Raw genomic sequence first — 56,313 nt, 5'->3', positions numbered from 1 at the left:
GGGCCGCAGGTCATCGGGCTGACGCTCTTCCACTGCCGTGCGCAAACGCTCGATCGGCCGCAGCGCCGCACTCACCGCAAACCACACCAGCAACAACGCGCCAATCGCCAGCATCCCGAGCCGCAGCAGCGTATCGGCCGCCAGACTGCGGGCCATGCTGACGCGCGCCTCGTCGGTTTCGGCAACGCGAATCTCCGCCATGCCGTTCATGTTCGGTTCGCTCACTGCCTTGAGCAAACTCACCACGCGCACGTTCTGCCCCTGATATTTCGCGTCGTAAAAGCGCGCCAAGGCAGGATAGCTGTCGGTTCTCGGTGTGCCCGGCGGCGGGCCCGGCAAGTTTTCGTAGCCGGAAATCAACTTCTGGTTGATGTCGTTGACCTGGTAATAGATGCGCCCGGCGCTGTCGTAAGCGAAGGTATCGAGCGCCACGTAAGGCACGTCGGCACTGAGACTGCCATCGCGCTGGGACAGACCGGCGGCGATGGTCCGTGCTGACGCGAGAAGTGTGCGGTCGTAGGCGGTGTCGGCGGCTTCGCGACCGTTCCAGTACGCGCTCAATCCGCTGGCGAGCATCAACACCACCAGCAGCAGCGCGAGGTTCCACACCAACCGCCAGCGCAGACTGCTGGGCTTATGCATCGCGGCTTTCCAGCAGATAGCCCAGACCGCGAAAGGTCACGATGGCCACTGAATGGCCGTCGAGCTTTTTGCGCAGGCGGTGCACGTAGATTTCGATGGCGTCGGGGCTGGCCTCTTCGTCGAGACCGAACACCTGAGCAGCCAGTTGCTCCTTGCTCATCACCCTTCCCGGACGGGCAATCAACGCTTCGAGCACCGCCTGCTCGCGGGAGGTCAGCGTCAGCAGTTCTTCGCCGAGGGTGAAGCGCCGGGTATCGAGGTCGTAGGCCAGCACGCCGCAACGTTGCTGACGTTCGCCGCCGAGTACGCTGCGGCGCAACAGGGCTTTGACCCGCGCTTCGAGTTCCGTGAGTTCGAACGGCTTGGCGAGGTAATCGTCGGCCCCAAGATTGAGCCCATGGACCCGGTCCTTGACGTCGCTACGGGCGGTCAGCATCAGTACCGGCAAGTTCTTGCCCCGGGCCCGCAGGCGCGCCAGCACCTCAAAACCGTCCATGCGCGGCAGGCCGACATCAAGGATCGCCACCGCGTATTCCTCGCTGCCCAGGGCCAGGTCGGCAGCAACGCCATCGTGCAAGACATCCACGGTCAGACCGGTGCTCTTGAGCGCCTGGGCAACGCTTTCGGCCAGCGGCAAATGGTCTTCGACGAGCAGGACACGCATGGATCTCTACCTCATTCAGGGATGGCCGACGCCATTCTTTGCGGCGGAGTTTACAGCCGCAACCGCCACTGTGAAGCCCGAAAACACGCGAAAGAATACTGAAAGGTTAGCGAAAGGTTGGGCCGTTACAGTCGCTTCACCGAGGGTCCCGACTGCCGACCTTCGCCGTTTTCTCCGTTCCTGCACCATAGCTTCAAAACGTAGCTCTCGAAAAACGTCACGATGCGTTTTCGCCAATAAGAACAATAACGAGGTACTGCATCATGCTGTCCACACAGCTTCAGGTTGACCCGTTTCATTCTTCCTCTCGTATTTCCCCGTTTTCGCTTGTCAGCGCCATCGTCGGCTGCGCGGCGTTCAACCCGTCCGGGTCTGAGCCTGTCAGCCTGCGCGCGCGAAACTGCCGCACCTGAAATATCCCCAAAAACAACAACTCCCGTGGAGACACTCATGAACCGATCCCTGCGCCGTTTCGCTCTCGCCGCCGGTTGCGTACTGTTCGCCGGCCAACTGATGGCCGAACCGAAACGTCCTGAATGCATTGCCCCGGCCTCCCCCGGCGGCGGTTTCGACCTGACCTGCAAACTGGCGCAAAGCGCGCTGGTCAACGAAAAACTGCTGACCAAACCGATGCGCGTGACCTACATGCCCGGCGGTGTCGGCGCGGTGGCGTACAACGCCGTCGTGGCGCAGCGTCCGGCTGATGCGGGCACTTTGGTGGCGTGGTCCAGCGGTTCGCTGTTGAACCTGGCCCAAGGCAAGTTCGGTCGGTTCGATGAAACCAACGTGCGCTGGCTGGCGGCGGTCGGCACCAGCTACGGCGCCATCGCGGTGAAAAACGACTCCCCCTACAAAACCCTCGACGATCTCGTGCAAGCACTGAAGAAAGATCCGAGCTCCGTGGTCATCGGCTCCGGCGGCACCGTCGGCAGCCAGGACTGGATGCAGACCGCACTGATCGCTAAAGCCGCCGGGATCAACCCGCGCGACCTGCGCTACGTCGCCCTCGAAGGGGGCGGCGAGATCGCTACCGCCCTGCTCGGCGGCCACATCCAGGTCGGCAGTACCGACATCTCCGACTCCATGCCGCACATCCAGAGTGGTGACATGCGCCTGCTGGCCGTGTTTGCCGAGAAACGCCTGGACGAGCCGGAAATGAAAGACATCCCGACTGCCCGCGAACAGGGTTACGACATCGTCTGGCCGGTGGTGCGCGGTTTCTATCTCGGGCCGAAAGTCAGCGATGAAGACTACGCCTGGTGGAAAGCCTCCTTCGACAAACTGCTGGCCTCCGACGACTTCGCCAAGCTGCGCGATCAGCGTGAACTCTTCCCGTTCGCCATGACCGGTCCCGAGCTGGACACCTACGTCAAGAAGCAAGTGGCGGACTACAAGGTGCTGGCCAAAGAGTTCGGCCTGATTCAGTGATCGTCTCTGTCTAGCGTCCATGGCCCTTTCACCGGGGCCATGGCAGGAGTTCCCTCATGCTTATTCAACGCATTTTTGCCTCGGTGCTGTTGCTGGCCTGCGTCGGCCTGGCACTGATGGCGTGGCCTTACCAGGCGGCGTTTTCCTACGAACCGGTCGGCCCCCGGGCGTTTCCATTGCTGATGCTCGGCCTGATGGGCCTGGCGTTGCTGTACATGGTTTTTCGTCCAGCGCCCATCAAGCACAGCGACGACGAGCCGCCACTGGACCGCGAAACCCTGACCAAGATCGGCATCTGCGTGGCCCTGCTGCTGGTGTTCGCCGGCACTTTCGAACCCCTTGGTTTCATCGTCGCCAGCATCATCATCGGCGTACCAATGGCCCGACTGTACGGCGGCCGCTGGTTGCCGAGTGTGGTGATCATCAGCCTGATGGCCGTGGGTCTTTACCTGCTGTTCGACCGTTTGATGGACGTTCCGCTGCCCCTCGGCCTGCTCGACGTTCTGGAGAACTGATATGGATACTCTCGGTTATTTGGGTCAGGGCTTCGGCGTCGCGCTGAGCCCGTACAACCTGGTCACGGCCCTGACCGGCACGCTGATCGGCACCGTGGTCGGCTTGTTGCCGGGTCTGGGGCCGATCAATGGCGTAGCGCTGCTGATCCCCATCGCATTCGCCCTCGGCTTGCCACCGGAATCGGCTCTGATCCTGCTGGCAGCGGTGTATCTGGGCTGCGAATACGGCGGCCGGATCAGTTCGATTCTGCTGAACATCCCCGGCGAAGCCTCCACCGTGATGACCACTCTCGACGGCTACCCGATGGCCCGCAAAGGCCTGGCTGGCGTGGCGCTGTCGTTGTCGGCATGGAGTTCGTTCATCGGCGCCTTCATCGCCACCTGCGGCATGGTGCTGTTCGCGCCGCTGCTGGCGAAATGGGCGATTGCCTTCGGGCCGGCGGAATATTTCGTGTTGATGGTGTTCGCGATTGTCTGCCTGGGCGGCATGGCCGGTGACCGACCGCTGAAAACCTTCATCGCGGCGTTGATCGGCCTGTTCCTGTCCAGCGTCGGCATCGACGCCAATAGTGGCGTGTACCGTTTCACCGGCGACAACATTCACCTGACCGACGGCATTCAGTTCGTGGTGCTGGTACTGGGCCTGTTCTCGGTCAGCGAAATTCTCTTGTTGCTTGAAAAAACCCATCGCGGCCAGGAAGCGGTAAAAGCCACCGGCCGGATGATGTTCAACTTCAAGGAAGCGGCTTCGGTGTTCGTGGTGAACATCCGTTGCGGCCTGCTCGGTTTCATCATGGGTGTGTTGCCGGGTGCTGGCGCGACCCTGGCCAGCGCCGTTGCCTACATGACCGAGAAACGCATCGCCGGAGCCAGCGGCAAGTTCGGTCAGGGCGACGCGCGCGGCCTCGCTGCGCCGGAAACCGCCATCGGTGCCTCCGCCTGCGGCGCGCTGGTGCCGATGCTGACCCTCGGCGTTCCGGGTTCGGGCACCACGGCGGTGATGATTGGCGCCCTGTCGCTGTACAACATCACTCCGGGCCCACTGCTGTTCCAGCAACAACCGGACATCGTCTGGGGCCTGATCGCCTCGCTGTTCATCGCCAACATCATGCTGGTGATCCTGAACATCCCGATGATCCGTATCTTCACCCGCATCCTCGCTGTACCGAACTGGGCACTGGTGCCGGTGATCGCGATCATTACCGGGATCGGCGTCTACGCCGTGCACGCGACCACGTTCGACCTGTTCCTGATGGTAGGCATCGGCATCTTTGGCTACATCCTGCGCAAACTGGACTTCCCGCTGTCGCCAGTCCTGCTGGGCTTCATCCTCGGCGGCCTGATGGAGCAGAATCTGCGCCGGGCGCTGTCGATTTCCAACGGTGCGCTGGAGATTCTCTGGTCGAGCCCGATCACCTTCGGTGTCTGGGTGCTGACAGCGATCATGTTGCTGATGCCACTGCTGCGCATCTGGCGCAAACGCTCGGCCGCGCAACGCGCTATCGCCGATGTCTGATCGGCTCTCCCTTAAAACGTGGTGGGGAACCCCGCTGGTCGGTCTGCTTGGCGGTTACATCGCCAGCCAGATCGGCTGGCCGCTGCCGTGGATGGTCGGCTCGTTGCTGGCGATCATCCTGGTGCGCTGCCTGACCCCGTGGCAATTGACCGAAATCCCTGGCGGCCGCAAATGCGGCCAGTGGATCGTCGGGATCGGCATCGGCCTGCACTTCACCCCGCTGGTGATGGAGCAGGTACTGAGCCACTTCGGCCTGATCTTTTTCGGCGCGCTGGTCACCAGCCTGTCGGCGGTGGTCGGCGTGTGGCTGATGCGCCGCACCGGTGAGGATCGCGCCACGGCATTCTTCTCCAGCATGCCCGGCGGCTCCGGCGAGATGGTCAACCTCGGCGCACGCAACGGCGCGATGCTCAGCCATGTCGCGGCCGGGCAGAGCTTGCGGGTGCTGGTGGTGGTGCTGTGTGTGCCGGCGGCATTCAAATATCTGCTGGGCGATGGCGCACCGATTTCTCACGCCGGCAGCGTCGATTGGCGCTGGCTGGCGATTCTTTTTCCGGCGGGCGGCCTGCTCGCCTGGTTTTGGCAACGTTTGCGTCAACCCAACCCATGGCTGTTCGGCCCGCTGCTGGTCAGCGCAGCAGTGAGCATCGGCTGGGATCTGCACATCGGTCTGCCCAATGGCGGCAGTCAGATCGGCCAGTGGCTGATCGGCAGCGGTCTGGGCTGTCACTTCAACCGCCAGTTCTTCCGCCGGGCACCGTCGTTCATGGGACGGACGTTGATCGGCACGGCGCTGACCATGTTGATCGCGACACTGGCGGCGTTGGGACTGAGTGCCATGACCCATCTGGATCTGCGATCGCTGACCCTGGGCATGATGCCCGGCGGAATCGCCGAGATGAGCCTGACGGCAGAAACCCTGCAATTGTCAGTGCCGCTGGTGACGGCGATGCAGGTGATGCGGTTGTTGTTCGTGTTGTTTCTGGCGGAACCGTTGTTCAAGTACTGGAACCGTAATCCCGAAGCCTGATCCGGTTTTGATCGTTCCCACGCGGACGCCTCGACGTGGGAACGAGATTAACCGCCAGCCCTGAGCATCAGACCACCGACGGCAGACGCCACTCGATCGGCGCTTCGCCGTTCTGCTCCAGGAACTTGTTGGTGCGGCTGAAATGCCCGCAACCGAGAAAGCCGCGATAGGCCGACAGCGGCGACGGGTGCACCGAGGTCAACACCAGATGCTTGGTGGCGTCGATCAGCTTCTGTTTGCTCTGGGCATGGGAACCCCAGAGCATGAACACCAGATGCGGCTGCCGCTGACTGACCACCTCAATGATCCGGTCCGTGAAGAACTGCCAACCCTTGTCCTTGTGCGCATTGGCGTTGGCGCGCTCTACGGTCATGGTGGTGTTGAGCATCAGCACGCCCTGATCCGCCCAGCTCTGCAAGTAGCCGTGGTTGGGAATGTCGATGTTCAGGTCGCGCTTCAACTCTTTATAGATGTTGACCAGCGAAGGCGGCGCCGGCACGCCCGGTTGCACCGAGAAACACAAGCCGTGGGCCTGGCCCGGGCCGTGGTACGGATCCTGGCCGAGGATGACCACTTTCACCTTGTCCAGCGGCGTCGAATTCAACGCATTGAAAATCAGCGGTCCCGGCGGATAGATTTCCTTGCCGGCCGCCCGCTCCTGCTGCAGAAAAGTGCGCAACTCTGCCATGTAGGGCTGGTCGAACTCGGCACGCAGTGCCTCCTTCCAGCTCGGTTCGAGTTTGATACGGTCGTCAGCAGTCATGGTCATACCCGGCAAAATCAGTGGGGCGAACCCTAGGAAAGCCGACCACGCTTGTCAATTGATCTGACGCAGATCCGGCACTTTCCCACACAGCGATCATACTGATCGTTCAAATTCCCGATCGAGGTCACGATGAATCTGCACTTCGAAGAACTCACCGGCACCGACGGCGCGCGCATCGGCGTGGCCACGCTGGATGCCGAAAAGTCGCTCAATGCGCTGTCCCTGCCGATGATCCACGCCCTGAGCGACAAACTGAACGCCTGGGCCAAGGAGCCGCAAATCGTCTGCGTGCTGCTGCGCGGTAACGGCGCCAAGGCCTTCTGTGCCGGTGGCGAAGTGCGCAGCCTGGTGGAAGCCTGTCGCGCCCATCCCGGCGAGGTTCCGCCGCTGGCCGCGCAGTTTTTCAATGCTGAATATCGGCTGGACTACAGCCTCCACACCTACCCGAAGCCGCTGATCTGCTGGGGCCATGGATATGTGCTCGGCGGCGGCATGGGCCTGCTGCAAGGCGCGAGCATCCGGATCGTCACGCCGAGCAGTCGACTGGCGATGCCGGAAATCAGCATCGGCCTGTACCCGGATGTCGGCGCCAGTTGGTTTCTGTCGCGGCTGCCGGGCAGGCTCGGTTTGTTCCTGGGTTTGACCGGCGCACACATGAACGGTCGCGATGCGATCGATCTGGATCTGGCCGACCGCTTCCTGCTTGACGACCAGCAACAGGAACTGATCGACGGCTTGTTGCAGTTGAACTGGCAGGAACAGACCGCCATGCAGCTCAACAGCCTGCTCAAAGCGCTGCAGCAGGAAGCCGTGGCGCAAATGCCTGAGGCGCAATGGCTGCCGCGTCGGCAGCAGATCGATGAATGGCTGGATGTCAGCGACGTGACCTGCGCCTGGAAAGCCATCAGCCTGCATCGGGACAGCAGCGACCTGTTGATTGCCCGTGCGGCGAAAACCATGAGTGAAGGCTCGCCACTGACGGCGCATCTGGTCTGGGAACAGATAATTCGTGCCCGCCACTTGTCACTGGCCGAAGTCTTTCAGATGGAATACACCCTGAGCCTCAATTGCTGCCGCCATCCGGAATTCAGCGAAGGGGTCCGGGCGCGACTGATCGACAAGGATCAAAAACCGCACTGGCACTGGCCGGACATCGCCCGGGTGCCGGACGCGGTGGTCGAGGCGCACTTTCACAAGGTGTGGGAGGGGCGGCATCCGTTGGCGGATCTGTCGCAATACTAGAACCTATCGTTACCCGCGATGGCAGTCTTTTGGGCTCTGTCGCGGGAAGTTTGAGCCCGTTGCGAAACTATCTGCGATCAAATATTCAACTCATAAAACGCGATTATTTCCTTCATTGCCCGCAACGCCTCTTCATCATTTCTCGGCAAGATATCCTCTACGTCCCGTAAGGGAGGTAGAGGGTGCAAAAGCTCAGTGAGCTGGTTCGCCGTGTAATTTTTAACAGCGCCCTCTTCTCCTTGAACGCTGATGAAGCTGATAGCGGCATCGCCTCCTGAAAAGTGTTCGGAGACACGAACCTTTGGAGACATGCCATAACTCACTACGATGACGAGATCATTCCGTTCACGGTGGAACTTGAGTTGACCAATCGACAGTCCGACCTCCGAAAAATCTATACCGTCAGTTCCGCCGCCGGCATTGATTACCAGGTCTCGCCCAAGCCCATCATATTTATAAACATCATTGCCCCCGCCACCGGACAAGGTGTCATTGCCCGGCCCACCGTAAAGCACTTCATCACCTGAGCCACCGCCGAGCAGATCATCTCCTTGCATCCCTCTTATTTCACCAGTGCCGCTGAGGGTGTCATTACCGCGACCGCCCACGAGCGGTAGAAAACGGTTGTCTCGAAAAGACTTAACCTGAGTAGCGTACTGAACGGTGATGCCATGATGGTAAGTATCGGGGGCAATGCCTAAGCGGCTAACGACGTCTTTAAAATTGATGCTCGAGCCATCAGCAAACCTCACCCTTTCAATTCCGGAACCACTGAGATCGTTCGGATTGGGCAAAACGATTCGTACTTTTTGAGTTCCGCCCCATTCGATATCGAGTGTGGTGTACAGCATCTGGGCTCGAGGCGGTTGACGATGAGCCCCACGCGGTGGGGTGGGTGACAGTTCAATATTTACCGCCTCAACCAACACAGCACCCCAGGTTAGTTTCAACTTATCTGGTTTCGCCTCTTCCGGAAGAACGACGGTATCAATATCAAGCCCCCCAAACTCTTCATGCCACCCAGAGGCTCCAACCTCGGGGCGCAAAAAAACAGGGTCAAGAACGTCGGCAATAATGGTGGTTGCGCCATCATGCGCTTCAACTATGTAAGTGTCGGGACCGTTTTCGCCGTAAAGCCAATCTTCTCCCGGCCCACTGATCAAATAATCGGCACCCGCGGAGCCGAGCAGTGTGTCGTTGCCTGCGCCAGCTGATAAAAATGCGCCTGGGATCCTGTCGCTCACCCCGCCGTACTTAAGCACTGAACCAGCATAGGTAACCACCAAGTCATCTCCTGCACCGCCATGAAAGAGATTTCCCACTTCGAGATTTACCCTGCCGCCAGCGTCATTACCATGAACAACTTTATGCTTGATCGTTTGGGTAGTAGAGCTCCAGCGAAACGCTTTACGAACAATTTCATGATTTTCAAAACTGCCAGCGGGGTACACGTACCACCCCAGAATAGCGCCCGAGTGGTCTATATCTTCGACTACAGCATCACCCACGTTGAACGAGAACCCCGAATAACTGGAGCCAGACGGGTAATATTTTGGCTTTTGTTTCGGTAATTGCGCAGTTTCTGCTTTTACAAACTTGAACGTGGTTTTCGTTGCAGAATTTGACTGTCTTTCAGTCACCACAGCGTCAGCGGCAATCGCCCCCATCCACTCAGGTGTATTGGAAAAGACTCCGGCTTCAACGTCCTCATGGATCAGTTCGGCGCTGATGGCATAGCCACTTTTGTCGGTAGCAATATGACTTCTAACCCAAACACCCTGATCGTTCAGTGCAAATCCTGATGCCTGCCGGGCCGCTGAGCGCTTTGTGTTCAGTTCCGAAAGAAAAAGGCTATCCCACCGGGTGTGACGACCCGTTTCACTGCCTTCCCTCTCAGTAGAAGCGGCTAAGTCATCGGGCAGTGTCTGGACGACTGCTTCGCTCTCACTCTCAATGTCCTGCTTTTTTTCGGGATCGGGTACCGCAGCAACTGTCGTAGACGGATCCGTTATATCTACCGGTTGCACCGTTAATTTGATTACATCCTGGAAATTCAGGATCACGCCGTCGCTGAACCTGAACGTCGAACCTGCCCACTTTTCATGGTGAAGAATCAGAAGCGCGTCACCAATACCATTCGACAGCCGCAACGCCGTGCCCACATCAAGATTGACGATCTTGGCCTGCAAGTTCTCCGCAGAAAATCCATCACCAAAACTTACGACATTGTTGCCACCTGTATCGGTAACAACATCCAGTCCATCACCCACTCCGAAGTAGAAAACATCGTTACCCTGCATCCCTTCCAGATAATCGTTGCCGGCACCACCCTCAAACACGTTATCGCCAGGGCCGCCGCGCAAATAATCGACTCCCTCCCCGCCAACCAGCGTGTCGTTTCCACCACTGCCCAGCAAAGTGTCGTTGCCTGAGCCGCCGTCAAGAAAATCGGCGCCATGTTCTGCTTCGGATGTTTGCTCGTAGTCCCCCACCAAAAGGTCATCATCAGCACCGCCCAAAAGCGTATCGGCGCCCAAACCACCCCAGAGCGTATCGTTTCCTGAATTACCTTGAATGTGGTCATCGTTGGTTCCGCCCGCTTTCAAGTTGGGCTCATCGCCATCCAGAGCGTCGGCGCCTGATCCGCCTATCAGTGTGTCGGAGCCACCCAAGCCACGGAGTGTGTCGTCACCCGCACCGCCATCAAGATAGTCATCACCGTGATAACGAATCGGGTGTTCATGGTAATCACCAACTAACTCGTCGTTGCCGCTGCCACCGAAAAGTGAGTCATCGGCACCGCCGCCCCAAAGGGTGTCATTGCCCTCACCGCCATCCAGAAAATCACTTCCGAAAAAGTCTGCGGCATCACCCGAAACGCCTCGCAGCACCTCGTCATCACCTTTCAGCACATCATTGCCGCTGCCGCCGTACAACACGTCGCTACCACCGTTTCCGGCAAGGTAGTCATCGCCACTGCCACCCGCCAACAAATCGTTGCCATGATGGCGACTGTCGAGACCGCCACCCCAATCCAGGTTGTCTCCCGATAATGTGTCATCGCCACTCCCGCCAGCCAGCGTGTCATTACCCTCTTCGCCGTACAGTGTGTCGTCGTCACTTCCGCCATCGAGCAGGTCATCTCCCCTGCCGCCATTGATAAAATCCCGGCCACCCTGCCCATAGAGGATGTCGTCACCGCCCTCGGTGGGACTATTCAATGAAAATTTGTCAAAGACGCTACGCATGCTGATGACGCCATCACTGAGTGGAACGTCGATGCGCTTGACTGTCCAATTTTGCTCATGTGCACCGGTTGTTTGATCACCGGACAAATTGTCATCACCTGCTCCCCCAATCAGCGTGTCTCGACCGTTGCCGCCGAGCAGCACGTCTCGCGAGGCAGTGCCGACAAGCAGGTCATCACCCTGCCCACCATCCAGCCAATCGCCACGGCTAGCCTTTCCTTTTGTTGCATCGGCAAATGCATTTTCCAGCGTCGTCTGCTTGTCACCGAATAAACGATCGTTGCCTTCTTTGCCGAACAGTCGATCAGACCCGCCAAGACCAACGATGAGGTCATCTTTCGGTGATCCGTAAAGCAGGTCCGCTTTGTTCCTCTGTTTAACATTGGGCAAAAGCAAAGCGTTGCCCAACTCATCGTAAGAAGGCTGATCTCCGCGAACATTGGGGTCGTTATCTTTAATTTTCCAGTCGCCTTGAAGGACCAGATCGGGAGCGGGGAACGCCTGGTCCTGGTAATCAGGAAGATCAATGCCGAGCATCCCCGGATTGAAGTTCTTCACGACGATGAGATCACTCAGTCCGTATTTAATGTTCAGCGTGTTTTCAGCCTGATCTTCAATGAGCGTCAAGCTGATGGCTCGATCTTCCGTAAGCCAGATATTGCTGAGCGGAGCACTGCGTTCGAGAGGTGGGATCGGAAGTCCATTTATCAGCAATCCGCCCCCAACGTGCGCATCAAAAATCTCGTCGATTCCATCTCCGCTGGAGAACTCATACCGATCGTTACCTGGCCCACCAGCGAGAGAGTCGTTACCCTTGCCACCCACCAACACATCATCACCGGCCATACCGTACAACGCATCATTGCCATCGCCTCCTGTTAAAGAGTCATTGCCGCGAGCTCCCTGGATAAAGTCATTACCGGACAGCCCACTGATTGAATCGTTGCCGCCACTGCCGTAAAGATGATCGGTATTTGCCCCGCCACCAAATGATCGTCCGCCATCATCACCAAACATGACCAGAGGGTTTGAGACGCCGGTGGTCATAAGGGCCTGTTTGCCCGAAGCCAAGTCTGAATAGGAAAAGGTCTGGACAGTATTTCGACCGAACGATCCATTGGTTCGGGAAATCAGCCGGGCCAGCATTTCAGAGCGATCGGCAAGCCACTGTTCAGTGATGAAGCCCTCGCCCGTTTCGGGGTCGTAAAGCTCCAGGCTGCGTCCGGAAAAACCGTCGGCCCGCTCAATCACGATTTCGCTTAGTTGCTTGAGGGAATTGCGTAACGCGGCGCCGATTGGCGTTGCCTGACTGGCCAACGTTGCCCAGTCCTTGGCACTGCCATACTCGCCAATGGTTCTGGTAACGATGCTTTGCGATTGAGACGGAGAAAGTGCGGAGAAAAATGTGTAGGCGTTGGAGGCGAAGGTTTCATCGGTGGTCGGTGTGGCGGCCGAGTTCCCGTCGTAGGTTCGCCTGAGCATGTCAAAGAAATCATTCAGGTTATATCGCAATATCAGGCTGACAATAGGTGAGATGGGCGTACCTTTCACCACATGCTGAATCAGTGGATTGATGCTGCCACTGGCGAGAGCGATATTTATTTGTTCGGGCAGAACTGAAAACAGGCTTTCAACCATATTCGACCCGAAGTTTTTAATCACTGCCTGCAATGCAACACTGTATGAGTCCACGGCAAACAGAACATTCTTTAGGTCATCAAGCCTGTTTAACTTGGCAAGATGATGATTCCCTTTTATATGGGAATCCGGATCACCGGCGGAGATCAACCTCCAAGTTTCATATGGTTTTTCTCCACCCAACAGGCTGAAGCCGATTGTTCCAGACCATCCCGCATTACGACTGGTAGCTGTATCAATTTCATCAACATCTTCACGAAATAATACTTTACCAATAGCGCTCGCATCGATTTCTGCAATTTGGCTTATGGAGGGCACAGTCCATGGAGCCAAATCATGCTCAACGGAGCCTTTTATCAACGTATTCATGAGATTGACAGCCACCTGATTAGATGACTGTTGCATCTTCGAATCGCTGATTTTTTTATTTAACCTTAACTCCCCCTGCCGCAGGGTATAAGCTCGGATCAATGCAGAATAAGCGCCCACTCCGCCATTTGCATCAATTGCTACATCGAGCCAGAGTTTGGCATCTTTAAAAATGCCCATTACGCTCTCATCGAACGCAGAACCGCCTAAGAATTTCCCACCCAAAATATTCGACAATGTACGATAAAGTACAGCGCAGTTTCGCCCCTCCACTGCCATCGCAAAATACTCTTCCTCCTCGACATTGAATTTCATTCCCTCACAAATATTTGCAGCCTGCAAAATTTCCAACTTTTCCAAACCACTGAATATATAGCTCATATTCATTTCCCTGTAATAATTGAATGTGAAAGATAGTCGCTGACAGCCTTAAGCGCTTCTGGAGCACCCCGCAAGCCCTCGGTACCCAAATGTATACGAGCATCCCCACCTGCAAAGTCGAAATGGTGCAACTCGACCGTGCAATACGTACGTAAACTCCCAAACTCCAAATTCTCCAACTGCTCCTTATTCATTTTCAAAAGATATGCTTTACTCAAACCACTGGCAGAAGCTTTAGATTCGGGCGAATTTAAACCAATACAATTTATCTTCCGTGGTGTTCCATCACGCCGGCGCCAGTCGGGCATAACAAAAATTCGAACAGAGAATTCATTTTTGATACTGGGTGGAGGCGCGGTAAGCCAAAGTTCCAGGCCTGGATAGTTCTTCAGTTTTACAACCAGATCATCCGGCCAATCCACATGCCGTCCGCCCATATTATGCGGCTCCGTGGTATCCCTTCTGGTGTAAAGTCTGGCGGAAACATTGTAATACGTCCAACTAATGGGTGGTTCTACCCCGTGAGCTTCATATTCCGGAAACAGTTCTTTTCCCGTCCACCAGAATGACCCTGAAAGAAGATCGGCAATACAGGAACCGTCGCTCCTTAATGTCGATCCAAAATGGAATCCGGGAATCTTTGTCCGGTCCAGCAGGCTGCCGCCAAGTATCGGGACCTGCTCCATACCCGCCAGCTTCCTGCTGCACGCCCCTTGTTTCTTCTGATAAATCTCGCGCGCTACTGCGGCCTCCTCCCATCGAATACAGAAATCAACGACCCAATAACAGATCGCTAATAACACGCCATATTTAACTCCCCTTCTGCACTGGCGAAAAACCTCCTTGCGAGACATCTTAAGCATTTCAAATCTCCATTTTAAAATGACCAATCACATCACTCGAAACAACTCACCTCATCAACTCCTTAAATACTTCAAAGTAACCACTTACTCCTTTAACCACATCAAATTCGCTTGCCTTCAACCTCGCCGCATCTTTCATAGACTCAAAACCACCGAAAGACGTTAAAACCCTGCACACTGCCGTGGCGATTTCTTCAACGTCAAAAAAACCAACAAGTATCCCGCTGATTCCATCTTCGACAACTTCCTGTACGGGAGCGGTATTTGAACCTACGACAACACAGCCAGAAGCCATTGCTTCCAACAGAGACCACGACAGTACAAACGGATACGTCAAATACACGTGAGCCTTTGAAAGACTCAGAACCGACCTGTAAGTTAGATAAGACAACTTCCCAACAAAGTGAACATTGGAAGCATCAAAATCCACCTCCGCAATCATCTTGCTTCGCCAGTTCAAAAATCCAAAAGGCAGCCGCCCATAACTGACGCCATCCCCACCTATAACAACAATCTGCGCACTCGGGCACTTTTCCTGAATATAGGGAATGGATCTCATAAAACTATGAAAGCCTCGGTACGGTTCGAGGTTTCTGGCGACATAAGTCACCACAGGCTGACCCGCTTTTATCACGCGCCCGCCGGGTAGCGTTACAGACTCGACCTCTTCTGATTCGGTAAATTGAATAATGCCTTCGTGAATGACGCGAATTTTAGACTGATATGTTTTCGGAAAAAGACCGCGCTGCCATTGCGTAGGTGCAATCCCGGCATCGCACTGCTCAATATTCAGGAGATGCATCGAATTCAAGACTCTAAGCCTTGAGGACGTATCCATCGCACAGGGAAACTCAGGATCGAAACCAGAGTCCGCCTCACGCGCTCGGTAATAGTACTCACAGAAATGAACTAGCGGCACATCGGGGTAAACATCTTTGACGAATAGCGTTTCACCCCACCCGGGATGAGCAAGAACTACATCAGGCCGAAAGCCTGCCTGGCTGAGCCTCTTCAATATTCGTTGAACTTGTTGCCCGTCCGAAACTGCCTCTTCATATCTGTACAAATAGTTATGAACGCCATTAATCATCTTCCTTGATGGTCGATATCGAAATAACCTTACCCCCGCAATACCTGGCGCTGTATCGCGTCCAATTGCAATGACGCCCAGACGTCTGCGCAATGCTTCCAACGCCACATGACGAAACTGACCGGGAAAATTCTGATGAATGATAAGAAAATTCATATCTGAGCAATATCCCGCGCTTATACACCTCCCTGAAATTGAAGTTTTTCAACATCAACATGTGCATACAAACGCTAACAAATGTTCAGAAATAAAACTGTAGGAGGGATCCGAGAACCCCCTAGGAGATGGTGCGATCCACACCAACACAAAAAGCGGGCACAAAAAAAGCGGCGCTCAATGCGCCGCTTTTTGCGAGGGGTTACCAGCGGTTGCCGTGCCGGTTGTAATCGCCACGTCCACTGTGACGGTCGTAGTTGCCACGACCCCGGCGGTCATCCCAGCCACCGCGGCGGTGGTCATCCCAGCGTCCGCGATCATGACCGTGCCAGCGGCGGCTCTCGTAGTAGCGCGGGGCCGGCTGGTAATAACGAGGCGCCGAGTAATAGCGTGGAGCCGGTTGGTAATAGCGCGGTGCTGGCTGGTAGTAGCGCGGCGCCGAGTAGTACGTGCTGCCGCCGGTGTAATAAGTGCCACCGCTGTAATACGAAGGTGCCTGCGATGTGTAGACCTCTGAGCTGTAATAGCCATCTCCGTAGGAATAAGGGACGCATCCGCCAAGGGAAAAAAGCATCACGGTAAACAGAAGAATTCGGCGATACATGGCGGCCTCCTGGACCGCGGGTAGCCACACCAGCGACGCTGGCAGGCGTCAGTCTTTTATTCGGCGACTGACGAAAAATCAGACAGCGTTTTCGGCATCTGGTGCGTTTCTGCAACAACTTGAAACAAGTGCTTCATGAAACCTTGTTCATCCAAAAACGCCTTCATTCAGCCGCTGATTAGTGGTGCCCACCGTGGTATCCACCGCCGTGATAACCCCGTTCATAGCCGCCGCGATAGCCATAACCGCCGTAGTAATAGCGGGCACCGCCGTAGTAGCGCGGACCGTAATAACCACCGTAGTAATAGGGCGAGTAATAGCCGGGATAGTAATAGGGCGAGGAATAAACATCGTAGCCGCCGGCGTAGTAGTAACAACCGGACAGCCCCAGACCGAGCACTGCTCCCGGCAGCACCCAACGCAGCAATTTTGAAATACGCATGGCGGCCTCCTGAAAGACCTGTGACAGCAGTCGGCACAGACCGGCTGACATCACGTTTGACTGGCTGACCGCTACCGAGTGCCCACGCCCCACCGAGCATCGGATCAGCGGCCATCGCGCTGCATCACGGTGCAGGCGCGCACCAACACAAAGCGTCGCCGCCACCTGCCAACCGCATCCTTCCACCCGCAAGCCGCGTCGCAGAAGGCTCGCCGCGACTTGGCACGCCTCTCGCTTTAGCAAACCCGTGCAGGAGTCATCACAGGTTCGCGGCACCACAATTTGCAATGGCTGACTAGGGTTCCGGCTCGCATCTGCGAGTGGCTGGTCCGAGAGTTGGCGACCTCCAGTTGAGGTTACACGGCGGGACAAAAGCCCGGGAGACAAGCCACCGTTCGCGGTGCCGCGTTGCCTTCCTGTCCGCCCTCGATCAACTGGAGAAGCCACCATGTCCCGACTACGTTTGCCCGCCCTTCTCGCCGCCGCGTTCGCCGCGCTCGTCAGCACCCAATCCCCCGCCGCGCAGAAAGACCACTTCAGTGTCTGCTGGACGATCTACGCCGGCTGGATGCCATGGGAATATGCCGGCAGCCAGGGCATCGTCGATAAATGGGCGAAGAAATACGGGATCAAGATCGACGTGGTCCAGCTCAACGATTACGTCGAATCGATCAATCAGTACACCGCCGGTCAGTTCGACGGCTGCACCATGACCAACATGGACGCGTTGACCATCCCGGCCGCCGGCGGCGTCGACAGCACCGCGCTGATCGTCAGCGATTTCTCCAACGGCAACGACGGCATCGTTCTCAAAGGCGAGGGCAAGAAAGTTGCCGACCTCAAGGGCATGGACGTCAACCTGGTCGAACTGTCGGTCTCGCATTACCTGCTGGCCCGCGCGCTGGACTCGGTCGACCTGACCGAGAAAGACCTGAAAGTGGTCAACACCTCCGATGCCGACATTTCTGCCGCCTTCAACACCGAGCAGGTCAACGCCGTCACCACCTGGAACCCGATGCTCTCGGACATCAAGGCCAAACCCGGCGTGACCGAAGTCTTCAATTCCAGCCAGATCCCCGGCGAAATCATGGACATGATGGTGGTCAACAGCGCCACCCTCAAAGACAACCCGGCCCTGGGCAAGGCGCTGACCGGCGCGTGGTTCGAAGTGGTCGAGCTGATGAACGCAAAAAACGCTGCGAGCAAAGCCGCGCTTGAGCACATGGCCAAGGCCTCGGGCACCGACCTGGCCGGATTCCAGGCGCAACTGGACACCACCAAACTGTTCGCCACCCCCAAAGAAGCCCTGGCGTTCGCCACCAGCAAGCAACTGCCGGAAACCATGCGCAGGGTCGCCGAGTTTTCGTTTGAGCACGGTTTGCTCGGCGAAGGCGCGAAAGACACCAGTGCGGTCGGCATGGCGTTCGCCAACGGCGTGACCAGCGGCGACACCGCCAATCTCAAGCTGCGTTTCGATCCGACCTACGTGCAGATGGCCGCCGACGCCAAGCTGTAAGCCACGGAGGATTTGGCCATGCGCCTGATCAATCGCCACCCGGATCGCCCCAGTCGTCTGCTGCTGGTGATCCTGCCGTTCGCCCTGGTGCTGTTCGCCTATTTCATGGGCTCGGCCGAACGTCTGGCGGAGAACCCCAACGACAAACTGCTGCCCAGTGCCGTGCAGATGACCGATGCGGTGAAACGCCTGGCATTCAATGCCGACAGCCGCACCGGTGAATATCTGCTCTGGCAGGACACTGCCGCGAGCCTGCAACGACTGGCCTTCGGCCTCGGTATCGCCGCGCTGGCCGGGCTGTGTCTGGGCATCGCGGCCGGAACCCTGCCGCTGTTCGGCGCACCGTTGTCGCCGATGCTGACGGTGTTATCGATGGTGCCACCCCTGGCGATCCTGCCGATTCTGTTCATCGTCTTCGGCCTCGGCGAGCTGTCGAAGGTGATGCTGATCGTGATCGGTATCACCCCGGCTCTCGCCCGAGATCTGGAACAGCGCGCGCGGGACATTCCGGTCGAACTGCTGATCAAGGCGCAGACCCTCGGCGCCTCGACCTGGACCCTGATGCTGCGTGTGGTTCTGCCACAGCTGTTGCCGCGCCTGCTGATTTCACTGCGGCTGATGCTAGGTTCGGCGTGGCTGTTCCTGATCGCCGCCGAAGCCATCGCCTCCACCGACGGTCTGGGCTACCGGATTTTCCTCGTGCGTCGTTACCTGGCGATGGATGTGATTCTGCCGTACGTGGTGTGGATCACCCTGCTCGCCTGGCTGATGGACTGGGGCCTCAAGTGCCTGACCCGGCGTGCATTCCCCTGGTATGAGGGGGCAGCCAAATGAGCTTCATCACAGTGAAAAACGTCTGGCAGCAATACGCCGACCAAGTGGTGCTCGAAGGGCTGAACCTCAACGTCAATGAGGGTGAGTTCTGCACGCTGGTCGGAGCTTCGGGCTGCGGTAAATCGACCTTCCTGCGCCTGCTGCTGGGTCAGGAAACCGCCAGTCGCGGCGAGATTCTGCTCGACGGCCAGCCACTGGCCCGCGAACCGGATGCCAGCCGTGGCGTGGTGTTCCAGCGCTACTCGGTGTTCCCGCACTTGAGCGTGCTGGACAACGTCGCCCTCGGCCTCGAACTGCCCCGGGCGCCACTGCTCGGGCGTCTGTTTGGCAGCGCCAAACGCGACGCCCGCGAACAGGCCACGGCGCTGCTGCAAAAAGTCGGCCTCGGCCATGCGCTGGACAAGTACCCGGCGCAACTGTCCGGCGGCATGCAACAGCGGTTGGCGATCGCCCAGGCGTTGATCATGAAACCGCGCGTGTTGCTGCTCGACGAACCGTTCGGCGCGCTCGATCCGGGCATTCGCAAGGACATGCACGCGCTGCTGCTGGAGCTGTGGCGCGAGACGCAACTGACCGTATTCATGGTCACCCACGACCTGTCCGAAGGCTTCAGCCTCGGCACCCGTCTGCTGGTGTTCGACAAGGTCCGCCTCGACCCGCACGCCCCCGGCGCCTATGGCGCCCGCATCACCTACGACATCCCTTTGAACAGCGACCGCCGTGCCCAACGCGCCGCCGTCGACGCCCTGCCGGAGCAACTGGCGAGCGCCCTTCGAACCGCTTGAGAGGAATTTCCCATGACTGATTCAACCCGAATTTTCCCGCCCTTCGCCGAAGAAACCCTGCCCGGCGGCGGCCATCGCTCCTTCGTCTTGAAACGCGGGCAGCTACTGCGCCTGACGGATCTGCGCGGTGGTGCCAACGTCAGCCTGACCTTGCTCAACGCCAACGAAAAAACCGAGCGCCTGAACCTGCCCGACAGCCTCAAATGTCAACACACCGCCAAGCTGACCGCGGGCCATTGCCTCTACTCGGACATGGGCCGCGTGCTGGCGGCGATCACGGCGGATACCTGCGGCTGGAGTGACAGTCTCGGCGGCGTGCTGTGCGCCGAGGAAGTCGCGGAGAAATACGGCCAGGGCCGCTATCAGGAACTGCGCAACGGCTTCTTTCGCAACGGTACCGACAACCTGCTGGTGGAGCTCGGCAAGTGGGGGCTGGGCCTGTCCGACCTGCTGATGACCCTCAACCTGTTCAGCCGGGTCAACGTCGACGACAGCGGGCGTTTGCACTTTGTCGAAGGCCATTCGCAGGCCGGTGACTACATCGAACTCTATGCACCGATGGACACCCTGGTTGTGCTCACAGCCCTGCAACATCCACTGGATCCGTCGCCGCAATACGCGCCCAAACCGCTGAAGCTGAGCTGGATGAACGCCGACCCGAGCGTCGCCGAGCACTGCCGTACCTCGCGCCCGGAGAACGAGCGCGGCTTCATCAACACCGACCGTTTGTTCGCCTGAGGATCGTCGCCATGTCAGTTGCTATCGCCACTTCGCAAAAACAACCGGACGCGGCGGTATACCGCGCCACCATTCCCGCCGGCGAACCCTGGCTGATGGAGGTCAAGGCCGGCCAGACCCTGCGCATCCTTGATCTGGAAGGCAATCAGGCGGTCGACACCTTGTTTTACAGCGTCGCCAATCCCCGTGAGCGCTACGACGTGCAGCGCACATTGCGTCGACAAAACAACGTCTACCTGAGCACCGGCAGCGTTTTGTATTCCAACCTCGGCAAACCGATGCTGACCATCATCGCCGACACCTGCGGCCGCCACGACACCCTCGGCGGCGCCTGCGCGCAAGAGAGCAACACCGTGCGCTACGCCCTGGAAAAACGCTACATGCACAGCTGCCGCGACAACTACCTGCGCGCTTGCGCCCACGACGGGCGCCTGGGCAAAGGTGACATCGGGCCGAACATCAATTTCTTCATGAACGTGCCGGTCACTGCCGAGGGCGGCCTGACCTTCGAAGACGGAATTTCCGCCCCCGGCAAATACGTCGACCTGCGCGCGGAGATGGACGTGATCGTGCTGATTTCCAACTGCCCGCAACTGAACAACCCGTGCAACGCCTACAACCCGACACCTGCGGAGCTACTGGTATGGAACTGAAATTCGTCCGTCTGCGCCGCTGGTTGTTTGCCCTGTGCCAGGCGCGCTCGGGCCAGTGCCTGAAAAAGTGAAGTGATTTCGCCGTCGGGGACGACCCTGGCGCCTGAACAAAAACGGCGGGACGGCCCGCCTCCCAGTCGAGCCCGCCACCTGCGCGGGCTCCGGGGGATTCTCCATGTTCGAAAAAGTCCTGATTGCCAACCGTGGCGCGATTGCCTGCCGCATTCTGCGCACCTTGCATGAACTGCACGTCGAAGGCGTCGCGGTCTACTCCGAAGCCGATGCCGCCAGCCTGCACATCCTGCAAGCTGAAGAAGCGCACAGCCTCGGCGAAGGGGCAGCGGCCGGCACCTATCTGGCCGTGGACAAGATTCTCGCCATCGCCAAAGCCAGTGGCGCCACAGCAATCCACCCCGGTTACGGCTTCCTTTCGGAAAACGCCGCGTTCGCCGAAGCCTGCGCAAACCATGGCATTGCCTTCATCGGCCCGACACCGGAGCAACTGCGGGTGTTCGGCCTCAAGCACACCGCACGCGCCCTGGCCAAACAGCACGGTGTGCCGATGCTTGAAGGCACCGAACTGCTCGACAGCCTTGAAGCCGCACTGATTGCCGGCGAACAGGTCGGTTATCCGGTAATGCTCAAAAGCACTGCCGGTGGCGGTGGCATCGGCATGCGCGTGTGCCGTAACCCCGGCGAACTGAGCGAGTCTTTCGAGGCAGTGAAGCGCCTCGGTCAGAACAACTTCAGCGACGCCGGCGTGTTCATCGAGAAGTACATCCAGCGTGCGCGGCATCTGGAAGTTCAGGTGTTCGGCGACGGTCACGGTGCGGTGATCGCCCTCGGCGTGCGCGACTGCTCGGTGCAGCGGCGCAATCAGAAAGTCCTTGAAGAAACCCCGGCACCGAACCTGCCCGAAGGCATGGCGGATGAGCTGTGCGCGGCGGCGATCAAACTGGCCAAGGCAGTGAATTACCGCAGCGCCGGCACCGTCGAATTCGTTTTCGACAGCGATGCGCAGCGCTTCTATTTTCTGGAAGTGAACACCCGGTTGCAGGTTGAGCACGGCGTCACCGAACAGGTGTGGGGCGTCGATCTGGTGCGCTGGATGATCGAGTTGGCGGCCGGTGACTTGCCGCCGCTGGCCGAGTTGTTCGCAGGCCTGCAACCGCAAGGGCATGCGATTCAGGCGCGGCTGTATGCCGAGGATCCGGGCCGCGATTTCCAGCCCAGCCCCGGCTTGCTGACGGCGGTCGATTTCCCGGTCGCCAATGGCCGGCACCTGCGCATCGACACCTGGGTCGAGGCCGGGTGTGAGATCCCGCCCTACTTCGATCCGATGATCGCCAAAATCATCAGCTGGGCGCCGACCCGCGAACAGGCCCGCACCGATCTGCATCAGGCCCTCGGCGACAGCCAGCTGTACGGCGTGGAAACCAACCGCGACTACCTGCGGCAGATTCTGCTCGACACGCCGTTCGCCAGCGGCCAGCCCTGGACCCGTTGCCTGGAAGGCCTGGTGTACCAGGCCAACACCTTCGAAGTGCTGAGCGCCGGCACCCAGACCAGTGTCCAGGACTACCCCGGTCGCCTCGGTTACTGGGCGGTCGGCGTGCCACCTTCGGGGCCGATGGACAGTCGCGCGCTGCGTCTGGGCAATCGTCTACTGGGTAACGATGAAGGCCTGGCGGCGCTGGAAATCACCATGAGCGGGCCGTTGCTGCGCTTCAATTGCGATGCGGTGGTGGCCGTGACCGGCGCACCGATTGCCCTGACACTCGACGGTCAGCCGCAGGCGATGAATACCGCCCTGCTGATCCCCGCGGGCAGCCAGCTGCATCTGGGCAATCTGTCGGGCGCCGGAGCCCGCAGCTACCTGTGCCTGCGCGGCGGGTTGCAAGTGCCGGATTATCTGGGCAGCAAAAGCACCTTCACCCTCGGTCAGTTCGGTGGTCATGGCGGACGTGCCTTGCGCGCCGGCGACGTATTGCATCTGGCCGCCCTGAGTGAGCGCAGCACCGGGCAGACATTGCCCCCCCATCACGTCAGCGAATTACCTGCCGTGCGCCGGATCCGCGTCATCTACGGCCCCCATGGCGCGCCTGAGTATTTCACTGAAAACTACATCGACACCTTTTTCGCCACGCAATGGGAAGTGCATTTCAACTCCAGCCGCACCGGCGTACGCCTGATCGGGCCGAAACCGGAGTGGGTGCGCGCCGACGGCGGCGAGGCCGGTCTGCATCCGTCGAACATTCACGACAATCCCTACGCCATCGGTGCGGTGGACTTCACCGGTGACATGCCGGTGATCCTCGGCCCGGACGGCCCGAGCCTTGGCGGTTTCGTGTGCCCGGTGACGGTGATCGAGGCGGATCTCTGGCAACTGGGTCAACTCAAGGCCGGGGACAAAGTGCAGTTCGTGCCCGTTGACCTTAAGACTGCACGCGATCTCGCTCTGAAATGGGATTCCTGTGAAAGCGGGCTTGCCAGCGATGAAGTTGACGCGGTGTCTGCTCGGGCCCTGTCGCTGGCAAGCCAGCTCCCACAGGGCCTGGTTTCGCCTGTGGTTCTGGAATTGGGTCAGGACGACAAGCGGCTGGTCGGGCGTGTGTCCGGCGATACCCATCTGCTGCTGGAAATCGGCGCCCCGGAGCTGGATCTGGTCCTGCGCTTCCGGGCCCACGCACTGATGCAGGCGCTGGAAGGCAAAAACCTGCACGGCGTGATCGACCTGACACCCGGCATTCGTTCACTGCAGATCCACTATCAGCCCGAACAACTGCCGCTGGCCGATCTGCTCGGAATCGTTGCGGGCGAGTGGGATGCCGTGTGCGCTGCCGGGGATCTGCAAGTACCGTCGCGCATCGTCCACCTGCCATTGTCTTGGGACGATCCGGCCTGCCAGTTGGCGATCGAGAAATACATGACCACCGTGCGCAAGGACGCGCCGTGGTGCCCGAGCAATCTGGAGTTCATCCGCCGCATCAATGACCTGCCCAACCTCGACGAGGTGCAACGCACAGTGTTCGATGCGAGCTATCTGGTGATGGGCCTCGGTGATGTCTACCTCGGTGCGCCGGTCGCCACACCGCTCGATCCGCGCCATCGGCTGGTGACCACCAAGTACAACCCGGCGCGCACCTGGACCGCCGAAAACTCGGTGGGCATCGGCGGCGCCTACCTGTGCGTCTACGGCATGGAAGGTCCGGGCGGATATCAGTTCGTCGGGCGTACCTTGCAGATGTGGAACCGCTATCGCGAAGTCGCCGCGTTCGAAGGCAAACCGTGGCTGCTGCGGTTTTTCGATCAGATCCGTTTCTACCCGGTCACCGCCGAAGAACTGCTGCGCATCCGCCGGGATTTTCCCCTCGGACGCTTCGACCTGAACATCGAACAGAGCCAGCTCAACCTCGGCGAATATCAAGCGTTTCTCAACCGCGAGGCCGAGAGCATCCACGCCTTTCGCCTGCAGCAACAAGCCGCGTTCAACGCCGAGCGCGAACGCTGGATCGCCAGCGGCCAGGCGCATTTCGACAGCGAAGAGGCCGTGTCGCAAAGCTGCGAAGAAATGCCACTGGCCTGCGGTCACCAGAGTGTCGACAGCCATATCGCCGGCAACCTGTGGCAGGTCCAGGTCGAGGTCGGGAGTCGCGTCGCCGCCGGCGATGCGTTGGTGATCCTGGAGTCGATGAAGATGGAAATCCCCGTACTCGCACCGCTGCCCGGCGTGGTCCGGGAGATTCGCGTGCAACCCGGTTCGGCGGTACGCGCCGGTCAACGGGTCGTGGTGCTGGAACTCGACTGAACCCATTTTTGCAAAGGATGACCCCATGAATCTGCAACTCGATGCCCTGCGCCAGGCCTACCGCGACGGCCAGACCACCCCCCGCAAATTGCTGTTGGCCCTGCGGGAAAAAGCCGCTGCGCTCAATCCCGACTATCACTTGTTTATTCATCTGCTCAGCGTCGAGGAACTGGAGCCGTACCTCGCCAGCCTCGACGGCCGCGATCCAGAGAGCTTGCCGCTGTATGGCGTGCCGTTCGCGATCAAGGACAACATTGACCTGGCCGGTGTCCCGACCACGGCCGCGTGTCCGGCATTCGCCTACGTTCCCGAACGTTCGGCCACCATCGTCGAACAGTTGCTGGCGCTGGGCGCAATTCCGCTCGGCAAGACCAACCTCGACCAGTTCGCCACCGGCCTCAATGGCAGCCGTTCGCCTTACGGTGCCTGCCCGAACAGCGTGTTGCCGGAATATCCCTCCGGTGGTTCCAGCGCCGGCTCGTCGCTGGCCGTGGCGCTCGGCGTCGCCAGTTTCGCGTTGGGCACCGACACCGCGGGCTCCGGTCGGGTGCCGGCGGCGTTGAACAATCTGGTGGGTCTGAAGGCCAGCAAAGGGCTGATCTCCACCGCCGGCGTGCTGCCGGCCTGCCGCACGCTCGATTGCGTCACCACGTTCACCGCAACGGCGCGGGAAGCCAGTCAGCTACTGGCGCTGACCGCGCACCTCGATCCGAGGGACGAATACAGCCGCAGTAATCCGTCATGGAATGACGGTTCCGCGTTCGGCGTACCACGGCCGTTCCGCTTCGGTGTACCCCGTGCGCAAGACCTGGAATTTTTCGGTTGTGAGGAAGGCCCGCAGCTGTTCGGCGATGCCATTGACCGGCTCAAGGCAGCGGGCGGTGAGGCTGTCGAGCTGGATCTGTCGCCATTCCTCGAAGCGGCGCGGTTGCTCTATGAAGGGCCGTGGGTGGCCGAGCGCTACAGCGTGGCCGGCGAGTTGATGGAAGAAAACCCTGCGGCGGTGCTGTCGGTGATCCGCGCGGTGCTGGCCAAAGCACCAGCCGTCAGCGGCGTGCAGACGTTCCGTGCGCAATATCGCCTGCAAGCACTGAAAGCCGTTTGCGATCAAGCACTGGAAGGACTCGACTGCGTGCTCACGCCCACTATTGGTCGTCCGGTGACGCTGGCGGAGCTCGACGCGGAACCGGTGCTGCGCAATTCCGAACTGGGCTACTACACCAACTTCATGAACCTGCTTGATTACGCCGCCGTCGCCGTACCCGGCGGTTTCATGGCCAACGGGCTGCCGTGGGGTGTGACGCTGTTTGGTCGAGCGTTCACCGATCAGTATCTGCTGGGCGTGGCCGATGCCTTGCAGCGCCAGCAGGATCGCGCGCTGCCGACGCCGAACAACCCGGCGCGCCATGACCGTGCACGACTGGTGGTCTGCGGTGCGCATCTGGACGGACTGGCCCTGAACTGGCAACTGCGTCAGCGCGGCGCACGCCTGATCGAAGCCACCTGCAGCTCGAAGGACTACAAACTTTATGCCCTGGCCGGTGGCCCGCCGTTGCGCCCGGGCATGCTGCGCGTGGCCGACGGTGGCGTGGCCATCGCGGTGGAAGTCTGGGAGTTACCGAGCAGTGAACTGGGCTCGTTCCTGACCGGGATCCCGGCGCCGCTGGGCCTGGGTAAGGTGCAACTGGCGGATGACCGATGGGAAAGCGGATTCATCTGCGAACCTTACGGCCTGGAAGGTGCAACCGATATCAGCCATTTGGGTGGGTGGCGAGCGTATCTGCAAACCAGAACCTGATTCGAAAACCGGCCCCCTCTCGTTCCGGGAGGGGGGCTGGATGAGCAAGCCATTCTCCAGACACACCTGCCCGGCTGATCCCCCCGCATTTCAGGCACAAATCCCGCAGTCTTTTCCCCGCCGTGCCACTAGAATGCTGCCCATCGGGTCACTGTCAACGGAATTGCCAATGCCGCTCAGATCTGCGTTTTACTCCCAACGTTCGCTGGTATTGACTCTGGTCGCCTTCCTCGGCGCAGGTTTCCTCGCCACCTCGCTGCTCAGCTACTACGCCTCGCGGGCCTCGATCCGCGACAACATCGTCAACACCGAACTGCCGCTGACCTCCGACACGGTGTACTCGGAAATCCAGAAAGACCTCGTCAGACCAATCCTGATTTCCTCGATGATGTCGCGCGACACCTTCATGCGCGACTGGGTGGTGAACGGCGAAAAAGACAGCGACCAGATGACCCGTTACCTCGACGAGGTCATGACCCACTACGGCGCCTACACCGCGTTCTTCGTCTCCAACAGCACCCACACCTACTACCACGCCAAGGGCGTGCTCAAGCAGGTGAAAATCGACGAGCCGCGCGACACCTGGTACTTCCGCGTGCGCGACATGAAGGATCCGTACGAGATCAATGTCGACCCGGACCTGGCCAACAAAGACAACATGACCTTCTTCATCAACTACAAGGTCTACGACTACAACGATCGCTTCATCGGCGCCGCCGGCGTAGGGCTGACGGTGGATGCGGTGATCAAGCTGATCGACAAGTACCAGCAGCGTTATCAACGCAGCGTTTACTTCGTCGACACCTTCGGCCGACTGGTCTTGACCGGCGCCGAGGGCGGCCCGGAAGGTGCGCGGGTCGGGAAAAGCCTCAACGATCTCGACAGCATGAAAACCCTGGTCAGCCAGTTGCCCAAACCCCACAGCGGCAGCTACGAATATTCCGCCCACGGCCAGGGACATTTCCTCAACGTGCGGTTCATTCCCGAGTTGAACTGGTACCTGTTCGTCGACAAACGTGAAGACGGCGCGCTGAGCGAAATCCGCCAGTCGCTGTATATCAATCTGCTGATCTGCCTGCTGGTGACGTTGATCGTGCTGTGGCTGGTCAACCGCTTGATCAAGCGCTACCAGGACAAGATCCACGCCCAGGCCACCCTCGACAGCCTCACCGAACTGCCCAACCGCCGCGGCTTCGGCCTGCTCGCCGCGCAAGCCCTGCAGGAAGCCCGCCGCGAGCCAAAACCACTGACAGCGTTGCTTCTGGATCTGGACCACTTCAAGGAGTTGAACGATACCTTCGGACACATGGCCGGCGATCAGGTTTTGATCGGCTTTGCCCGGGACCTGCAAAGCTGCCTGCGCCATTCCGACATCGTCTGCCGTTGGGGTGGTGAGGAATTTATCGTGCTGCTGAAGGACACCGACGGCGAGACCGGTCAGAAGATTGCCGAGAAGATCCGCCAGCACGTCGAACAGCATGAATATGCCTACAACGGTCACACGCTGAATCTGACGGTCAGCATCGGCGCCACCACCCTGCAACGGGATGACACCTTGCACAGCCTGCTGTCCCGGGCCGATCATGCGATGTATCGGGCCAAACAGACTGGCCGCAATCGCACCTGCGTGGAAATGCCTCACTCGACCTATGCCTGAAGCCCATGAACAAACCTGACCTCTGCCCGGCCTGTGGCGCCCGCAACGACTGCACCCTGGCCGACCCGCGCACCGCCGACCGCGCCTGCTGGTGCTACGGCGTCACCATCGATCCGGCAGTGCTCGAAGCTCTGCCACCGGAACTGCGCAACCAATCCTGCCTGTGCCCGCGTTGCGCCCAGGTCGAAGCGCAACTGCAAGCGGCCAGGCCGTCGATCCCGTAAGATGCGCGCCCCACTGCCTGCCGATTCCTGATCATGCGTGTCGACCGTTTCCTCAGTAACCTGCCCCGCTACAACCGCAAGCAGGTTCGCCTGTTGCTGGTGGAAAAGCGCGTGCGCATCGACGGAAAAGTCGTCAGCGACCCTCACAGCGAAGTCCTGGAATTCAGCCGCGTCGAAGTCGACGACGAAGTGCTGCAAAGCGGTAAACCGGCGCGCTATTTCATGCTGCACAAACCGCAGGGCTGCGTCAGCGCCACCCGCGATCCCGAGCACCCGACCGTGCTCGACCTGATCCACGAGCCGGACAAGGACGACCTGCACATCGCCGGGCGTCTGGACTTCAACACCACCGGGCTGATGCTGATCACCAACGATGGCACCTGGTCGCGGCGCCTGACCCAGCCGCAGACCAAACTGCCGAAGGTCTACTACGTCGAGACCGAGCAGGAGATCGGCCCGGAATATGCGATCAAGTTCGCCGAGGGGATCTATTTCGCCTTCGAAGACCTGACCACCCAACCGGCGCAACTGCAAGTGCTCGGCCCGCGAACGGCGCGGCTGAGCATCGTCGAGGGTCGCTACCATCAGGTGAAGCGCATGTTCGGCTACTTCAACAACAAAGTGCTGCGGCTGCACCGCGAATCCATGGGCCCGCTGGCGCTGGATCACGCGCTAAAACCGGGCGAATACCGGGCCTTGCGCACCGAAGAGATTCATTTGTTCCAAGCGGCCGACCGCTCAGCAGAAGTTGTCGAACAATTTACCAACGGCACTTGCGCGATCCGGATCCCCCTGCTTGAATCAGGACGTCGGCCAAATTGTGACCGATGAGTCACACATAACATCCAAGAAACTTTTTGTCGGTAGACAGCCCATCAGGGCTGCGCCTCAGCCGACAGACTGCCCGCCAATAACAATACCCGTCGACCTGCCTTACCGGATCGACATGGGCCACAAAATTCCAGGCATATGCCTACCTGTCACAAAGCTCGTGCAATCTCTATTTGCGCGCATACCCGCTTGCTTGCCAGGAGTCTTATGACATGAGGCCAGAAATCGCTGTGCTGGATATACAGGGTCAGTATCGGGTTTACACGGAGTTCTATCGCGCAGACGCCGCAGAAAAGACCATCATCCTGGTCAACGGCTCGATGGCCACGACTGCGTCGTTTGCACAAACCGTGAAAAACCTGCACCCGCAATTCAATGTGGTCTGCTACGACCAGCCCTACGCGGGCAAGTCGAAAGTCCACAATCACCACGAGAAACATCTGACGAAAGAAGTCGAAGGTCTGATCCTGCTGGAGCTGATCGATCACTTCGCCGCTGAACACGTTTTGTCGTTCTCCTGGGGTGGCGCCGCGACCATGGTCGCCCTCGCCCATCAGCCTCGGCGAATCGAAAAAGCCGTGATCAGCTCGTTCTCCCCGGTGATCAACGCGCACATGCTTGACTACCTGGAACGCGGCGTCGAATGCCTCGGCCAACGTGACGGCGACCGGGTCGGGCACCTGGTCAATAACACCATCGGCAAACACCTGCCGTCGCTGTTCAAGCGCTTCAACTATCGCCACGTCAGCAGCCTGGCCGAGCACGAATACGGGCAGATGCATTTCCACATCAACGACGTGCTGCACAGCGACCGTCAGTGCTATCTGAACGCGGCGAAGAAAATCAACGTGCCGGTGCTGTTCATGAATGGCGAATGGGATGAATACACCGCCGCCGAAGACGCACGCCTGTTCGGCAACCACGTCGCGCAGAGCACCTTCACCACCCTGCAGGCCACCGGACACTTCCTCGACATGGAACACAAGTCCGCCTGCCGGGACAGCCAGAACGCCCTGCTCGGTTTCCTGAAACCGGCGCAGCAGGCCAGCCGAACGCGTTACCAGTTAGTCCAGGATCATCATGCATTGGCCATTTGAAACAGCGTCCTCGCGAGCAAGCCTGCAGAGCTGAGATTCAGCCGTCCTCCAGCCCGCAGCGCTTGCCCGCGATTGACCGATGTCGGCTCTGTTTCAGGACTTTCCGTAGTTCGCGTGCAAAGAAAACTTCAAATCCGTGGCCGAGTCTGGTACAAAGTCAGCCGCTCTGAGCGGGTGTCGTATAATGGCATTACTCCAGCTTCCCAAGCTGATAACGAGGGTTCGATTCCCTTCACCCGCTCCAACCGAATTCATGTCCTGCGTCGTGGTTTGACGAAGGATGCGCAAACAGAAAAAACCGGCCTTGATGGCCGGTTTTTTTGTGTCCGGGATTTAGTAGCGAGCAAGCCAGCTTTGAACCATTCAGAAACAACACGTTGATTGAATTCCCCCCATCTGCGCTTACGCTCCTGACAGTCAGTCACTCATGTCGTGAGCGCTCGTTATCGAAGCGTTCGGCTTCAAGGGAGAGATCCGCATGCCTCCCCGGCTGCTTCTAGGACAGAGGCGATCAAGGGTATGCGAAGGGTTTCGATGGAGTCTCAACGTAAAGCCAAGCTAAAGCGGTTTTAACACCGACAATTTAATTCTGAATTATTGTGTTTTATCGGCATTAATCGCAGATAACCCACATCAAAATGGAATTAACTGATTTGACGCAATGAAGGTTAACTCTATAATTTTGGGTATTAACCGACCTTTTATGCGACATAAGGCACACCATGCTGGAATTAAGCCTCAGCAAACCAAGCGAGATCGTCAAACGGCTCTGCCAACGCCTGCGCACAGAGCGGATAGCCCTGCAGATGACGCAAGCCGATGTGGCTGCTCGCGCAGGTGTCGGCACCAATACGGTGGCCAACCTTGAAGCCGGGCGCAATGTCAGTTTCGAAACCGTAGTCCGAGTGGCCATGGTTGTGGGGCGCGTCCAGGAAATCGAAGACCTGTTCTTGCCAAAACTGGACAGCCTGGACGACATCCTTCGTTACGAAGACAGCTCCAGGCGTCAGCGCATAAAAAGGAAATCAGGAAATGCTTGAACAAGTGGACGTCTACTACGATGGCTGGGGTGAACACCGGCGGTGGGGCACGCTCGTTTCCACGACGGCTATCACCGGTCGCCCACTGATCGTGTTCGAGTACAGCGACGAGGCAAAGAACAGAGGTCTGGAATTGTCGGCGTACAGACTTCCATTGGAAGGCCCCAAGTTACGGCGGGACTTTCCGCTCCATCAATTGGGTTTGCCTGGACCGGTCTACGATGCGCTGCCGGATGGCTGGGGCATGCTGCTGATGGATCGATTGTTCAAGCGGCGCGGCCTTAATTCCGCACGTATCGGCCCACTCGAGCGCCTCGCTTACATCGGCAACAATGCCATGGGCGCAATGTCATTCGAGCCGGTAGCACCCGAGGCGCTGGAGCCGCAAGTTGAGGTTTCCATTGATCTGCTGGCTGCCGAGGTGCAGGAAGTCCTCAAGGGTGAGGGTGGCGAGTTCTTGCAACAGCTGTTGCTGGTGGGTGGATCTCCGCAGGGTGCCAGACCAAAAGCCTTGGTCTATCGGGATCCGCGAACAGGCATCTTTACCACCATAGCCAGATCAGGCTTCGAGGCCTGGCTGGTCAAGTTTCCCGCCCGGCAGGAGCACCCCGAGGTATGTGCCATCGAAATGGTCTACGCCGAATGCTTGCGGATGTGTGGAATAAACACACCTGACACTCAGTACTTCAGCCTGCCAAACGGGCTGGCAGCGTTTGCTACCAAACGCTTTGATCGCGAAGACAACTTACGCGTGCCGATGCAAAGTCTCGCGGCCTTCACTGCCGCCGACTTCCAGAATGCCGGTGCGCTGGACTACGTCAACTTCTTGCGTGCGACCCATCTCTGCACCAATGACGTACGAGAGAAAGCGCTCGCGTTTGAGCGTGTAGTCTTCAACGTCGCGTTCAACAACCGCGATGACCACCCGAAGAACTTCGCCTACATCATGTCTAAATCGGGCCAATGGACGCTGGCGCCCGCCTACGATGTGACCTTCTGTGAAGGTCCCGGCGGATACCACCAGATGGACGTCATGGGCGAAGCATTGGAGATCGGACGAAAAGCCATGCTCGACCTTGCAGAGGAAGCGGAAGTATCGGCTGAAACGGCCGACGGCATCATCGCCCGATTCTGCGAGGTGGCTGATCAGTTCGCGACGATGGCAGAAAAGATGTACCCCGGCATCATCACTCAGGACACGTTGCGGACTATCCAGAAACGAATCGATGAAAACGTCGAGCGGCTTCGCTGAGATTGCTCTGCCAAAGCGCCAAAAATGAAAAAACCGGTCGCGATGACCGGTTTTTTTATACCTGCCAAAACATCTGCAAATCAGTCCTTCACCTCAACATGATCCAGCGCCTGATTCACCGCCAATTCCCCCAGCATCACCAGTTGCGCAATGCCTATCGCGGTTCTGCGGTGGGTGGGGTCGAGGGTGGCGGCGAAGTTGTTGAGCATCTCGGAGGCCGAGCCCAGGGACTCGCTGGCGTTGGCCAGCAGGGATTCGGTGTCGTAGGCCGGGTTGGCGAAGTACATCGGGTCGGGTTGGTTGGTCGTGCCCATGACATGGGCGCCTGGGCTGAGGTAGTGGTCGAGGGCGCGGTTGGCGGCGTCGTTGAGTTTTCTGCAGTCGATCGAGACGTACGGGGATGTTGGGTCGGTTTCGACGTCGGGGGGATTCGGGGTTGGCTTCTTCATAATGGCTTCTTTCTAGTCGATAGGTGGAGCTGACCTACTCGGTTCCAATCGAAGAGGTGGCAGCTGTACACGAGTTGGAACCCGGGCGAAAAAAGCCAAAAGCCCGACAGACTCGAAGTCTCTCGCGCACAGCCGCCATAACAGAGTGCGCACCATGAAGGCGGGCAAGCATACGTCATGAAAGCTGCTTTTGCTTTTTTGATAAGCCGCGGGGTTCCAATCCCGATCGCCGATTCATCAGCGACCCTCACAGGCTAGAGACCGCACTTCCGACGGACAACCTGAAAACCTTGTGGGAAGGATCAGCAAACAGGACCCACTCTTTAAACATCCCGAATCGAAAAACCGCGCTTACAGATCCCCAACACTCGTTCGGTTCTCACGCTCGCCACGACCCGCTAGCATTTCCCCATCGCCCACCACCCTCCCCCTGCGCGGCCATCGACGAATACGCGCCTTCACGTTTCGAGGGATTCAAATCCGTGGCCTCCGAGCCACCCAAATCAAATTCAAAAGAGCAGCAAACCCATGACCCAAAACATCTACGACGACCCCGATTTTTTCCAGGGCTACAGCCAGATGAACCGCTCCATCGGCGGCCTCGATGCCGCGCCGGAATGGCCGGCGCTGAAAGCTTTGTTGCCCTCCCTGCACGGTTTGCAGGTGGTGGATCTGGGCTGCGGCTATGGCTGGTTCTGTCGCTGGGCCAGCGAACACGGCGCAGCCGAGGTGCTGGGGCTGGATGTCTCGGAGAAAATGCTCGCACGAGCGAAGGAAACCACCTCGGCCGCGAAGATCCGCTACGAACGTGCCGACCTGGAACATCTCGACTTGCCTGCATGCACTTACGATCTGGCCTACAGCTCACTGGCCCTGCACTACATCAAGGATCTCTCGGGGCTGTTCGCCAAACTGCACGCGGCGCTTAAACCCGGTGCGCACTTTGTGTTTTCCATTGAGCATCCGATCTTCATGGCGCCGCGCAATCCGGGCTGGCTGGTCGACAGCGAAGGCCACAAGCGCTGGCCGCTGGACAGTTATCAGATGGAAGGCGAGCGGGTGACCAACTGGCTGGCCGACGGCGTAATCAAGCAGCACCGTACGGTCGGCACGCTACTCAACGCGTTGATCGACGCCGGGTTCACGATTCAACACGTCGACGAATGGGGCCCGAGCGATGCCGAAGTGGCCGCGCAACCAACGCTCGCTGAAGAGCGTGAGCGGCCGATGATGATGCTGGTCGCCGTACAGCGCTGACCGCCAAAGAAAGGGCCGATCAAATCGGCCCTTTTTTCATTTCAACGTGTGGCGACAATGAACAACCGTGGAAACGGCAACAGCACCGAACCATCCGCCAGTGCCGGATACGCCTTCGCGACCTCCGCCAGATAGTGCGCCAGATACTCCGCCCGCTCCGCTTCCGCCAGCGGGCTGAGGAACGGAATCAGACCGCTGCCCTTGAACCACTCGACAACGCCCGAAGCCCCGCCGGCCAACTGATGGTGATACGTGGTGCGCCACACATCGACCCGTGCGCAATGCGGACGCAGCATCGAAAAATAAGAACTGGCATCCGCCATCTCGGTCCGCTGCCCCGCCGCGCCCGCCAGTTTGTCGGCCCACGGCCCGTTGGCCGCCACTTCACGCATCAACCGATGGGACGGCTCGTTGAGGTTGTCCGGCATCTGAATCGCCAGACTGCCACCCTGCGCCAACTTGCCCGCCAGCGCCGGCAACAAGGTCGCGTGATCCGGCACCCACTGCAAAACGGCGTTGGCAAAAATCACATCGAACGGCCCTGCATCCGCCCATTGATCAATGTCCGCCACCTCGAACTGCAACTGCGGCAGACGCTTGCGCGCGGCATCGATCATGTCCGGCGAACTGTCGAGCCCCCGCACTTTCGCCCCCGGAAAACGCTCCACCAAAAGCTCGGTCGAGTTACCGGGACCACAACCGATATCAACCACGGAACGTGCATCGGGCGTCGGAATCGCCGCCAGCAAATCGCGGGCCGGGCGGGTGCGTTCATCTTCGAAAGTGACGTATTGCTTGGCGGACCAGGTCATTGCGTTCTCCTGTCGTGGACGTTTTGGCGAAACGTGCAAAAGCGGCTGCCGTCACGATACAGCGATCGTGTTTATCTGCCTTCCCCTACGTACGTCCGATATCGCCGGGAGCGCTGTCTTCACCATGCGCACAGGGATTCAGAAAACTGTAAGTAGAATTTTCACACGGCCCCCGATGTCTGAATTTCAAGCCCCCCAACAAGGAACACGGTCATGAAATTCGCAAAGGTTTCACAAACGCTGGCGCTCTGGGCCGGTAGCCCCAAGACGTTCATGGGGGCTTTGATTCTGATCGGGCTTTGGGGGTTGAGCGGGCCGATTTTCGATTACAACGACACCTGGCAACTGATCATCAATACCTCGACCACGATCATCACGTTCCTGATGGTGTTCCTGATCCAGAACACTCAGAACCGCGACACCGACATCATTCATTTGAAACTCGATGAGTTGCTGCGGGTAACCAAGGAAGCGCAGAACGCGATGCTCGGGCTGGAGTCGCTGGATCTCAAGCAGCTGGAAGCGCTGCGCCGGCATTACCGGGCAATGGGTGAAAACGAGGTGTTTGACCTGGAAGGCCTGGGGGACAAGAGCAAGCCGAAACAGAATCTGAACGACTGTTGAAGACAACAAAAACGGCGCCATGAGCGCCGTTTTCTTTACCTCGGCGTTAGCGACTGGCCAGGGCCTTGGCCATTTCCAGATGACTCTGCAATTTCGGCAGAGTCTCGTCGGCAAACGCCTTGATCTCCGGCACGTCGGTGGTCTGGGCTTCCTGCTGGATCTGCTCGATGGCTTCTTCAGTGGCCTTGACCTGGCTGGCGGCGTACGCCTGATCGAAGCTCGCGCCCTCTTTGACCTCCGGCATCAATGCCTTGGCCTTGTCGGCGACTTCTTCGCGGGGCGCGACCGGAAGATCCAGTTTCCTGGCAATTTTCGCCAGATGCTGGTTGGCGGTGGTGCGGTCGTTGATGACGACGATGGTGTAATCCTTGACTTCTTTGGACTCCGCCTTGCTGTGCGCCAGACGACTGGCCTCGATGTCGGCCATGCCTTTGGCCGAGGCTTCGTTGATGAAGTCGGCTGGCGACTGGGCAAACGCACTGCTGGCAAACAACCCCAACAGGCTGACAAAACTGATGCGGCGTACTCGGGTGGCCATCCGGCTCATGGTCGCGCCCTCCTTCTTTGCAGATTCAAGCGGGAGCTTGCGCCCCCGCCTCTCAATCAAAACAACCTTCGCCGACTACTTCGATTTCTGAGCAGGCTTGCGGCCCATGTCGGTTTTAGGCTCTTTGTCGACAGTCGTAGTGGTAGTTTTCCCACCTTTGCGACCGGCTTCAGACGCCTTCGTTCGATCGTTGGCGAAGTTTCCCGAGTTCGAGTTTCTTGAGTTAGGCATGATTCTCTACCTCTTGGCATTGATCGTAAGCGAGCAGGTGCCCGCCTAGATTGAGAATTTCCTCGCCGCCAAAGGTTTAGAAAAGTTGCGGTTGCCGCGACGAACGGTGAACCGCCAATCAGCTGTCCAGCCGCCGATGATTCTGGCGCTTGGCGCTGTACATGGCTTGGTCGGCGTGGCGGAACAGTTGCTGTTCCTCGTCGCCATGCTCGGGGTAACGGGCCACGCCAATGCTCGGTTCGATGTGCAGGTTGTGTCCGTCCAGGCGCATGGGTTGCACCAGTACCTGTCGGATTTTTTCCGCCACGCTGTCGGCATCGTCGGCGGCGTGGACGCTGTGCAACAGCACCACGAATTCGTCGCCGCCGATCCGCGCCACGGTGTCGGTTTCGCGCACACAGCCCTTGAGCCGGTTGGCCACCGTCTGCAGCAGCATGTCACCGACCCCATGACCAAAGGTGTCGTTGACCTGTTTGAAGCGATCCAGATCGACATACAGCAGCGCCATGTGCCCGGACTGTTCCCGCGCACGGCTCAGCGCAGCCTTGAGGCGGTCGCGCAGCAGTTCGCGGTTGGGCAATTGGGTCAGTTGATCGTATTGCGCCATGCGCCGCAGACGAGCGTGCAGTCGCTGGCGTTCGATGGCGGTAGCGACCTGGGCGCAGACGTATTGCAGCAATTCCTTGTCGCGCTCGGTGTAGCGCTCGCCGCCGGGCAGGCTTTTGACGATCAGTGCGCCGATGGTGCGGTCTTTCGAACTCAGCGGCACGCCGAGCCAGCACGGTGATTGCTGACCGGCTACCAGCGCTGCGAACTCCGGCGGCGCGTGTGGGCAATCCGGGGTCAGGAGGATCGGCTGGCCGCTGCGAATCACTTCCGTACACAAGCGCCCGGTGACGGTGCCGGGTTGCTCCGGTTGCAACTCGTTATCGTCGACGTGATAGGGAAAGTTCAACTGCGCGCAATGTTCGTCGTACAGCGCCACGGAGAAATTCAGCGCCGGCAGCCACTCGCCAATAATCATGTGGATGCGCTTGAACAGCGCCAGCAGATCCTCCGCCGCATGGGCCGCTTCGGAGATCGCGTACAGCGCCGCCTGTCGGGATTCGGCCAGTTTGCGTTCGGTAATGTCACGGGCCACGGCGATGCGCAGTTGATCGACTTCCGACCAGCGCGCCGACCACAGAATGTGCACGACGCTGCCGTCCTTGCGTACATAGCGGTTTTCGAAATTGAGCTTGGGTTCGCCGCCCATGATGTCGCTGGCGGCGGCCAGGGTGCGCTCTCGATCCGCCGGGTAGACGTAATCGATCATCGCCTGGCCGATCAGTTCGTCAGGCGTGTAACCGAGAATCCGCTCGCAGGCCGCACTGACAAAAACGAAACGACCTTGCTTGTCGACCGCGCAAACGGCGTCCAGCAACAGATCGATGTAACTCGCCAGCGGCGCGGAATTTCGGCTTTCCATGGTTCAGCGTAGGTGTCCGGGCAATGCAGCACTGTTCAACCATCCATGACCTTGACCTCGCATCCCTGCGACTGTTTTCAAGCCTTGTTCGGCATCAACCCCGGCAGCGCATGCACCAGCGCGTTGATGGCAAAACCGATGAACATGATCCCGCACAACCGGGTGATCGCCAGTTCGTGGCGCTGATACAGCGTACGCACCTGCCGCGCCCCGACGATGCCAATGAGGATAGCGTAGGCGAGCAATCCGCCGAGGAAACTCAAGGCGATCAGCATCGGCAGCATCGACCAGTTAAGCAGTTCGGCGCGGCTCGACAGCAACGCAGTGAACGTCGCCACCGCCACCGGGTAGGCCTTGGGGTTGGTCAGCCCGAACAGGATGCCGTGCCAGAACGGCTGACGCGCCGCACCCTGCGGCTGTTCGCCGTTGCTGCGTTTGGCCCGCACCGCGCGCCAGCCGAGCCAGAACAGGTACAGGCCGCTGAGTACGCCGAGCACATCGAACGCGGTGCTGCCGATTTCCCGGGCGCCGACAATCGCAATCAACGCGGTGCTGCACCAGATCACATCGCCCAGCAGATGCCCGCACAAGAACCCCGCCCCGGCCCGCCGCCCACGTGCGGCGCCGATGCCGAACACCGCCAGCACACCCGGCCCAGGCGTGATGCCGTAGATGAAACCCGAGGCCAGCACGGCCATTAGCAACGATGGAGTCATGGAAAACCTGCAAGTCCCGGAAAACGTGGCCGCCAGTCTATCCCAGCGGTTTGTGGATATTCACGGCTCGTTGAAAAAACGCATGCCCGCGTAGGGCTTTTGCCGACACGCGGCCAACCGCGAAGCGAGATCACCGACGTGGGCTTCGAGCTTGTGACCGTCCGGGTCGAGGAAGTAGAACGACGCGCCTTCACTGCGGTTGTCGCGCCACTCCTGCACGTTGGCGGCACGAAGCTGCTGCACGAACAGCGCAAAGTCCGCAGCGCCAATGCTGAAGGCGTAGTGGGTGTAGTCGGCGGCGGGCTCGGGATGGCGCTTCGTATCAAGCGACAGGCACAACCACAGGCCCGGAAGCGACAGATAGGCACCGGCGTCCCAGATGGCCTCGACGCGCAGCTTCAGCACATCGCGGTAGAACGCGAGGCTGCGATCCAGGTCGCTGACGGCGAGGGTCAGGTGGTTGAGGCCGGTGAGCATCGGTCAGTAACCTCTGAGGTCTTCGGGAATGGTGTATTGCTTGCCGTCGTAGGTCAGGGTGATTTGGGTTTTAGTGAGGTCGGTGGTTTTGGAAACGCACTCTTTGCCTGACTGGGTCGAGGTGTACACCACACCACTTGAGGAAACGATCAGGTCAGCGAGGCCATTATGGCTGGATGGGCCGATTTCCAAGGTCCTGAGGATTTTCGTGTCCCTGGTTTCGCACTCCCCCGTACCCTCGCCGAACTCCTTGCGAATGACCAGACCTTCCAGCACCGGGCGCAACTTGCTGCCTTCGCGCACATACAGCGCCAGATCGGTTTTTGCGTAGGGGTTGGCCCGGGAAAGCTGATCCGCAAACGTCGAACGCAGGCCAAATGCGCGAACGTCGGACGCCAGGCGGTAGCGAGCCGTGTCGATGGTCAGATCCTCGAAACGAATGGCATCGGAGTTGTAGGCTCCAGGCTTGGCGTAAGTCGCCAACGGCTTGGCATTCGCGGCGTTGAGGAGCGACAACTCCAGATCGAACACGCCGTCGTGATCACCTTCGGAGTCGGACACGAATGTGGACTTCGCCGAAATCGCCTTGTCCGGGAAGGCCGGCCACACTTTGCAGCGTGACAGGGAGTGACCGTCGAATTTCTTTATCTCACAGGCGGCATGGGCCTGAGTGGCGACGGCCATAAAACCGAGGGCGATGAAAAGTCGGGTTGGGCTGAGCATTGTTCTTCCTTGAAATAAGTCGCGTTGGCTCTGTATCACTCGATGGCTTTGAAACCTTTAGGCAGGACGTAGGATTTTCCGTCGTAGCAAAGGGCTGTCAGCACCATCCCGCTACCTCAGAACTCACGCCCCGCTCCTTGATATTTTTCAGCCGCGCACTATCCCCTGCTCAATCCGCCGATTCAACCAGTTCAACGCCTGATCCCCGCCGCGCCGTTTGTGCCACGCCGAGACAAACGTGAACGGCGCGATTTCAAACGGTGGCGGCACGACGATCAGTGAGTCGTCATGCACCTCATTCAACGCCCGCGAGGCCACGGTCAGGATCAGGTCCGTGCCGCTGATGAACTGCGGCGCGACGCTCCAGTGCGGCAGGCTGATGGCGACGCGACGGCGTTCGCGCAGGGCGGTCAGGGTGCGTTCGATTTCCGGGGTGCCGCTGCCGCGCATTTCCAGCAAGACATGGGGACGGGAGAGATAGGTTGGCAGGTCGAGAACACCTCCGGCGGGAAGGCTATGGCGATCCAGAAGGCAGACGTAGCGTTCCTCGAACAACGGCGTGCTACGCAGTTCACCGGGCAGTTCCGGGAGTACACCGGCAGCGAGATCGATGTCGCCGTTGAGCAGACCTTCGACCATGCCTTCGCGGCTGGCGTGACTGATTTGCAGATCGATACCCGGCGCTTCCGCGCGCAAGGTGCGAATCAGTCCGGGCAGGATGATCGCCGCGCCGTAGTCCGACATCGCAAGGCGAAAAATCCGACGGGCGCTGGCCGGATCAAAGGTATTCGGCGCCAGCAACGATTGCACCTGAGCCAGGGTTTCTGCCAGCGGTGCCGCCAGCTCCAGCGCTCGCGCAGTGGGCACCAGCCCCGAACCGGCACGCACCAGCAATGGATCACCGAGCAAGTCGCGCAAGCGCGCCAACGCGTGGCTGACCGCCGGTTGACTCAGGTGCAGACGCTCGGCAGCGCGGGTCACGTGTTGCTCGCTTAGCAACGCGTCCAGAATCACCAGCAGGTTGAGATCGATGCGACGCAGATCATTCATTCGATGCATGTTCCGGATACCAAAACAGAATTTAAATCTGCGCAACGAATACCCTAGAGTCCAGCAAAACCTTGCAGGAGAACGATCATGGGGACGATGCAGTGGGTCGGATTGCTGTTATTGGCGGTATTCGCCGGGGCGGTGGTGCCGTTTCAGAGTGCGATCAACATCAATCTGGCGCGGGGGTTGGGGCATCCGCTGTGGGCAACGCTCACCTCGCTTGTGGTGAGCGTGCTGGTGTTGTTGCCGGTGATTGTCGCGCTGCGCCTGCCGTTGCCGTCGCTGGCCCTCGCCAGCAAGCTGCCGTTTTGGATGTGGACCGGTGGCGCGTTCGGGGTGTGCTTTGTCGCATTGGCGGTGGTGTTGCTGCCGAAGTTGGGGGCGTCGGGATTTCTGGCGCTGGCCCTGGCCGGGCAAATGATCACGTCAATCGTGCTGGATCACTTTGGCCTGTTCGGATTGGTGGAGAAACATCTGACCTTGCCGCGCCTGTTCGGCGCGGTGTTGTTGATGGCTGGAGTGGTGCTGATTCAGTTTGGTGACTCGGCTGCCAGGTCCCTGTCAGCGGCGAGCTGATCGTTCGCGTTACAAGAACGACCAGCCCGTGATCTCAGTACTTGTCCAGCGTGCGCAGCTTCTGCGGCAAGCCCCACAACAGCAACGCCGCCGCGATCAGCGCCGCCACGCCGATGACATACAACGCCGGTGTGGTGCTGCCGGTCAGATCCCTGATCCGGCCGACCATTACCGGGCTGACGATGCCGCCGAACTGCCCCAGGGTGTTGATCACCGCAATCCCGCCCGCCGCACCGGCTCCAGCGCCGGCCAGCAACTTCGGTGGCAGGGTCCAGAAACTCGGAATCGACGCGATGATCCCGGCGCCCAGCAATCCAAGGGCGACGATCAGGAACGTGGTGTGGCTGGCGAAAATCCCCGCACTGAAGAAGCCGATGGCGCCGACAACCACCAGCCCCGCGACAAACTTGCGCCGCTCCCCGGTGGCATCTGACAGACGACCGATCACCACCATGCTGATCGCACCGCAAACGTACGGAATCGAGGTCAGCAGACCGATCATCACCGGGCTTTCGGTGCCGGCACTGCGGATCAGTTGCGGAGCCCAGAAATTCAGGCCGTAGGACGCGACCTGGATCAGGAAGTAGATCAGCCCCAAGGTCAGGAAACCCGGAATCTTCAGCGCCGCCAGCAACGAACCGCCGCTCTTGTGCGGTTCGTGATGGGCGATGCGGCTGGCCAACAGTTTTTTCTCATCCGGGGTCAGCCAGTGAGCGTCCTCGATGCGGTCCTTGAGCAAGGTCAGCACCAGAAAACCCAGACCGACGCAAGGCACACCGCCAAGCAGGAACAACCAGTGCCAGCCGCGCATTTGCAGCACGCCGTCGAGGTGTTCCAGCACCAGTCCGGAGAACGGCGCGCCGACCAGTCCGGCAAACGCCGAGGCCAGGAACAGCATCGAAGTGATGCGGCCACGGAAGTGCTGCGGGAACCACAGCGTCAGGTAATACAGCACGCCGGGGGCGAAACCGGCCTCCATCGCCCCGATCAGAAAGCGCAGCACGTAGAACTGCCATTCGCTGGTGACGAACACCATCAGCGCCGTCGCCACGCCCCAGGACATCATGATCCGGGCGATCCAGCGCCGCGCGCCGACCTTGTACAGCATCATGTTGCTCGGCACTTCGAACAGCACGTAACCGACCACGAACAGACCGGCACCGAGACCGTAGGCGGTGTCACTCAGGCTCAGGTCAGCCTGCAACTGAAACTTGGCGAAGCTGATGTTGATGCGGTCGAAGAAGGCGAACAGGTAGCAGACCATGATCAACGGCATCAGGCGCCAGGCGACCTTGCTGACCAGGGCTTTTTCGGCGTCGTGATCGACGGACGGGCTCGCGCCCGCCTCCATAACATTGAGGCTCATAGTTTTTTCTCCAGGCGGACTGCCGGTGGGCGTCCGATTGTTGTTGTTGTCTGGTTCGGGTGAGTCGGTGAGCGTGTGAAATCAGGTGGGGATCGGGTGCAGATCGCAATTGCGTCCGGCCTTGGCCAGTTGCCCCGGCACTTCGTGGCCCAGCAGCGCGGGCAAACCACGGGACAGTTTCAGCAGCAGCGGCAGATCGATGCCGGTGGGAATGCCGACTTCATCGCAGAGGTTCACCAGGTCTTCGGTGCAAATATTGCCCGACGCACCCGGTGCAAACGGACAGCCGCCGAGCCCGCCCAACGCCGCGTCGAAACGCCGGGCACCTGCTTCGTAAGCCGCCAGTACATTGCACAGACCCAGGCCTCGGGTGTTGTGGAAATGCAGGGTCAGGTCCGCCGCCGAAACGCGCTGCAATACCCGTCGCACCAGTCGATCGACCTGTCGCGGATTGGCCATGCCGGTGGTGTCGGCCAGGGTGATGCCCTGAATCCCGAGCGCCCGATAGGCCTCGACAATTTGCAATACACGGTCTTCGTCGATCGCGCCTTCGAACGGGCAACCGAAGGTCGTCGCGACACTGCCGTTGAGCCGCACGCCCGAGCCGCTGGCGAAACTCACGATTTCGCCGAACGCCGCCAGCGAAGCTTCGCAACGCATGCGCATGTTCGCCAGGTTGTGGGTCTGGCTGGCGGACATCACCAGGTTCAGTTCATCGGCGCCGGACTCCAGCGCCCGTTGCGCGCCCTTGAGGTTGGGAATCAGCGCGACGTAAATCACCCCCGGCTGACGCTCAATGCCCTTGAACACCTGCTCGCCATCACGCAGGGCCGGGATCGCTTTCGGCGAGACGAACGAGCCGGCCTCGATGCGGCTGAATCCTGCCTGTGACAGCTGATCGATCAGGGCGATCTTGTCTTCGGTTTCGACCCAGGTCGGTTCGATTTGCAGGCCGTCCCGGGGCGAGACTTCCTGGACGATCAGGGTCTGCGAGTAATCGCTGATCATTGCACCACCCCCTGGCTTTTCAGGCGTTCGATGTCCGAGGCGGTCAGACCAAGGCCTGCGAGAATGCCGTCGGTGTGCTGACCAAGGCCGGGGCCCGACCAGTTCACCCCGCCGGGGGTTTCCGAAAGCTTGGGCACGATGCCCGGCATCTTCACGCTCGCCCCGCCGGGCAGTTCGGCGTCGAGCAACATGTCCCGGGCCTGATAGTGCGGATCGGCAACAATATCGGCCACCGAGTAGATGCGGCCGGCCGGCACTTCGGCGGCTTCCAGCGCCGCCAGTACATCATTGATCGGCAGGCTGCTGGTCCAGTGGGTAATGGCGGCGTCGAGCAGACCGCTCTTCGCGGCGCGGCCGTCGTTGTGGGCGAACTCTTCGGCGTCGGCCAGATCATCCCGACCGATCACCTGCATCAGGCGCTTGTAGATCGGATCGCTGTTACCGGCGATCACCACGTAGGCGCCATCGGCCGTGAGGTAGGTGTTGGAGGGTGCGATGCCCGGCAACGCGCCGCCGCTGCGTTCGCGGACATGGCCGAGCATGTCGTATTCCGGCACCAGGCTTTCCATGACGTTGAACACGCTTTCGGCCAGTGACACGTCGACAATCTGCCCGCCGCCCTGCCCGGTCTTGACCCGCAGCAGCGACATCAGCGCGCCGATCACCGCGTGCAGCGAAGCCAGCGAATCGCCAAGGCTGACACCGACTCGCGCCGGTGGCGAACCGGGGGTACCAGTGGTGTAGCGAATGCCGCCCATGGCCTCGCCGATCGCACCGAAGCCGGGGCGGTCGCGGTAAGGGCCGGTCTGGCCGTAGCCGGAAATGCGCACCAGGGTCAGGTCGGGATTGAGCGCGTGCAGCACGTCCCAGCCCAGGCCGAGTTTTTCCAGGGCGCCGGGGCGCAGGTTTTCGATGATCACATCGGCATCACGGGCCAGTTGCTTGACCAGTTCGATGCCTTCGCCGGATTTCAGATTGAGCGCCAGGGATTTCTTGTTGCGCGATTGCAGGTACCACCACAGCGACGTTCCTTCGTGCAGCTTGCGCCATTTGCGCAGCGGGTCGCCCTGACCCATGGCTTCGATCTTGATCACCTCGGCGCCGAATTCGGCGAGCATGCGCGCGGCAAACGGCGCAGCAATCAGGGTGCCGATTTCGATCACTTTGATCGCACTCAGAGGAGCAGTCATCGCGGGGTACCTCTTGTTCTTGGAATTGCGGCCAAGGCTAGAGGAACGTCATGACTGCAATCCAGCCGTCACTCGGCAACGGGCGTTCGCCAAACGCGAACGCTCAGCCGGCTGCGCGCAAATGCTCGAACAGGATCCGGCTCACGGGCGACAACCCGGCCTCGTCACGCACCACCACGATAAGGTCGCGATCCGACCAGCCATCGGTCAGCGGCACCGCTTGCAGCCCCAGCGCCCGACCAAACAATTCATACGCCCGCTGCGGCAGGATGCCGATGCCCATGTTGGCCTGCACCATCCGGCACACCGCGTCGAAACCCGGCACATGAATGCGTATGCGCAGCACCTTGCCGGCCTGCCGCGCGGCGGCGTGGGTGCGCATGTTGATCGAACTGGCGGCATGCAGGCCGACGTAATCGCTGTCGAGGGTTTCGCTGAACGCCATGGATTCACGCACTGCCAGCGGATGCTCGGGCAACATCACCACCACCAGTTTGTCCCGGCGATAGCACACGCTGTGCAGGCCTTTGATATCACTGTCGCTGGAGCAGATACCCAGATCCGCCACGCCATCGAGCACACCCTGGATCACTCCGGCACTGGGCCGTTCTTCGAGGTCGGTCTTGACCTGCGGGTGTTGCGCGGCGAAGTCACGCAGGTCCTCGGGGAGAAATTCAATGATCGCCGACAGGTTCGCCAGCATTCGTACATAGCCGCGTACACCGTGGCTGTGCTCGCCCAGTTCCAGGCCCATTTTCTCGACGTTGAACAACATCCGCCGGGCGTGGTGCAACAGGGTTTCGCCGGCCGGGGTCAGGGTCATGCCTTTCGCCTGACGCACGAACAGGCTGATCCCCAGCGCTTCCTCCAGCTCCATCAAGCGCTTGCTCGCCGCCGACACGGCAATCGCCTCGCGGGACGCGGCACGGGTCAGCGTGCCTTCCTCGTGCACGGCGACGAACAGTTGCAGGGTGATCAGGTCGAGGCGGCGGGTCAGGTTTTTCTGCAACATGAGGCACTCGTTAACAGGGTTCGCGGACCCCGGCAGGATAACCGCGTTGCTCTCGATGCAGGCAGTCAATTGCCCTACAACCAAGGGTTACATTCCCCTACAAAAAAAACTCAAACAACGCTCAAGGCTATCGGATACAGCCGATTCTGACCCCGCATCGCCCTCTGTAAAGTCTGGCAACACACACAAATTGAAACACCCCATGGATTGCCATGCTCAAGGAGAGCTGCTTTGAACAATCTGCCCGATACCACCGCCCACACTTTCCCCCACTATCGCAAAGTCATCGCGCTGGCCGACCACGACCGGGAGGCTGCCGAAGCCGAAAAAATCGCCGCCCTCAACGTCGAAGTCAAAGGCTGCAACCACTTGCTCGATCAGCACGGGCGCCAGTTCCATCATTTCTGCACCACGTCCTATCTGGGTCTCGATCACCACCCTGCCCTGCTCGAAGGTGCCATCGCGGCGTTACGGGAAACCGACACACTGCGCGTAGCCAACTCGAAAAACCGCTGCAAGCTGGCGCTGCTCGACCGATACGAAAGCGAGCTGTCGCAATTGTTTGGCGCGGTGTGTCTGAGCACTTTGTCCTGCAGCGCCGCCAGTGCCGGGATCCTGCCGCTGCTGGCCAGTGGTGTGTTTACCCAGGGCCGTCCACCGGTGATGGTGTTCGATCGTATGGCTCACTATTCGATGAATCACCTGAAGGCCAGTTGCGCCGATGAAACCCAGGTATTGACCTGCCCCCACAACGACATGGATTTTCTCGAGTCGGTGTGCCAGCGTCATTCAACCGTCGCCTTCGTTGGCGACGGTGCCTACAGCATGGGCGGCGTGGCCAATCTGGACGGCCTGCTGTACCTGAAAGAGCGTTACGGCCTGTTTCTTTATCTCGATGACTCCCACGCGTTGTCGGCGGTGGGTAGCAACGGCGCCGGTCTTGTACGGCCAAGAATGCCGACGCTGGAGGAGGACTGCCTGATCGTCTCGTCACTGGCCAAATCGTTCGGGGCCAGCGGCGGCCTGGTGATGCTCGGCAATGAGCGGCAGAGGAAACTGATTCAGCGTTACGGCGGGCCGAGCAACGGGTCGCAAAGCCTCAATCGCGCGGCCATCGGTGCGGGCCTTGCCTCAATTCAGCTGCATCGCAGTGCAGAGCTGCGTGCGTTGCAGATTCGGCTCCAGAGCAATATTCGCCTGTTCGACAGTTTGGTGAGCACCGAACAGCACGGCAGCCCCATGGCCATCCGTTTGATCAACTGCGGCGAGGCTGCCCTGGCCACTCGAATTGCCATTGAACTGGCCGAACACGGCTTTTTCACCAGCGCGGTGTTTTTCCCGGCGGTGGCGCAAGGTAAAGCCGCGATCCGCGTGACCCTGCGCGCCGACATGGAATCAACACTGATCCACCACTTCTGTGATTTGATCACCGGACTGTTACTGACTCACGGCGGTCATCGCGACCCACGAGGTTCACACCCGATCGCCAGTCCGCTTAAAACGCACTGCGGAAAATCTCCTCGATCTGCCGTTGATCCGCAGCGCGCGGGTTGGTGAAGCCGCAGGCGTCTTTCAGGGCGTTGGCGGCGAGTACCGGAATGTCGGTGCACTTGGCGCCCAGATCGCGCAGGCCACCGGGGATCTCGACGTCTCTGGCCAGGCAACGGATCGCATCGATCGCGGCTTTTGCACCCTCCTCCGGACTGAAACCACGAATGTCGGCCCCCATGGCGTGGGCTACGTCGGTGAGGCGATCGGCACAGACCAGCGCGTTGAACGTCTGCACATGCGGCAACAACACCGCGTTGCACACGCCGTGAGGCAGATCGTAGAAACCGCCCAACTGGTGCGCCATCGCGTGCACATAGCCGAGCGAGGCATTGTTGAACGCCATGCCCGCGAGGAACTGCGCGTAGGCCATGTTTTCCCGCGCGGCCAGATCGCTGCCGTCACGCACGGCCAGGCGCAGATTGTTGCTGATCAAGGTCATGGCCTTCAGTGCGCAGGCATCGGTGATCGGGTTGGCAGCGGTGGAGACGTAGGCTTCGATCGCATGGGTCAGCGCGTCCATGCCGGTGGCGGCGGTCAGGCCTTTCGGCATGGCGACCATCAGCGCCGGGTCGTTGACCGACAGCAGCGGCGTGACGTTGCGGTCGACGATGGCCATTTTCACGTGGCGGGTTTCGTCGGTGATGATGCAGAACCGGGTCATCTCGCTGGCGGTGCCGGCGGTGGTGTTGATGGCGATCAGCGGCAGTTGCGGCTTGGTCGATTGATCGACGCCTTCGTAGTCGCGGATCTGCCCGCCGTTGGTCGCGCACAACGCGATGCCCTTGGCGCAGTCGTGGGGCGAGCCGCCGCCCAGCGACACCACGAAATCGCAGCGGCTGTTCTTGAGCAGCGCCAGTCCCGCCTCGACGTTGGCGATGCTCGGGTTGGGTTTGGCGCCGTCGAAAATCACTGAATCGATGTCCTGCATCGCCAGTTTCTCGGCGATCATCGTCGCCACGCCGGCCTTGGCCAGCCCGGCGTCGGTGACGATCAGCGCCTTGCGAAAACCGTAATTGCGGATCGCAAGCATGGCTTCGTCGAGGCAGCCGCTGCCCATGATGTTGACTGCTGGAATGAAAAAGGTGCTGCTCATGGCGCGTCTCCTGACAGGGACCAAATCGACTTCTGCGATCCGGCGGGTGCACACAGGATCGACTGATCGGTCACGGCGGATGTTGATCTGGCTCAATGCCCGCTCGTGATAAAGTCGCCGTCCATCTGCCCCTTTGTTTTGAGACGTGCCCTGCAATGACTGATTTTCTGGATGTCGACGCCACCCTCGAAGACTGGAACGCGTTGCGCGCCACCACCGACTTCAGCGGTCTGCTGCTGGGCAATGGCGCCAGTCGCGCGGTGTGGGACGACTTCGGCTACGACTCGCTGTTCGAAAACGCCCGCACGGTGGAAGAAAAACCGTTGAGCCCGTCGGAACTGAGCGTGTTCGACGCGATGCAGACGCGTAGTTTCGAGCAGGTACTCGGCGCGCTGAAAACCACCAGCCGGGTCAACAAGGCGCTGGCCGTCAGCTCGGCCGCGCCGCGCAACCGCTACTACGCGATCAAGGAAGCGCTGATCAATACCGTGCACGCGGTACACATCCCGTGGCGGCTGATCGAAGCCTCGACCCTGGCGACGCTGAACAGTGAACTGGCAAGTTATCGCACGGTGTTCACCACCAATTACGACTTGCTCAATTATTGGGCCCTGCAACATCAGGGCGAGGCGATCGACGACCTGTTCAACGGCCCCGATGCGAGTTTCGATCTGTGCACCAGCCACACTGAAAAACCGCGCCTGCTGTACCTGCACGGCGGCCTGCACCTGGTGCGCAACCAGGACGGCACCGCCCGCAAGCTGACCGCCACCGAGGGCACGCTGCTCGGCAATTTCGCGATCAACAACACGCTCAAGACGCTCGACGACGTGCCGCTGTTCGTCAGCGAAGGGCCGAGCGCGGACAAGCTCAAGACCATCCGCAGTTCCGATTACCTGTCGTTCTGCTACGACCAGTTACTCGGTCACGGCGGCAGCCTGTGCATCTTCGGCCATGCCCTCGGCGAACAGGACAGCCACCTTGTGCGCGCCCTGCGTCTGGCGAAACCGAAGACCGTGGCGATCTCGATCTACCCGCGCAGCGCGGCGTTCATCCAGCACCAGAAACGGCATTACGCGAAGGTGTTCGACGGAACCGGCGTGGAACTGCGGTTCTTTGATTCGAAGTCCCATGCCCTGGGCAACCCGAAGCTGTCAGTGCCGGTCGAGGACTGATCATTCCTCGCTGCTGTGCACCACCACCAGCAACTGCGCCTGCACCTCGCCCACCGAGCGGATGCGATGGGGTTTCTGTGCATTGAAGTGCAGCGCATCGCCCCGCTCCAGTACAACCCTTTCGTTCACGAAGTCGACTTCGACCTGGCCTTCGTGGACGAACAGAAACTCCTCGCCCAAGTGTTCCTTGAAGGTTTTGTCGGTGAATTCGCTCGGCGGGTAAATGATGAACGGCAGCAGGCTGCGCTCGCTGACCTGATGGGCCAGCACCGCATAACCTGGGCTGTGGTCGTTGGCCGCCAGCGACTGGCGTTCGTGGCTGCGCACCAGGCTGTAGCTGTCGAGGCTGACGTTGTCTTCGGAGAACAATTCCTCGACTTTCACGTTCAGCGCCTTGGCCAGTTTCAGCGCGGCGGCAATCGACGGCGTGTTCAAGCCGCGCTCGACCTTAGACAGGTAACTCTTGGTCATGCCGGATTTCTCGGCCAGCGCCTCAAGGGTTACGCCGAGTTTTTTTCTCAATAATTTCAAACGGATAGACATGCGAAGCGATTATTCCAGCAAAGGAAAGACGATTTGTCCTTGCCAATGACACAAAGTGTCATATAGCCTTTTAAGTGTCATCCATGGCAACCACCACAGGACACGGATATGGCGAAGACATTAGCACTACCCAAAGACGAACTGGTCAAGCAAGCGCTGACCCAGATGCAAAAAAGCCTGGCGGATAATACGTGGACAGACCGGCAAAAGCTGGCCCTGACCTGCCGGATCCTGTTCGAGAACGGCCACGATTCGGGCCTCGCCGGGCAGATCACCGCCCGTGGCCCGCAGCCAGGCACTTACTACACGCAGCAACTGGGCCTGGGTTTCGATGAAATCACCGCAAGCAATCTGCTGCTGGTCAACGAAGACCTGGAAGTGCTCGAAGGCCATGGTATGGCCAACCCGGCCAACCGTTTCCACAGCTGGGTGTACCGCGCCCGGCCGGACGTGAATTGCATCATCCACACTCACCCGACGCACATTGCCGCGCTGTCGATGCTGGAAGTGCCGCTGCAGATTTCCCACATGGACCTGTGCCCGCTGTACGAAGATTGTGCGTTCCTTGAAGGCTGGCCGGGCGTGCCGGTGGGCAACGAAGAAGGCGAATTGATTGCCGGGGCGCTGGGTGACAAGCGGGCGATCCTGCTTTCCCATCACGGTCAGCTGTCCACCGGCACGACCATCGAGGAAGCCTGTGTCATCGCCCAATTGATCGAGCGCGCCGCCAAACTGCAACTGCTGGCGATGGCCGCCGGGACGATCAAGCCGATCATCCCCGAGCTGGGTCGCGAGGCGCATGACTGGGTCTCGAAACCCAAACGCCACGCCGCAGCCTTCAACTACTACGCCCGGCAGAACCTGCGTCAGCACGCCGATTGCCTGAACTGAACACCTCATCCTTGCGGAGCACTCCCATGTCCAACATTCACGGCATCATCGGCTACACCATCACCCCGTTCGGCGCCAACGGCGAAGGCGTTGACCTGCCGGCCCTCGGCCGCTCGATTGATCGTCTGATTGCTGGTGGCGTCCACGCCATCGCGCCGCTGGGCAGCACCGGCGAAGGCGCCTACCTGAGCGATGCGGAGTGGGATCAGGTCGCCGAGTTCAGCATCAAGCACGTCGCCAAACGCGTGCCGACCGTGGTCAGCGTGTCCGACCTGACCACCGCCAACGCGGTGCGCCGCGCACGTTTCGCCGAAGCCCACGGCGCCGACGTGGTGATGGTGCTGCCGACCTCTTACTGGAAGCTCAGCGAAGCGGAAATCCTGGCCCACTACCGCGCCATCGGCGACAGCATCGGCGTGCCGATCATGCTCTACAACAACCCGGCCACCAGCGGCACCGACATGTCGGTGGAGCTGATCCTGCGCATCGTCAACGGCGTGGAAAACGTGACCATGGTCAAGGAGAGCACCGGCGACATCCAGCGCATGCACAAGCTGCAACTGCTCGGCGAAGGCCGGGTGCCGTTCTACAACGGCTGCAACCCGCTGGCGCTGGAAGCCTTCGTCGCCGGGGCCAGCGGCTGGTGCACGGCGGCACCGAACCTGATTGCGCAGCTCAACCTGGATTTGTACGAAGCCACGCTGGCAGGGGATCTGGGCAAGGCGCGTGAGTTGTTCTACCGCCAGTTGCCGCTGCTGGACTTCATCCTCAAGGGTGGCTTGCCAGCGACGATCAAGGCCGGTCTGCGCCTGACCGATCTGGAAGCCGGCGATCCGCGTTTGCCGGTGTTCCCGCTGAGCGAGGCCGGGTGTCATCAGTTGCAAGCCATTCTCAAAAGCCTGAGCTGATTTCGAGCCGCACACCCACCTGTGGGAGCCAGGCTCCCACAGGGTTTTGTGCTGGATTCAAAGCACCGGCAGGGTTTTGTCCTTGATCACCTTCGTCGGCCCGTTGGCCTTGACGCTGGCGATGCCTTTGGCGCACGCCGCGTCCGATGAATAGGATTCGCTGCTGCCGATGATCTGGTGATTGGCCGCCTTGAGGTTGAAGTAGGGATGGCCGTCCTTCGTCGCTTTTTTCTCGTAACGCTCGTCCAACGGGCTGTTGGCCTGCACCGAGGCGATGCCGCTTTCGGCGGCCGTGCGGCTGGTGTACAGCTCGCTGGTCAGAATGGTTTCGGCATTCGCCGCTTTCAGTACGAACTTGTACTGGCCGTTGCTGCTTTTGCTCAACTCATACCATCCGGACATGGTGTTTCTCCTTATCGATGGGTCACAGGGTGATTTTGGTTCCAAGCAGCCCGAGGAAACCCGCCAGCCATTTCGGATGCGCCGGCCAGGCGGGCGCGGTCGCCAGGTTGCCCTGGACGTGGCCGTCCGTGACCGGGATGTCGATGTAGGTGCCGCCGGCCAACCGCACTTCCGGGGCACAGGCCGGGTAGGCGCTGCACTCCCGCCCTTCGAGAATCCCCGCCGCCGCCAGCAGTTGCGCGCCGTGACAGACAGCGGCAATCGGTTTGCCGGCCTTGTCGAAGGCCCGCACCAGTTCCAGGACCTTTTCATTCAGCCGCAGGTATTCCGGCGCACGACCACCGGGCACCAGCAACGCGTCGTAGTCCTTGGCGTCGACCTTGGCGAAATCGAAGTTCAGGGCGAACTGGTGACCGGGCTTCTCGCTGTAGGTCTGATCGCCTTCGAAGTCATGAATCGCGGTGCGCACGGTCTTGCCGGCGGCCTTGTCCGGGCACACCGCGTGGACGGTGTGACCGACCATTTGCAGGGCCTGGAACGGCACCATCACTTCGTAGTCTTCGACGTAATCGCCGACCAGCATCAGAATCTTTTTCGCGGCCATGGGCAGGACTCCTCTGGTGAATGCACAGGAATATTCACAGTAGTCCAAGGACCGCGATGGCGTTCGCAAACTGTATGGATAACTCTGCGCTCAGCTGTAACAGCCCGATTGCCGTGGATTGTGGCTAGATGAAAGCACCTCCCTGCCACCTTTGAATCGGTTTGCCCTCATGTCTTCGCGCGAAAACACCGGCATGGCCCTCGGCCTGCTCGGCGTGGTGATTTTCAGCCTTACCCTGCCCTTCACCCGCATCGTGGTGCAGGAACTGCACCCGCTGCTCAACGGCCTGGGCCGCGCGTTGTTCGCGGCGATTCCTGCAGCGGCGCTGTTGTTGTGGCGACGGGAGAAGTGGCCGACCTGGAAGCAGGTCAAAGGCCTGAGCCTGGTGATCGCCGGGGTGATTCTCGGTTTCCCGGTGCTGTCGGCATGGGCCATGCAGACCTTGCCGGCGTCCCACGGCGCGCTGGTCAACGGCTTGCAGCCGCTGTGCGTGGCGCTTTACGCGGCGTGGCTGTCCCATGAACGACCGTCGAAAGCCTTCTGGGCCTGCGCCGCGCTGGGCAGTGCGCTGGTGCTGGGTTATGCGTTGTACACCGGCGCCGGCAGCATTCAGGCCGGAGACTTATTGATGCTCGGTGCGATTGCGGTGGGCGGTCTGGGATACGCCGAGGGCGGGCGGCTGGCCCGGGAGATGGGCGGCTGGCAGGTGATCTGCTGGGCGCTGGTGCTGTCGACACCGTTGCTGATCGGCCCGGTGCTGTACCTGGCGTTGCAGCATCAGGGCGCGGTGTCGGCGAAAACCTGGTGGGCGTTCGGTTACGTCGCACTGTTTTCGCAGTTCCTGGGGTTCTTCGCCTGGTACGCCGGGCTGGCCATGGGTGGCATTGCCCGGGTCAGTCAGATCCAGTTGTTGCAGATCTTCTTCACTATCGCGTTTTCCGCGCTGTTCTTTGGCGAACACGTGGAGCCGATCACCTGGCTGTTCGCCTGCGGGGTGATCGCGACGGTGATGCTCGGGCGCAAGACCGCGGTGCGCCCGGCTCAACCGGGCACATTACCCGCCGGGGTTCAGCTCAAGCCTTGAGCTTCAGCAGGCCGTCAGCGAGCAGCAGGGTTTCGAGGCAGTGCTCGCTGATCTGGTAGAACGCCTTCAACTCCTGAATCTTCACCAGCAGCTGAGTCGGGTCCACCGGCTCGGCGCGCTTGACCGCCAGAATCATCTTGTTCTTGTTGGTGTGGTCCAGGGAGATGAACTCGAACACCTTGGTCTCGTAACCGCAGGCTTCGAGGAACAGCGCACGCAAGCTGTCTGTGACCATTTCCGCCTGTTGGCCCAGGTGCAGACCGTATTGCAGCATCGGCTTGAGCAACGCCGGGCTCTGGATCTGCAAGCGGATCTGTTTGTGGCAGCACGGCGAGCACATGATGATCGAGGCGCCGGAACGAATGCCGGTGTGGATCGCGTAGTCGGTGGCGATGTCGCAGGCATGCAGGGCGATCATCACGTCAAGTTCGCTCGGCGCCACGCTGCGCACATCGCCGCATTTGAACACCAGCCCCGGGTGTTCCAGCTTCGCGGCGGCGGTGTTGCACAGGTTGACCATTTCTTCACGCAGCTCGACGCCGGTGACTTCGCCCTCGGCCTTCAGGGTGTTGCGCAGGTAGTCGTGAATGGCGAACGTCAGGTAACCCTTGCCCGAACCGAAATCCGCCACCCGCACCGGTTTGTCCAGGGCCAGCGGCGACGAGGTCAGCGCATGGCTGAAGACTTCGATGAACTTGTTGATCTGCTTCCATTTGCGCGACATCGCCGGGATCAGCTCGTGCTGCGCATTGGTCACGCCCAGATCCTTGAGGAACGGCCGGTTCAGATCGAGGAAGCGGTTTTTCTCGCGGTTATGCCCGGCGGACGGCACTTCGCGCAATTGCTGGGGTTTGCTCATGAACAGCGAGCTCTTGCCCTTTTTGCTGTATTCGAGCTGGGCTTCGTCAGTCAGCGTCAGTAAATGCGCATTCTTGAACGCCGTTGGCAGCAGCCCGGCAATCGTCGCCACCGCTTCGTCCAGCGGCAGGTTCTTGGTGATGTCGCGGGTCTTGTAGCGATAAACGAACGACAGGCACGGCTGCGCCTTGACCGTCACCGGTTTGATGATGATCCGCTGCAGATCCGCTTCTTCGCCGACGTACCTGGCCAGGACCAGTTTGATAAAGCCGTTCTGTTCGAGGCTGGTTTGCAGCAGCTCGATGAACCGGGCGTGATGATCGGGCGCCGGTTTGGCAGATGCGGAGGGAGCGGTAACGGACATGGGAAAAAGCGGCCTCGGACGGGCAAATCGGGAATGGCCGCTAGTTTAGGGGGGATGGCGCTCAAGGGCACGGCTAATTTCCCGAACGGTTTACCCCAGCACCACCAGCCGATTGGGCAATTCATTGCGAACCTGCGTCACCGGCACATGCACCTTGAGCAATTCCCCGCACGCCTCGATACAAGTAACAAAGCCCTGCAACGTCTGCCCTTGCCGGACCTGTTCGGTAAACGCCGCGACAATCGAATCCCAGCTTTTGTTGTCCAGTTTTCTGGAAATCCCTTCATCCACCAGGATCTCCACATACCGCTCCGCCTCGCAGACAAAAATCAGCATGCCGGTGCTGCCCACCGTGTGGTGCAGGTTCTGTTCGAGAAACTGCCGCCGCGCCAGGTTCGACGCGCGCCAGTGCCGGACACGGCGTGGCACCAGATGTGTGGTGATTGTCGGCAAGCGAAACAACAGGCACAGCACGATGAAAATGCCCCACTGCACCAGCAACAGGCT

52 protein-coding genes, 1 tRNA gene, 1 pseudogene and 1 riboswitch (2 of these 55 running past the window's edge) are annotated in these 56,313 nt (G+C 59.9%); of the genes and pseudogenes, 27 read left to right on the top strand and 27 right to left on the bottom strand.

The window, feature by feature from the left end; genetic code table 11:
- A protein-coding gene (locus tag AC1MDC_RS06535; RefSeq protein ID WP_085683188.1) for a sensor histidine kinase crosses the window boundary here: on the bottom strand, window positions 1-642 show its beginning. The gene continues 744 nt to the left of window position 1, outside the view; only the first 642 of its 1,386 coding nucleotides appear in the window; its start codon is at window positions 640-642; the stop codon falls past the left edge of the window.
- Window positions 635-1,306 carry a response regulator gene (locus tag AC1MDC_RS06530; protein WP_085683189.1) on the bottom strand — a complete coding sequence of 224 codons (672 nt, stop codon included), beginning with the start codon at window positions 1,304-1,306 and terminating at the stop codon, window positions 635-637. Before AC1MDC_RS06530 ends, AC1MDC_RS06535 begins: the two co-directional genes overlap by 8 nt.
- A 450-nt stretch (window positions 1,307-1,756) precedes the next feature.
- Between AC1MDC_RS06530 and AC1MDC_RS06525 the strand changes: the two genes are divergently transcribed.
- The 4 genes from AC1MDC_RS06525 to AC1MDC_RS06510 are packed head-to-tail and all read left to right on the top strand — an operon-like array spanning window position 1,757 to window position 5,795.
- Window positions 1,757-2,734, top strand: coding sequence for a Bug family tripartite tricarboxylate transporter substrate binding protein (locus AC1MDC_RS06525; RefSeq protein ID WP_085700589.1), 978 nt, complete (start codon window positions 1,757-1,759; stop codon window positions 2,732-2,734).
- A gap of 56 nt (window positions 2,735-2,790) precedes the next feature.
- Window positions 2,791-3,249, top strand: a complete 459-nt coding sequence (locus tag AC1MDC_RS06520; protein ID WP_085700588.1) for a tripartite tricarboxylate transporter TctB family protein — start codon at window positions 2,791-2,793, stop codon at window positions 3,247-3,249.
- Between the two features lies 1 nt (window position 3,250).
- Window positions 3,251-4,765: a tripartite tricarboxylate transporter permease gene (locus tag AC1MDC_RS06515; protein WP_085703824.1), complete on the top strand. Its 1,515-nt coding sequence runs from the start codon at window positions 3,251-3,253 to the stop codon at window positions 4,763-4,765.
- A complete protein-coding gene (locus AC1MDC_RS06510) occupies window positions 4,758-5,795 on the top strand; it encodes an AbrB family transcriptional regulator (protein WP_085700586.1) in 1,038 nt (345 codons plus the stop codon). The genes AC1MDC_RS06515 and AC1MDC_RS06510 overlap by 8 nt, the downstream gene beginning before the upstream one ends.
- Before the next feature lie 67 nt (window positions 5,796-5,862).
- Here the strand turns inward: AC1MDC_RS06510 and ung are convergent, their stop codons facing one another.
- Window positions 5,863-6,558, bottom strand: a complete 696-nt coding sequence (gene ung, locus AC1MDC_RS06505) for a uracil-DNA glycosylase (RefSeq protein ID WP_085683353.1) — start codon at window positions 6,556-6,558, stop codon at window positions 5,863-5,865.
- A 132-nt stretch (window positions 6,559-6,690) separates the two neighbouring features.
- Here ung and AC1MDC_RS06500 point away from each other — a divergent pair, with 132 nt between their 5' ends.
- The gene (locus tag AC1MDC_RS06500; RefSeq protein ID WP_085703825.1) at window positions 6,691-7,803 is read left to right on the top strand and encodes an enoyl-CoA hydratase/isomerase family protein; all 1,113 of its coding nucleotides are present in this window, start codon (window positions 6,691-6,693) and stop codon (window positions 7,801-7,803) included.
- Window positions 7,804-7,880: 77 nt separating this feature from the next.
- On the opposite strand, the gene AC1MDC_RS06495 is transcribed toward AC1MDC_RS06500, so the two are convergent.
- From AC1MDC_RS06495 to AC1MDC_RS06475, 5 genes are all read right to left on the bottom strand, one after another.
- Window positions 7,881-13,439 carry a calcium-binding protein gene (locus AC1MDC_RS06495; protein ID WP_480392696.1) on the bottom strand — a complete coding sequence of 1,853 codons (5,559 nt, stop codon included), beginning with the start codon at window positions 13,437-13,439 and terminating at the stop codon, window positions 7,881-7,883.
- 2 nt (window positions 13,440-13,441) lie between these two features.
- Window positions 13,442-14,302: a hypothetical protein gene (locus AC1MDC_RS06490; protein WP_085703826.1), complete on the bottom strand. Its 861-nt coding sequence runs from the start codon at window positions 14,300-14,302 to the stop codon at window positions 13,442-13,444.
- Window positions 14,303-14,348: 46 nt separating this feature from the next.
- Window positions 14,349-15,548 (bottom strand): glycosyltransferase family 4 protein, encoded by a 1,200-nt coding sequence (locus AC1MDC_RS06485; protein ID WP_480392695.1) that lies wholly within the window; start codon window positions 15,546-15,548, stop codon window positions 14,349-14,351.
- 202 nt (window positions 15,549-15,750) lie between these two features.
- Window positions 15,751-16,152 (bottom strand): hypothetical protein, encoded by a 402-nt coding sequence (locus AC1MDC_RS06480; protein WP_085700582.1) that lies wholly within the window; start codon window positions 16,150-16,152, stop codon window positions 15,751-15,753.
- A 178-nt stretch (window positions 16,153-16,330) separates the two neighbouring features.
- A complete protein-coding gene (locus AC1MDC_RS06475; protein ID WP_480392694.1) occupies window positions 16,331-16,594 on the bottom strand; it encodes a hypothetical protein in 264 nt (87 codons plus the stop codon).
- Window positions 16,595-16,878: 284 nt separating this feature from the next.
- Window positions 16,879-16,979, top strand: a riboswitch (guanidine-I (ykkC/yxkD leader).
- Window positions 16,980-17,042: 63 nt separating this feature from the next.
- Here AC1MDC_RS06475 and AC1MDC_RS06470 point away from each other — a divergent pair.
- The 14 genes and pseudogenes from AC1MDC_RS06470 (at window position 17,043) to AC1MDC_RS06405 (ending at window position 32,827) form a co-directional block, all read left to right on the top strand.
- Entirely contained in the window at window positions 17,043-18,110 is a 1,068-nt protein-coding gene (locus AC1MDC_RS06470) for a putative urea ABC transporter substrate-binding protein (protein WP_085703828.1), read from the top strand.
- A gap of 18 nt (window positions 18,111-18,128) precedes the next feature.
- Window positions 18,129-18,944, top strand: a complete 816-nt coding sequence (locus AC1MDC_RS06465) for an ABC transporter permease (RefSeq protein ID WP_085700580.1) — start codon at window positions 18,129-18,131, stop codon at window positions 18,942-18,944.
- Window positions 18,941-19,729, top strand: a complete 789-nt coding sequence (locus tag AC1MDC_RS06460; RefSeq protein WP_085700579.1) for an ABC transporter ATP-binding protein — start codon at window positions 18,941-18,943, stop codon at window positions 19,727-19,729. Before AC1MDC_RS06465 ends, AC1MDC_RS06460 begins: the two co-directional genes overlap by 4 nt.
- 12 nt (window positions 19,730-19,741) lie before the next feature.
- Window positions 19,742-20,467 carry an urea amidolyase associated protein UAAP1 gene (locus AC1MDC_RS06455; RefSeq protein WP_085700578.1) on the top strand — a complete coding sequence of 242 codons (726 nt, stop codon included), beginning with the start codon at window positions 19,742-19,744 and terminating at the stop codon, window positions 20,465-20,467.
- Window positions 20,468-20,478: 11 nt separating this feature from the next.
- Window positions 20,479-21,120, top strand: coding sequence for an urea amidolyase associated protein UAAP2 (locus AC1MDC_RS06450; protein ID WP_085703830.1), 642 nt, complete (start codon window positions 20,479-20,481; stop codon window positions 21,118-21,120).
- Window positions 21,121-21,295: 175 nt separating this feature from the next.
- Window positions 21,296-24,928, top strand: coding sequence for an urea carboxylase (gene uca / locus AC1MDC_RS06445; RefSeq protein ID WP_480392693.1), 3,633 nt, complete (start codon window positions 21,296-21,298; stop codon window positions 24,926-24,928).
- 25 nt (window positions 24,929-24,953) lie between these two features.
- The gene (gene atzF / locus AC1MDC_RS06440) at window positions 24,954-26,726 is read left to right on the top strand and encodes an allophanate hydrolase (RefSeq protein ID WP_480392692.1); all 1,773 of its coding nucleotides are present in this window, start codon (window positions 24,954-24,956) and stop codon (window positions 26,724-26,726) included.
- 169 nt (window positions 26,727-26,895) lie between these two features.
- Window positions 26,896-28,383: a sensor domain-containing diguanylate cyclase gene (locus tag AC1MDC_RS06435; RefSeq protein WP_480392691.1), complete on the top strand. Its 1,488-nt coding sequence runs from the start codon at window positions 26,896-26,898 to the stop codon at window positions 28,381-28,383.
- A gap of 5 nt (window positions 28,384-28,388) precedes the next feature.
- A complete protein-coding gene (locus AC1MDC_RS06430) occupies window positions 28,389-28,607 on the top strand; it encodes a cysteine-rich CWC family protein (protein ID WP_480392690.1) in 219 nt (72 codons plus the stop codon).
- Between the two features lie 33 nt (window positions 28,608-28,640).
- Window positions 28,641-29,327: pseudogene (locus tag AC1MDC_RS06425) on the top strand (pseudouridine synthase); the annotation flags it as partial.
- Between the two features lie 323 nt (window positions 29,328-29,650).
- Window positions 29,651-30,535, top strand: coding sequence for an alpha/beta fold hydrolase (locus AC1MDC_RS06420; RefSeq protein WP_480392689.1), 885 nt, complete (start codon window positions 29,651-29,653; stop codon window positions 30,533-30,535).
- Window positions 30,536-30,705: 170 nt separating this feature from the next.
- A tRNA-Gly gene (locus AC1MDC_RS06415) sits at window positions 30,706-30,779 on the top strand.
- Window positions 30,780-31,257: 478 nt separating this feature from the next.
- Window positions 31,258-31,575, top strand: a complete 318-nt coding sequence (locus AC1MDC_RS06410; protein ID WP_064384151.1) for a helix-turn-helix transcriptional regulator — start codon at window positions 31,258-31,260, stop codon at window positions 31,573-31,575.
- Entirely contained in the window at window positions 31,568-32,827 is a 1,260-nt protein-coding gene (locus AC1MDC_RS06405) for a type II toxin-antitoxin system HipA family toxin (RefSeq protein ID WP_480392688.1), read from the top strand. The genes AC1MDC_RS06410 and AC1MDC_RS06405 overlap by 8 nt, the downstream gene beginning before the upstream one ends.
- Before the next feature lie 80 nt (window positions 32,828-32,907).
- Here AC1MDC_RS06405 and AC1MDC_RS06400 read toward each other — a convergent pair whose 3' ends face one another.
- Entirely contained in the window at window positions 32,908-33,276 is a 369-nt protein-coding gene (locus tag AC1MDC_RS06400; RefSeq protein ID WP_480392687.1) for a DUF6124 family protein, read from the bottom strand.
- 528 nt (window positions 33,277-33,804) lie between these two features.
- Here AC1MDC_RS06400 and AC1MDC_RS06395 point away from each other — a divergent pair.
- Window positions 33,805-34,533, top strand: a complete 729-nt coding sequence (locus tag AC1MDC_RS06395; RefSeq protein ID WP_480392686.1) for a class I SAM-dependent methyltransferase — start codon at window positions 33,805-33,807, stop codon at window positions 34,531-34,533.
- A gap of 41 nt (window positions 34,534-34,574) precedes the next feature.
- Here the strand turns inward: AC1MDC_RS06395 and tam are convergent, their stop codons facing one another.
- Window positions 34,575-35,345 carry a trans-aconitate 2-methyltransferase gene (gene tam / locus AC1MDC_RS06390; protein ID WP_266202140.1) on the bottom strand — a complete coding sequence of 257 codons (771 nt, stop codon included), beginning with the start codon at window positions 35,343-35,345 and terminating at the stop codon, window positions 34,575-34,577.
- 213 nt (window positions 35,346-35,558) lie between these two features.
- Between tam and AC1MDC_RS06385 the strand changes: the two genes are divergently transcribed.
- Window positions 35,559-35,969, top strand: coding sequence for a low affinity iron permease family protein (locus tag AC1MDC_RS06385; protein ID WP_085700567.1), 411 nt, complete (start codon window positions 35,559-35,561; stop codon window positions 35,967-35,969).
- 46 nt (window positions 35,970-36,015) lie between these two features.
- Here AC1MDC_RS06385 and AC1MDC_RS06380 read toward each other — a convergent pair whose 3' ends face one another.
- The 7 genes from AC1MDC_RS06380 to AC1MDC_RS06350 all read right to left on the bottom strand — a co-directional run bounded on the left by AC1MDC_RS06380 (window position 36,016) and on the right by AC1MDC_RS06350 (window position 41,190).
- Window positions 36,016-36,516, bottom strand: a complete 501-nt coding sequence (locus tag AC1MDC_RS06380) for a DUF4142 domain-containing protein (RefSeq protein ID WP_085700566.1) — start codon at window positions 36,514-36,516, stop codon at window positions 36,016-36,018.
- Window positions 36,517-36,591: 75 nt separating this feature from the next.
- Complete coding sequence (locus AC1MDC_RS06375) at window positions 36,592-36,747, bottom strand: KGG domain-containing protein (RefSeq protein ID WP_077045875.1); 156 nt, start codon at window positions 36,745-36,747, stop codon at window positions 36,592-36,594.
- 118 nt (window positions 36,748-36,865) lie between these two features.
- Window positions 36,866-38,215: a sensor domain-containing protein gene (locus tag AC1MDC_RS06370; RefSeq protein WP_085700565.1), complete on the bottom strand. Its 1,350-nt coding sequence runs from the start codon at window positions 38,213-38,215 to the stop codon at window positions 36,866-36,868.
- Window positions 38,216-38,292: 77 nt separating this feature from the next.
- Window positions 38,293-38,931, bottom strand: coding sequence for a LysE family translocator (locus AC1MDC_RS06365; RefSeq protein WP_007957940.1), 639 nt, complete (start codon window positions 38,929-38,931; stop codon window positions 38,293-38,295).
- Between the two features lie 60 nt (window positions 38,932-38,991).
- Window positions 38,992-39,408 carry a fosfomycin resistance glutathione transferase gene (gene fos / locus AC1MDC_RS06360; protein WP_085703836.1) on the bottom strand — a complete coding sequence of 139 codons (417 nt, stop codon included), beginning with the start codon at window positions 39,406-39,408 and terminating at the stop codon, window positions 38,992-38,994.
- A 3-nt stretch (window positions 39,409-39,411) separates the two neighbouring features.
- Window positions 39,412-40,131 carry a PA3715 family protein gene (locus AC1MDC_RS06355; protein WP_480392685.1) on the bottom strand — a complete coding sequence of 240 codons (720 nt, stop codon included), beginning with the start codon at window positions 40,129-40,131 and terminating at the stop codon, window positions 39,412-39,414.
- Window positions 40,132-40,278: 147 nt separating this feature from the next.
- Window positions 40,279-41,190, bottom strand: a complete 912-nt coding sequence (locus AC1MDC_RS06350; RefSeq protein ID WP_480392684.1) for a LysR family transcriptional regulator — start codon at window positions 41,188-41,190, stop codon at window positions 40,279-40,281.
- A gap of 78 nt (window positions 41,191-41,268) precedes the next feature.
- Between AC1MDC_RS06350 and AC1MDC_RS06345 the strand changes: the two genes are divergently transcribed.
- Complete coding sequence (locus AC1MDC_RS06345; protein ID WP_085700559.1) at window positions 41,269-41,757, top strand: DMT family transporter; 489 nt, start codon at window positions 41,269-41,271, stop codon at window positions 41,755-41,757.
- A gap of 34 nt (window positions 41,758-41,791) precedes the next feature.
- On the opposite strand, the gene AC1MDC_RS06340 is transcribed toward AC1MDC_RS06345, so the two are convergent.
- The 4 genes from AC1MDC_RS06340 to AC1MDC_RS06325 form a co-directional block, all read right to left on the bottom strand.
- Window positions 41,792-43,123, bottom strand: a complete 1,332-nt coding sequence (locus AC1MDC_RS06340) for an MFS transporter (protein ID WP_085700558.1) — start codon at window positions 43,121-43,123, stop codon at window positions 41,792-41,794.
- Window positions 43,124-43,204: 81 nt separating this feature from the next.
- Window positions 43,205-44,131, bottom strand: coding sequence for a hydroxymethylglutaryl-CoA lyase (locus tag AC1MDC_RS06335; RefSeq protein ID WP_480392683.1), 927 nt, complete (start codon window positions 44,129-44,131; stop codon window positions 43,205-43,207).
- Window positions 44,128-45,321, bottom strand: coding sequence for a CaiB/BaiF CoA transferase family protein (locus AC1MDC_RS06330; RefSeq protein ID WP_085700556.1), 1,194 nt, complete (start codon window positions 45,319-45,321; stop codon window positions 44,128-44,130). The genes AC1MDC_RS06335 and AC1MDC_RS06330 overlap by 4 nt, the downstream gene beginning before the upstream one ends.
- Window positions 45,322-45,424: 103 nt before the next feature.
- A complete protein-coding gene (locus AC1MDC_RS06325; RefSeq protein WP_085700555.1) occupies window positions 45,425-46,333 on the bottom strand; it encodes a LysR family transcriptional regulator in 909 nt (302 codons plus the stop codon).
- Window positions 46,334-46,573: 240 nt separating this feature from the next.
- Between AC1MDC_RS06325 and AC1MDC_RS06320 the strand changes: the two genes are divergently transcribed.
- Window positions 46,574-47,890 (top strand): aminotransferase class I/II-fold pyridoxal phosphate-dependent enzyme, encoded by a 1,317-nt coding sequence (locus tag AC1MDC_RS06320; RefSeq protein ID WP_480392768.1) that lies wholly within the window; start codon window positions 46,574-46,576, stop codon window positions 47,888-47,890.
- On the opposite strand, the gene yiaY is transcribed toward AC1MDC_RS06320, so the two are convergent.
- Window positions 47,829-48,977: an L-threonine dehydrogenase gene (yiaY, locus tag AC1MDC_RS06315; protein ID WP_085700552.1), complete on the bottom strand. Its 1,149-nt coding sequence runs from the start codon at window positions 48,975-48,977 to the stop codon at window positions 47,829-47,831. The genes AC1MDC_RS06320 and yiaY overlap by 62 nt on opposite strands.
- 155 nt (window positions 48,978-49,132) lie before the next feature.
- Here yiaY and AC1MDC_RS06310 point away from each other — a divergent pair, with 155 nt between their 5' ends.
- Window positions 49,133-50,152 carry a DUF4917 family protein gene (locus AC1MDC_RS06310; protein ID WP_480392682.1) on the top strand — a complete coding sequence of 340 codons (1,020 nt, stop codon included), beginning with the start codon at window positions 49,133-49,135 and terminating at the stop codon, window positions 50,150-50,152.
- Here AC1MDC_RS06310 and AC1MDC_RS06305 read toward each other — a convergent pair whose 3' ends face one another.
- Window positions 50,153-50,695 carry a helix-turn-helix domain-containing protein gene (locus AC1MDC_RS06305; RefSeq protein ID WP_085700550.1) on the bottom strand — a complete coding sequence of 181 codons (543 nt, stop codon included), beginning with the start codon at window positions 50,693-50,695 and terminating at the stop codon, window positions 50,153-50,155.
- A 108-nt stretch (window positions 50,696-50,803) separates the two neighbouring features.
- Between AC1MDC_RS06305 and AC1MDC_RS06300 the strand changes: the two genes are divergently transcribed.
- Both AC1MDC_RS06300 and AC1MDC_RS06295 read left to right on the top strand, forming a co-directional pair.
- On the top strand, window positions 50,804-51,586 hold the full coding sequence (locus AC1MDC_RS06300) for an aldolase (protein WP_085700549.1): 783 nt from the start codon (window positions 50,804-50,806) through the stop codon (window positions 51,584-51,586).
- Between the two features lie 26 nt (window positions 51,587-51,612).
- Complete coding sequence (locus AC1MDC_RS06295; RefSeq protein ID WP_480392681.1) at window positions 51,613-52,494, top strand: dihydrodipicolinate synthase family protein; 882 nt, start codon at window positions 51,613-51,615, stop codon at window positions 52,492-52,494.
- A gap of 57 nt (window positions 52,495-52,551) precedes the next feature.
- Here the strand turns inward: AC1MDC_RS06295 and AC1MDC_RS06290 are convergent, their stop codons facing one another.
- Both AC1MDC_RS06290 and AC1MDC_RS06285 read right to left on the bottom strand, forming a co-directional pair.
- Window positions 52,552-52,896, bottom strand: a complete 345-nt coding sequence (locus tag AC1MDC_RS06290) for a YegP family protein (RefSeq protein ID WP_085703844.1) — start codon at window positions 52,894-52,896, stop codon at window positions 52,552-52,554.
- A gap of 22 nt (window positions 52,897-52,918) precedes the next feature.
- Window positions 52,919-53,500 (bottom strand): DJ-1/PfpI family protein, encoded by a 582-nt coding sequence (locus tag AC1MDC_RS06285; protein WP_007957909.1) that lies wholly within the window; start codon window positions 53,498-53,500, stop codon window positions 52,919-52,921.
- Between the two features lie 169 nt (window positions 53,501-53,669).
- Between AC1MDC_RS06285 and AC1MDC_RS06280 the strand changes: the two genes are divergently transcribed.
- Window positions 53,670-54,584: a DMT family transporter gene (locus AC1MDC_RS06280; protein ID WP_064383007.1), complete on the top strand. Its 915-nt coding sequence runs from the start codon at window positions 53,670-53,672 to the stop codon at window positions 54,582-54,584.
- On the opposite strand, the gene AC1MDC_RS06275 is transcribed toward AC1MDC_RS06280, so the two are convergent.
- Entirely contained in the window at window positions 54,574-55,806 is a 1,233-nt protein-coding gene (locus tag AC1MDC_RS06275; protein ID WP_480392680.1) for a class I SAM-dependent methyltransferase, read from the bottom strand. The genes AC1MDC_RS06280 and AC1MDC_RS06275 overlap by 11 nt on opposite strands.
- A gap of 90 nt (window positions 55,807-55,896) precedes the next feature.
- Window positions 55,897-56,313, bottom strand: the 3' portion of a protein-coding gene (locus AC1MDC_RS06270; RefSeq protein ID WP_085700545.1) for a TPM domain-containing protein. Its footprint extends 201 nt past the window's final position; the window shows 417 of its 618 coding nt (coding positions 202-618); the start codon falls outside the window, past its right edge; the stop codon is at window positions 55,897-55,899.

The organism is Pseudomonas sp. 1, assembly GCF_056626735.1.
This window is presented reverse-complemented; position numbering and strand designations above follow the sequence as displayed.

What these genes read in the sequence shown, in the direction of transcription:
- AC1MDC_RS06470 (WP_085703828.1), top strand. Translation starts at nt 17,043, where the DNA reads ATGTCCCGACTACGTTTGCCCGCCCTTCTCGCCGCCGCGTTCGCCGCG.
- AC1MDC_RS06480 (WP_085700582.1), bottom strand. Translation starts at nt 16,152, where the DNA reads ATGTATCGCCGAATTCTTCTGTTTACCGTGATGCTTTTTTCCCTTGGC.
- AC1MDC_RS06370 (WP_085700565.1), bottom strand. Translation starts at nt 38,215, where the DNA reads ATGGAAAGCCGAAATTCCGCGCCGCTGGCGAGTTACATCGATCTGTTG.
- AC1MDC_RS06435 (WP_480392691.1), top strand. Translation starts at nt 26,896, where the DNA reads ATGCCGCTCAGATCTGCGTTTTACTCCCAACGTTCGCTGGTATTGACT.
- AC1MDC_RS06310 (WP_480392682.1), top strand. Translation starts at nt 49,133, where the DNA reads ATGACTGATTTTCTGGATGTCGACGCCACCCTCGAAGACTGGAACGCG.
- AC1MDC_RS06420 (WP_480392689.1), top strand. Translation starts at nt 29,651, where the DNA reads ATGAGGCCAGAAATCGCTGTGCTGGATATACAGGGTCAGTATCGGGTT.
- AC1MDC_RS06350 (WP_480392684.1), bottom strand. Translation starts at nt 41,190, where the DNA reads ATGCATCGAATGAATGATCTGCGTCGCATCGATCTCAACCTGCTGGTG.
- uca (WP_480392693.1), top strand. Translation starts at nt 21,296, where the DNA reads ATGTTCGAAAAAGTCCTGATTGCCAACCGTGGCGCGATTGCCTGCCGC.
- atzF (WP_480392692.1), top strand. Translation starts at nt 24,954, where the DNA reads ATGAATCTGCAACTCGATGCCCTGCGCCAGGCCTACCGCGACGGCCAG.
- AC1MDC_RS06395 (WP_480392686.1), top strand. Translation starts at nt 33,805, where the DNA reads ATGACCCAAAACATCTACGACGACCCCGATTTTTTCCAGGGCTACAGC.
- AC1MDC_RS06510 (WP_085700586.1), top strand. Translation starts at nt 4,758, where the DNA reads ATGTCTGATCGGCTCTCCCTTAAAACGTGGTGGGGAACCCCGCTGGTC.
- AC1MDC_RS06355 (WP_480392685.1), bottom strand. Translation starts at nt 40,131, where the DNA reads ATGCTCAGCCCAACCCGACTTTTCATCGCCCTCGGTTTTATGGCCGTC.
- AC1MDC_RS06460 (WP_085700579.1), top strand. Translation starts at nt 18,941, where the DNA reads ATGAGCTTCATCACAGTGAAAAACGTCTGGCAGCAATACGCCGACCAA.
- AC1MDC_RS06485 (WP_480392695.1), bottom strand. Translation starts at nt 15,548, where the DNA reads ATGAATTTTCTTATCATTCATCAGAATTTTCCCGGTCAGTTTCGTCAT.
- AC1MDC_RS06410 (WP_064384151.1), top strand. Translation starts at nt 31,258, where the DNA reads ATGCTGGAATTAAGCCTCAGCAAACCAAGCGAGATCGTCAAACGGCTC.
- AC1MDC_RS06490 (WP_085703826.1), bottom strand. Translation starts at nt 14,302, where the DNA reads ATGCTTAAGATGTCTCGCAAGGAGGTTTTTCGCCAGTGCAGAAGGGGA.
- AC1MDC_RS06345 (WP_085700559.1), top strand. Translation starts at nt 41,269, where the DNA reads ATGGGGACGATGCAGTGGGTCGGATTGCTGTTATTGGCGGTATTCGCC.
- AC1MDC_RS06330 (WP_085700556.1), bottom strand. Translation starts at nt 45,321, where the DNA reads ATGACTGCTCCTCTGAGTGCGATCAAAGTGATCGAAATCGGCACCCTG.
- AC1MDC_RS06365 (WP_007957940.1), bottom strand. Translation starts at nt 38,931, where the DNA reads ATGACTCCATCGTTGCTAATGGCCGTGCTGGCCTCGGGTTTCATCTAC.
- AC1MDC_RS06300 (WP_085700549.1), top strand. Translation starts at nt 50,804, where the DNA reads ATGGCGAAGACATTAGCACTACCCAAAGACGAACTGGTCAAGCAAGCG.
- AC1MDC_RS06450 (WP_085703830.1), top strand. Translation starts at nt 20,479, where the DNA reads ATGTCAGTTGCTATCGCCACTTCGCAAAAACAACCGGACGCGGCGGTA.
- fos (WP_085703836.1), bottom strand. Translation starts at nt 39,408, where the DNA reads ATGCTCACCGGCCTCAACCACCTGACCCTCGCCGTCAGCGACCTGGAT.
- AC1MDC_RS06455 (WP_085700578.1), top strand. Translation starts at nt 19,742, where the DNA reads ATGACTGATTCAACCCGAATTTTCCCGCCCTTCGCCGAAGAAACCCTG.
- AC1MDC_RS06340 (WP_085700558.1), bottom strand. Translation starts at nt 43,123, where the DNA reads ATGAGCCTCAATGTTATGGAGGCGGGCGCGAGCCCGTCCGTCGATCAC.
- AC1MDC_RS06290 (WP_085703844.1), bottom strand. Translation starts at nt 52,896, where the DNA reads ATGTCCGGATGGTATGAGTTGAGCAAAAGCAGCAACGGCCAGTACAAG.
- AC1MDC_RS06520 (WP_085700588.1), top strand. Translation starts at nt 2,791, where the DNA reads ATGCTTATTCAACGCATTTTTGCCTCGGTGCTGTTGCTGGCCTGCGTC.
- AC1MDC_RS06335 (WP_480392683.1), bottom strand. Translation starts at nt 44,131, where the DNA reads ATGATCAGCGATTACTCGCAGACCCTGATCGTCCAGGAAGTCTCGCCC.
- AC1MDC_RS06275 (WP_480392680.1), bottom strand. Translation starts at nt 55,806, where the DNA reads ATGTCCGTTACCGCTCCCTCCGCATCTGCCAAACCGGCGCCCGATCAT.
- AC1MDC_RS06495 (WP_480392696.1), bottom strand. Translation starts at nt 13,439, where the DNA reads ATGAGCTATATATTCAGTGGTTTGGAAAAGTTGGAAATTTTGCAGGCT.
- AC1MDC_RS06385 (WP_085700567.1), top strand. Translation starts at nt 35,559, where the DNA reads ATGAAATTCGCAAAGGTTTCACAAACGCTGGCGCTCTGGGCCGGTAGC.
- AC1MDC_RS06280 (WP_064383007.1), top strand. Translation starts at nt 53,670, where the DNA reads ATGTCTTCGCGCGAAAACACCGGCATGGCCCTCGGCCTGCTCGGCGTG.
- ung (WP_085683353.1), bottom strand. Translation starts at nt 6,558, where the DNA reads ATGACTGCTGACGACCGTATCAAACTCGAACCGAGCTGGAAGGAGGCA.
- AC1MDC_RS06400 (WP_480392687.1), bottom strand. Translation starts at nt 33,276, where the DNA reads ATGAAGAAGCCAACCCCGAATCCCCCCGACGTCGAAACCGACCCAACA.
- AC1MDC_RS06525 (WP_085700589.1), top strand. Translation starts at nt 1,757, where the DNA reads ATGAACCGATCCCTGCGCCGTTTCGCTCTCGCCGCCGGTTGCGTACTG.
- yiaY (WP_085700552.1), bottom strand. Translation starts at nt 48,977, where the DNA reads ATGAGCAGCACCTTTTTCATTCCAGCAGTCAACATCATGGGCAGCGGC.
- AC1MDC_RS06475 (WP_480392694.1), bottom strand. Translation starts at nt 16,594, where the DNA reads ATGCGTATTTCAAAATTGCTGCGTTGGGTGCTGCCGGGAGCAGTGCTC.
- AC1MDC_RS06430 (WP_480392690.1), top strand. Translation starts at nt 28,389, where the DNA reads ATGAACAAACCTGACCTCTGCCCGGCCTGTGGCGCCCGCAACGACTGC.
- AC1MDC_RS06380 (WP_085700566.1), bottom strand. Translation starts at nt 36,516, where the DNA reads ATGAGCCGGATGGCCACCCGAGTACGCCGCATCAGTTTTGTCAGCCTG.
- AC1MDC_RS06465 (WP_085700580.1), top strand. Translation starts at nt 18,129, where the DNA reads ATGCGCCTGATCAATCGCCACCCGGATCGCCCCAGTCGTCTGCTGCTG.
- AC1MDC_RS06285 (WP_007957909.1), bottom strand. Translation starts at nt 53,500, where the DNA reads ATGGCCGCGAAAAAGATTCTGATGCTGGTCGGCGATTACGTCGAAGAC.
- AC1MDC_RS06515 (WP_085703824.1), top strand. Translation starts at nt 3,251, where the DNA reads ATGGATACTCTCGGTTATTTGGGTCAGGGCTTCGGCGTCGCGCTGAGC.
- AC1MDC_RS06295 (WP_480392681.1), top strand. Translation starts at nt 51,613, where the DNA reads ATGTCCAACATTCACGGCATCATCGGCTACACCATCACCCCGTTCGGC.
- AC1MDC_RS06500 (WP_085703825.1), top strand. Translation starts at nt 6,691, where the DNA reads ATGAATCTGCACTTCGAAGAACTCACCGGCACCGACGGCGCGCGCATC.
- AC1MDC_RS06305 (WP_085700550.1), bottom strand. Translation starts at nt 50,695, where the DNA reads ATGTCTATCCGTTTGAAATTATTGAGAAAAAAACTCGGCGTAACCCTT.
- AC1MDC_RS06325 (WP_085700555.1), bottom strand. Translation starts at nt 46,333, where the DNA reads ATGTTGCAGAAAAACCTGACCCGCCGCCTCGACCTGATCACCCTGCAA.
- AC1MDC_RS06405 (WP_480392688.1), top strand. Translation starts at nt 31,568, where the DNA reads ATGCTTGAACAAGTGGACGTCTACTACGATGGCTGGGGTGAACACCGG.
- tam (WP_266202140.1), bottom strand. Translation starts at nt 35,345, where the DNA reads ATGACCTGGTCCGCCAAGCAATACGTCACTTTCGAAGATGAACGCACC.
- AC1MDC_RS06530 (WP_085683189.1), bottom strand. Translation starts at nt 1,306, where the DNA reads ATGCGTGTCCTGCTCGTCGAAGACCATTTGCCGCTGGCCGAAAGCGTT.
- AC1MDC_RS06375 (WP_077045875.1), bottom strand. Translation starts at nt 36,747, where the DNA reads ATGCCTAACTCAAGAAACTCGAACTCGGGAAACTTCGCCAACGATCGA.